The sequence below is a fragment of the Streptomyces siamensis genome (assembly GCF_039543605.1).
Classification (GTDB): Bacteria; Actinomycetota; Actinomycetes; order Streptomycetales; family Streptomycetaceae; genus Streptomyces; species Streptomyces siamensis.
Genome location: NZ_BAABKB010000043.1, coordinates 57,279 through 112,426 on the forward strand (window position 1 = coordinate 57,279; position 55,148 = coordinate 112,426).

Genomic DNA, 55,148 nt, shown 5'->3' on the forward strand with positions numbered 1-55,148 from the left:
GGTCGGACTGCACGACGGCCAGGTCTTCGTCGTCGTCTCGTTCGAGGCGCACGACGGAGTGTTCACACAGATGCGCGGCGTGCTCAACCCGGACAAGCTGGCGTTCGTGGGACGCCAGCTGGCCGGGGTGTAGCGCGCCGTTGTCACATTGCGCGGGTGCTGCCCGGTCTCAGTCGGTGAAGTGCGCTCCGCACGGGAGCTGCCGACGTCGAAAGGGCTGAGCAGCATGACCACGATCCTGGTGACCGGCGGTACCGGAACCCTCGGGCGGCTCGTCACCGCGCGACTGCGGGCGGACGGCCACGACGTGCGGGTGCTGAGCCGGCACACCGAGCCGTACGCCGTCGACCTGCGCGAGGGCGGTGCCGGGCTGGACGCGGCGCTGGCCGGCGTGGACACCGTCGTGCATTGCGCGAGCTCTCCCCGCGGGGGTGACGAGCGGGCGGCGGCGCACCTGATCGCGGCCGCGCGGAAGGCCGCGGTGTCCCACCTGGTCTACATCTCCATCGTCGGCGTGGACGTGGTGCCGCTCGGGTACTACCGGGCCAAGCTGGCCGTGGAGAAGCAGATCGAGGAGTCGGGGCTCGGCTGGACGATCCTGCGCGCCACCCAGTTCCACGACCTCGTGGCCCAGGTCCTCGGGTCCCTGGCCAAGATGCCCGTGCTGCTGCTCCCCGCCGGTGTCTCGGACCAGCCGGTCGAGGTCGCCGAGGTCGCCGACCGGCTCGCCGCACTGTCGCTCGGGGCACCCGCTGGCCGCGTCGACGACATGGGCGGCCCCGAGGTCCGCGGCTTCCGCTCCCTGGCCGACGCCTACCTGCGCGCCACCGGCAGGCGACGCCCGCTCGTCGATGTGCGCCTGGCCGGAAAGACGTACCGGGCCTTCAGGACGGGCGGGCACCTCGCTCCGGACCATGCGGTGGGCAAGGGGACGTTCGAGGAGTACCTCGAGGCACGCATCGGACGGACCGAGTCCTGAGGCGGACGGGGCGCCCTCGGCGTACGGGAGCCTGCGGGGAGGCGAGCCCTCCGGGCGTACGGGACGGAGCGGGAGGCCTGCCCGACCGGCGTCCGGGAGCGTACGCGACCACGCGGGCAGCCTGCCCTCACGGGCTACGGGAGCGTGCGGGAGGCCTGCCCCGGCTCGAGGGAGCGTGCGGGAAGCGAGCACCTCCGGCGTACGGGACGACTCGGGCGGTCTGCCCTCCCGGTATCGGGGATCGCCCGCCCGGTATCGGGGATCGCGCGGGCGGCCTGGCATCCCGCGCGCGGGCAGCTGCCCTGCGGGCGTCCGCGACCGCGACCCGTTTCGGGGCGCGGTCTAAAGGAGGTCGCGCCCTGCGGCGCTCCCCGGCGCCGCGAAGAGCTCGTCCTGCGCGCCGTCGCGCGCGGTGAGCAGCGCGCCGCGCAGCACCGCACCCCCGCCGAGCGTGCTCGCGCGCACCTCGGTGGGCAGCGGCGACATCCGCCGCAGCCGCTCCTCCACCCGTGTCGCGAGGGCGTCGCCGCCCGCCTGCCCGACCTCGCCGCCGAGCACCACGCACCCGGGGTCGAGCACGGCGATCACGGACGCGGCGCCGATGGCGAGCCGGTCGGCGAGGGCGTCGAGGAAGCGGACCGGGCCGGAATCGCCCGGGGCCGCCACGGCCGCGCGCACCAGCGCCGCGGCGTGCGGTTCGTGCGCGGCGGACTCGGCCGCGAGGCCGTGCTCCGCGGCGAGTGCCGCGACGGCCGCGGCGCCCGCCAGCGAGTGGAAGCCGCCCTCGCAGTCCGTCGCCGAGGGGAGCGTGCGGGTGCCGGGCACGGGCAGGAAGCCGATCTCCCCGGTGCCGCCGGAGGCGCCGCGGCGCAGGGCTCCGTCCAGGACGACGGCCGCGCCGGTGCCGTGGCCCAGCCACAGCAGCACGAAGGTGTCGCGGTCGCGCGCGGCGCCGTCGCGCTGTTCCGCGAGGGCGGCGAGGTTGGTCTCGTTCTCGACGAGGACGCGGGCGGGCAGGCGTTCCTGGAGGGCGGCGACGAGGCGGCGGTGCCACGCGGGCAGACCGGAGGAGTCACGCAGTTCGCCGCTGGCGGGGTCGATCAGGCCGGGCGCTCCGATCCCCACCGTGTGCAGACGCTCGGCCCCGGCCTCCTTGGCGGTGCGTTCGACCAGGGTGACGGCCTGTTCGACGGCGGGTCCGGTGCCCGTGTCGTCGGCGATCGGCAGGGACGCCCGCGCGAGCTCCGCGCCGAGCAGATCGCTGACGACGACGGAGACGCTCTCGGTGCGGACGTCGAGGGCGGCCAGCTGGGCACGGTCGGCGACGATCCCGTACAGCCGGGCGTTCGGTCCGCGCCGCTGCTCCCCGGACTCCCCCACCACGGAGACGAGCCCGGCGGCGGTGAGCCGCTCCACGAGGTCGGCGACGGTGGGCCGGGACAGTCCGGTGAGCTGTTTCAACTGCCCTGCCGTCAACGGGCCTTCCTGCTGGAGGAGCCGCAGGGCGAGCCGGTCGTTGATGGCTCGGGCGGTGCTCGGGGATGCGGGCATGCCGGGATCCTCCCAGATCACGGAGTCCTCCCGGGGTGGCAGGGCACACGGCCCGGACGGCCGGGGTACGGGCCCCGGCGTCCGGCGCCCGGTCCTGTCCTCCGGTACCGGCGTCCGCATCGTCGACTATTTATCAGGCAGGGTTCCTGATAGTTTACGGCAGCAGTATGGGGAGGACGTCCGGGAGGGGCAGCGACACGATGGGTGAAGTGGTCTACGACATGAGCGACGTGAAGCGCGCCCGGTATGCCGTGGCCGCCGTGTTCGCTGTGCACGGGGCGGTCACCGGCTCCTTCGCGACCCGTGTCCCCTGGATCCAGGACCATGCCTCGCTCGGCGCGGGACAGCTCGGCCTCGCTCTCGCCTTCCCGGCGATCGGCGCGTCGGTCGCGATGCCGCTGGCGGGCCGGATCAGCCACACCTTCGGCGCCCGCAACGCGCTGCGCGGTCTGATCTCGCTGTGGACGCTGGCGCTGATCCTGCCGTCCCTCGCGCCGAACCTGTACACCCTGTGCCTCGCGCTCTTCACGTACGGCGCCACGGCGGGCATGGCGGACGTCGCGATGAACGCGCTGGGCGTGGAGGTCGAGAACCGGCTCCACAAGTCGATCATGTCGGGCCTGCACGGGTGGTGGAGCGCCGGCGCACTGATCGGCTCGGCGGCCGGCACGCTGGCCGCACATCTGGGCTCGGACGCGCGTCTGCACCACGCGCTGGCCGCCGCGGTGCTGACCGTCCTGGGCCTGGCCGCATGCCAGTGGGTGCTCGACCTCAAGCCGACCGAGGACGAGGAGCCGCCGCCGCGCTTCACGCTGCCGCCCAGGTCGGCGCTGCTCATCGGGGCGGTCGGCTTCTGCGCGGTGTTCGCGGAGGGCGCGAGCCTCGACTGGTCGGCGGTCTACCTGAGGGACCAGCTGGGCACCTCGGCCGGTCTCGCGGCGGCGTGCACGACCGGCTTCATGCTCACGATGGCGGTGGCCCGGCTCCTGGGCGACACGGTGGTGAACCGATTCGGCGCCGTCCGCACGGTACGGGCGGGCGGGGTCCTGGCCGTGCTCGGCGGACTGCTGGTCGTCGTGGCCGACCATCCGGCCGTGGCGATGGGCGGCTTCGGGCTGCTCGGCCTCGGCATCGCGGTCGTGGTGCCGCTCTGCTTCGCGGCGGCCGGGCGCAGCGGTCCGAACCCGAGCCAGGCCATCGCGGGCGTCGCCACCATCACGTACACCTCGGGCCTGGTCGCGCCGAGCGCGATCGGCACTCTGGCGCAGGCGACGAGCCTGGTGGTGTCGTTCGGGCTGGTGACGGTACTGGCGTGCGGCCTGGCCGTGCTGGCGGGTGTGCTGCGCGCGGGCGACCGGGACCGCCCGACGGTCACCCCTGCGGACGCAGCAGTTCCCGACCCAAGGCCCTGAACCGGTCGCTCCACGCGGTCGGACGCAGCGTCCCGGCGTCGAGCCGGACCAGGACACGGGTGCCGTGCGCGTACGTCACCGTGCCGTCGGCCGAGCAGAAGCGGAAGCCGTAGGTGAGCCCGGTGTTGCCGAGCCGTTCCAGCCAGATGTGGACGGCGTAGGCGCCGGGCCTGCTGACCGGGGCCTCGTAGCTGACGCGCAGTTCCCGCACGGCGTTGCAGAAGTCGCCCGCCGCTTCCCAGTCGCCGTCGAAGCCGAAGCCGAGGTCGCTCCACAGCGCGGTCCAGGCGCGCTCCACCATGACCGGGTAGCGGGCGTTGTGGAGCAGTCCGAGGGCGTCCAGGTCGTCGAAGTGGACGGTGACGGGCAGCAGCCGCCCGTACGGCAGGGCGGGGGCGACGGGGGCTTCGGCGGTCACGGGCGGGGCTCCTGAGACGTACGGGACGAACGGGACATGGCCGAAAACGGCACCCTCTCATCCTAAGCAAACGCTCAGAAGCCCCGGCCGGGCGGGCTCAGCCCGCGATGGAGTCGAGCTGCTCGGCGGCGGGCCGCAGCGCCCACAGGTCACCGCCGGGAGGCGCCTCCAGCCTGGGCAGTGCGGCCCGGGCGGCCCGGTCCCCCGCGTCGGCGGCCGCGTGCACGACGTCGCTCGCCGCGAAGCGGTGGAACTCGAGCTCGGGATGCCCCCAGGGCTCGGTACCGGTGGCGGCGGGCAGCAGGTAGTCGACCGCCTTGAACAGGCTCTGGCCGTCCGGCCCCCGGTACGACCACAGGTTCACCCCGACGTGCCGGCCGATGGCCGCGAGCCGGGTGTAGGCGACCAGGTCGAAGGTCGAGTAGTGCCAGCTGCGGGTGCGCGCGAGCTCTTGCGGCTGGCTGCCGTCGCCGGCGATCTGCGGGTCGATGCGCCGGGCGCGGGCGTCGAGGACGATCCGCCGGGCGAGATCCCGGTCGCCGGTCGCGTAGGCCAGGGCGGCGAGCTGCATGTCGTAGAAGGTGCCGTGGTTGTTCTGGGCGGCGCCCTCCTCCTTGCCGAAGGCGCTGTCGGCCAGCCAGTCACGGAACGCGGTGTTCCAGGCGCGCATCGCACCGCGGTCCCCTTCGGACCAGCCGGGGGCGCCCGTGTCCAGGATGGCGATGGCGTCCAGGACGCTGGTGTAGGACTGCGAGAAGTCGATGATGCCGATGGCCCGGCCGTCGTACTTGCAGGGGATGAACTGCCCGTGGTCCAGGTTCGGGTTCATCCGGCTGTCCGGGGCGAGGAACCAGGTGCGCAGGACCTGCCCGGCCTTCTCGGAGTACCGCTTGTCGCCGGTGTAGTACCAGGCGAGCGCCAGGTCGTACGTCGAGTCGAAGACCTTCTCGACGTCCTGGCGGTCGGTGCCGGTGTCGACCTCGGGATTGCGCTGGCCGTCGCGCTGGACGTAGGGGCATCCCCAGGGGTTCTCGGCGGTCCTGGGCTGGGACGGCCACCAGTAGGGCGCCTGGCTGAGGTAGTCGTGGACGTCACCACCGGGCGCGGGCTTCGGCTTGTCGACGACCGTCCAGGGACCCTGGCCCAGCCAGTTGTCTGCGCGGGCCGTCAAGTCCTTCAGGGTGCGGGCGAGTTGTGGATCCCCGTGGTCCAGGCGGACCTTCGTCCGCTGGAGTGCGGCGCCGTCGAGGACCGCCGTCCAGGGAACCTTGGGCCCCGCGTGGGCCGTGGCCGAGGGGACGACGGTGGCCGCCAGGGCGATCACGGCGGCCACGACCACGCCCAGTCGGGATCTTGCACTCATTGACCACTCCGATCAGACATGTGAACGAGGTTCATGAGTAAGACCGTGCGAGCGTAGGGCGGCTGGTTACCCCTGACAATGGTCCGGACAGATTCACGTACAGAGAAAGCGAAGCCACACCATGGACCTCGGCGTGCGCTGGAAACTGCACGGCGACGGGCGCAGGCCCGAACCCGGAGCAGTCGTCCGCCCCGATGAACGCCTCTCCTGGCCCCGCACGATCGGGCTGGGGGCACAGCATGTGGTGGCCATGTTCGGGGCGTCCTTCGTCGCGCCCGTCCTCATGGGCCTCGACCCCAACCTCGCGATCATGATGTCCGGCGTCGCGACCGCCATCTTCCTGCTCGCGACACGCGGCCATGTGCCCAGCTACCTGGGCTGCTCCCTGTCCTTCGTCGGCGTCGCCGCCGTGATCCGCGCCCAGGGCGGCACCAGCGCGACGGTGACCGGCGCCGTGTTCGTCGTCGGTGTCGCACTGTTCCTGGTGGGCCTCGCCGTGCGGCGGTTCGGGGCACGGATCATCCACGCGGCGATGCCGCCGATCGTGACCGGCGCGGTCGTCATGCTGATCGGCTTCAACCTCGCTCCGGTCACCGCCTCCACGTACTGGCCGCAGGACCAGTGGACGGCGCTGCTGGTCATGCTGTTCACCGGCCTGGCCGTGGTGTGCCTGCGCGGCTTCTGGTCACGGATCGCGATCTTCCTGGGGCTGCTCTTCGGATACGGCATCTCCTGGGCCTTCGACCGGATCTTCGGCAAGATCCACTCGGTGGACGCGAGCGGAAAGCTAACGGACCACTGGCGGCTGGACCTCTCCGCCGTCGGCAAGGCCGACTGGGTCGGACTGCCGTCCTTCCACGGCCCGTCCTTCCAGTGGTCCGCGATCCTCGTCGCGCTGCCGGTGGTGATCGCGCTGGTCGCCGAGAACGCGGGCCATGTGAAGGCGGTCGGCGAGATGACCGGGGAGACCCTGGACGACAAGCTGGGCACCGCGATCTCCGCGGACGGCGTCGCCTCGATGCTCTCCACCGCGGTCGGCGGCCCGCCCAACACCACCTACTCCGAGAACATCGGCGTGATGGCCGCGACCCGCGTCTACTCCACGGCCGCGTACTGGGCCGCCGCCGGCTTCGCCCTCCTCTTCGGCCTCTGCCCCAAGTTCGGCGCGGTCGTGGCGGCGATCCCGGGCGGTGTCCTCGGCGGCATCACCGTCATCCTGTACGGCATGATCGGCCTGCTCGGCGCGCAGATCTGGCTCAACGCCCGGGTCGACCTGCGCAACCCGCTGAACCTGGTGCCGGCCGCCGCGGGCATCATCATCGGCGTCGGCGGCGTCACGCTGGAGTTCACGGACAACTTCTCGCTGAACGGCATCGCGCTGGGCACCCTCGTCGTCATCACGGGCTACCACGCGCTGCGCGCGATGGCACCGGCGCACCTCAAGACGCAGGAACCACTGCTGGACGAGGGCACCTCCTCGTACGACGCGGACGACGGGCCGGAGTCGACCACGCCGGGCAGGGATCAGCGCGCCAGCTCATAGGCGTACTCCGCCGAGAAGCTGCCCGGCGAGCCCTTGCAGCCGTCGGACTCGCCCGGCAGCTTCACCCACAGATAGGCGTCGATCCTGGACTCGTGCGTGTTCAGGGTCGGCGCCTGTCCGATCTTCCGGCCCGCCGGATCGCACCACTCGCCGTCGGCCGGCGCGCCGTTGCCGTTCCTGCTGGTGTCGACGACCGCGCCCAGGCTCGCGGGACCGCCGAGGGCGGCGAGCACCTGCCTGGCGTACCCGATCTCGTCGGCCGTCCGGTGGAAGTTGGACACGTTCGTGAAGATGCCGTCGGAGGAACGGGGCGAGGCGGCCCCCGCCTGATCGAGCAGCGAGGCCTGCTCGGCCGCCGGGTTCCAGTCGGAGTGTCCCGCGTCGTAGTAGACCCGGGCCTTGGGATCGGCGGCCTTGAGAACACGCCCCGCGCGGGCCAGCGAGGCGAACCGGTCGGCCTGCTCGCCCTCCGAGAGGCAGTCGGACTGGGCGATCGCGTCCGGCTCGAGGATCACGACGACCTCGCCGGAGCCCAGGCCCGCCGCGAACCTGTCGATCCAGCCGTCGTAGGCCGCCAGGTCGGGCGCCCCGCCGTCCGAGGCGCCGCCGCAGTCGCGCTGCGGGACGGCGTACGGCACGACGACCGGGACCCGGCCCTGCGCGGCGGCGGCCGACGTCACGGCCCTGACCCGCGCGGTGATGGTCGACGGGGTGAAGTCCGCGAACCACACCGCCGCCGGGCGGTCGGCGATCCGGGACTCGATGACCGCCCGCCGGGAGTCGCCGGGGTGGGCCCGGACCCAGTCGAGGACCTGCGAGTCGGGATGCCGGTAGAGCAGGGGCGCGGCCGCGACGGTCTTGGTCCGCTTCCTCGTCGCAGAGGGCGCGGGGCGCGGCTTCGGGGACGCGGACACCGACGGGGAGGGCGAGGCCGAGGCGGTCGTCGGCGGCGGCACGGCGGGCAGGGGCAGCAGGCGAGGTGAACTCGTCACCGTCGGCCCTGCCTCGTCGGAGGGGCGGTGACCGTCGAGCGCGGACAGGACTCCCGTAGCACCGCCCACCGCGACCACGACCGAGGCCGCCACCACCATCGCACCGCGCCGGGCGGTGCGCCTGCGCTCGACCCTCCGCGCGGCCAGCCGCTGGGCACGCAAGCCTGACACGTACTGCTCCCCCCCCACTCCCGCCACGGACGGTTCCCCCGTTCTGGGGAAGCGTCCGGCCCGGCGGCACTGCGGCCAGCCTAGGACTGGGACGCTGCCCCCATGGCGCAGTCGGCACAGTTCAGCGATCCCGTCGGCACGGTGGGCACCGTCGTCTCCCGCATGCGCGCCCTCGACGCGAGGCTGCCCGGGCGGGACGGCGTCGCCGTCTTCAACCGCGTCTACCTCACCGTCACCGAGGAGGTCGGCCGGCGTCTGGAGGCCGGTGACTTCCCGGACCGGCGGGCCACGACAGCGCTAGACGTACGGTTCGCGGAGCGCTATCTGACGGTGGCGGAGGAGGGGCGCGCGCCCGCCTGCTGGCGGCCCCTGCTCCAGTTCCGCCGCCATCCGGGCGTACGTCCGCTGCAGTTCGCGCTCGCGGGCATCAACGCGCACATCGGGCACGATCTGGCGCTCGCGGTCGTGGACACCTGTCGTACGCTCGGCTGCGAACCGGCCGATCTGGAGGACGAGTTCGACCGCGTGGGCGACCTCCTCGTCTCGTTGGAGGAACGCGTCCGCGAAGATCTGATGCCGGGCCCCGACCTGCTCCAGATCGCCGATCCGCTCACCCATCTGCTCGGCTCGTGGAGCCTGGAGCGGGCGCGCGACGCCACCTGGGCGGCGGCGCGGGCCCTCTGGGCACTGCGCGAACTGGCCGATCTGGCCGATGAGTTCGCCGAGCGCCTCGACGCGGCGGTCGGGTTCGCCGGCCGGATGATGCTCACGCCGCTGCCCGACTGATCCGGCCACGCCGCGCCCGGATCGCCGGAACTCCCCGGAGATCGCTGTACGTTGATCGACGGGCACACCCGGATGCGAAGGAGCAAAGGTATGGCGACTCGGCTCGGCCTCGGTCTCCCCCAGATGAAGCAGTACGACCTCGGGCGGGACGTGCCCGAGGTCGCTCGCACGGCCGAGCGGATCGGGTACGACAGCCTGTGGGTCTTCGAGCGGGCCCTGTTCCCGGATCCCCCGACCCAGGGGCTGTACGGCATCGAGGGGCTCCCCTGGCCCGAGTCGTACCGCGGGGTCGCCGAACCCCTCGTCTCACTGACCCTCGCGGCCGCCGCCACCGAGCGCGCCCGGCTCGGCACCAGCGTGCTGATCGCCCCGCTGCACGTGCCGTTCCAGCTCGCCAAGTCCCTCGCCACGCTCGACGCGGCGAGCGGCGGACGCGTCGTCGCGGGCCTGGGCACGGGCTGGTCGCACGACGAGTACGCGGCGGCGTCCGTACGGCCTTTCGCCGAGCGCGGCGAGGCCCTCGACGAGATCATCGCCGTGTGCCGCGCCGTGTGGGGCCCGGACCCGGTGGTCTACGACGGCAAGGTCACCAGGATCGCGTCGGCCGCGGTCGGTCCCAAGCCGGCCCGTCCCATCCCGATCCTGCTGGCCGCGGGCTCGCCCAAGGCCCGGCGCCGCCTCGTCGATGTGGCGGACGGTTGGATGCCCGTGGGTCTCGGTGTCGGGCAACTGACCGAACAGTGGGGTCAGTTGCAGGACCTGGCCGCCGAGCGCGGTCGCACCCGGCCGATCGAGACGGTGCTGCGCACCAACGCCCGGTACTCGGCGAAGGCGTACGAGGGCGAGCACCGCCACCCCTTCCAGGGCAGCGTCGACCAGATCGTGGAGGATCTGGCGGCGCACGCGGAGCTCGGCTTCGACGAGATTTTCCTCGACCTCCAGAGCTCGGTGCGGGACGCCGAGGAGCTCAAGGACGTGGCCGCCGAGGTGTACACCGCGGCGCGCGCGGCCGGAATCTGACGTCGCCGCCGACGGACGGAGTCCGGCTCCGGCGCGGGCGGGCGGAATCTGACTCCGGCGCGGGCGGGCGGGATCGGCCCGGCCTGCCCGCGCCGGACGTTTTCAGTCCTCGGGCAGTTCCACCGGTGCGATCTCGTCGTAGACGTCGCCGGGACCCGGGTTGGTCGCGTCGGTCTCGCCGCCCAGCTGGTGCATGACGCCCCACACCGCGTTCAGCGCGGTCTGCACGGCGCCCTCGGCCCAGCCTGCCGTCCAGGAGATGTCGTCTCCGGCCAGGAAGATGCCCCGCTTGTCCTCGGGCAGCCCGTCCTGCATGAAGTGGGTGAACAGGCGCCGCTGGTAACGGTAGTGACCGGGCAGGTTGGCCTTGAACGCGCCCATGAAGTACGGCTCGTTCTCCCAGGACACGGTCACCGGGTTGCCGATCACGTGCTTGCGGATGTCGACCTTCGGGTAGATCTCGCCGAGCGACTTCAGCATGACCTCCATGCGCTCGTTCGCCGACAGCGGCAGCCACTTCAGGCTGTCGTCGCACCACGTGTACGAGAGGCAGATGACGGCGGGCCTGTCCGGGCCGTCGTCGAGGAGGTAGGTCCCGCGGGTCATGCGGTCGGTGAGCGTCATCGACATGACGTCCCGGCCCGTCTCCTCGTCCTTGTCGAGCCAGAACGGCCGGTCGACCGGCACGAAGAGCTTCGAGGACTCCATGTAGTGGGTCCGCTCGATCGCCGTCCAGTGGTCGATCGGGAAGAGCGAGTCGTCGCAGGCGATCTTGGAGAGCAGCATCCAGGACTGCGCGGTGAACACGGCGGCCTTGAAGGTGCGGATGTCGCCGTCCGCGTCGGTCACGGTGATCCCGTTGCCCGCGGTGCGGTGCAGCCGGGTCACGGCCGGGCGGGGCTCGCCGTTCTCGTGCAGGCTCGCCAGCGAGGTGCCGTACGCCCAGTGGACGATCTTCTCCGGCTCGCGCTCCCACAGGCGCAGCGGCAGCTGCTGGGAGCCGCCGACGATGCCGCGGTGGTGGTCGTCGGCCTCGGTGTAGACGACGCGCAGGATCTCCAGGATGGAGTTCGGGAAGTCGGTGTCCCAGCCGCCGGTGCCGAAGCCGACCTGGCCGAAGATCTCCCGGTGCCGGAAGGACTTGAAGGACTCGGAGTCGCAGAGGAAGCCGTAGAAGGTCTGGTTGTCGAGCTTCTCGACGAGCTTCGCCCAGATCTCGCGGATGCGCGGCACGTCGCGCTCCCGCATGGCCTGGTTCATGTCCGAGAAGTCGGCGCCCTCTTCGAGGCACTTGTTCCAGGCCTCGGCGACGTCGCGGTAGACCTGCGGCAGGTCGTCGATCGTCTCGGCGTAGTGCGACTCGCCCTTGAGGTCGACGACCGTGGAAGGCGTCGACTCGGCCAGCGGGTTGGGGAACGGCCGGGTCTCGAGGCCCACCAGGTCGATGTAGTGCTGGAGCGCGGTGGAGGAGGGCGGGAAGCGCATCGCGCCCATCTCCGCGCTCAGCGACGGGTCGCAGCCGTCGAAGCCCACGGTGCGCAGCCGGCCGCCGATCTGGTCGGCCTCGTACACGACGGGCTTGAGACCCATCTTCATCAGCTCGTAGGCGGCCACGATGCCGGAGAGACCACCGCCGATGATCGCGACCTCGGTGCCGTGCTCGGTCGCGGGTATCTGGCCGAGCCCCGCGGGGTGCGCGAGGAAGTCGTCGTACGCGTAGGGGAAGTCCGGGCCGAACATGGTGATCGGCGGCTGCTGCACGTCGGCGTGCTGGACGGCGTTGGGCACCGTGGACGTCATGGGGTACGGACTCCTAGCGGGAAAAGCGTGCGGGGCTGGCCGGTGGGGCGGGGGCGGGGCGCCGGGGCGGCGGGGTGTCAGATCAAGGACCCGTAGAGGCCGGGGCGGCGGTCCTTCAGGTACGGGTTCGTCTCGCGCGAGTCCGCGAGCAGGACGGGGTCGGCGTCGGCGAGGACCAGTTCCTCGCCGCGGCCGGCCCGGGCGCGGGCGATCCCGTCGGGCCCGGCCAGCGTGGAGAGCCCGACGAACTCGAACTCGCCCTCGGGACCGGTGCGGTTGACGTACGCGACGTACATCTGGTTCTCGAAGGCCCGCACCGGGACGACGGACTCGGCGACGAACTGGAACGGATGCATCTGCGCGGTCGGGACGATCAGCAGGTCGGTGCCGGCCAGCGCGTGCGCGCGCACGTTCTCCGGGAACTCGACGTCGTAGCAGATCATCAGGCCGACACGCAGGCCGCCGAGCTCGGCCTGGACGACGGGCTGCTCGCCGGGCGTGAAGTGGTCGCGCTCGAAGCAGCCGAAGAGATGCGTCTTGCGATAGTTCGCGAGGCGGGTGCCGTCGGCGGAGATCAGCTGCGCGGAGTTGAAGACCCGCTCGCCGTCGCGCTCCGGGTAGCCGTAGGCGACGGCCACGCCGTGCCGGGTGGCGATCTCGGCGATCGCGTCGGCGGAGTCGCCGTCCGCGGGCTCGGCGAGGCGGGCGACGTCGTCGCCGATCGCGTACCCGGTGAGGAACATCTCCGGCGTGGCCAGCAGCCCGGCGCCCGCTGCGGCGGCACGGCCCGCGGCCTCGTCGAGCACCTTGAGGTTCTCGACGACCGAGCCGGGGCGGCCGGAGCTCTGGAGCAGGGCTGTGCGCATGCGTGTTCCTCACCGGTACGGAGGGGTTTGGGGGGCCAGATAGACGGTACGGTCGGCGGGCTCGGCCGGACAAGAAGGACCCGTTGCGCGGCACTGGACGAATCGTTGCGTGCCCGTGGCCTTCGGCGGTGATTCGTTGCGCGCCCTCGGAAGGGGCTCTGCTGCCCCTGAGGCGCAGGTCACAGGCGTGCGACCGGCCGGCGACCGCACGGCCGCGCCCCGGCGGCCCACGCTCCGGGCCCGACGCACGTATCCGGCCCGTCGGCCGCCGCCCGCCGGCTTCAGCGGCGGGGCTCGCACGGGCCCCGGAGACCAGGCCGGGACCGGCGCCGCCGACAGGGCTCGCCGATGCCCCGATGCCCCGTGCCCCGCTGCCCCGGCTGGTCTTCGCGCCGACGCCCGGACTCGCGTCGGTCCCGACACCCGGACCGCGTCAACTCCAGATGACCTGGCCCGTCGGCCGCCACGGCCGCGGCCGGGCACGCACCGGCCGTGGCGCCCGGGCCGACCTTCGCGCCGACGCCTGCTCTCGCCTCGGCCCCGATGCCCGGCCACGTCGGCCCCGGAGACCAGGCCCGCCGGTCACGGCACCGCACGCGTCGGGTCCTCAGAGCTCGCGCAGGCGCTCGACGATCTCGCGCAGCAGCTCCGGGTCGGCCACCGGTCCGCCCGGAGCGTGCCGCGGCGGGTCGTCGACGCGCACCAGACCGGCCTCGGCCAGGTCGTCGAGCAGGACGCGCACGACGGTCAGCGGCAGGTCGGCGTCCGCGGCGAGCTCGACCACGGGCCGGGGGCCGCGGCGCACGTGCTCCAGCAGGGCGGCCCGGGCGTGGTCCACACCCGGGAGCCCCGCGTCCGTGTCCAGGGCGGTGACCCGCGACATCAGGTCGATCGCGTGCCGGTCCGAGGGCCGGGTCCGCCCCCGCGTCATCGTGTACGGCCGCACCATCGACCCGGTCTCGTCCTCGTACCAGTGGTCGTCGGACACGGCGGGCTCAGGGCCCCGCCGGTTCGGCGGCCGACCGTACGGCGGCGGCCATGTGCCGGCCGACGCGGCGGACGAGCAGCGTCATCTCGTGGGCGAGCTGTCCGACATCGGTCTGCACGTCGCTCAGTACGGCGAGCCGGCTGCCCTCCCCGGCAGGGGTGATGAAGAGATACGCGTCGTCGAGCATCACCATGGTCTGGCGCACCTCCCCCGCCGCGAAACGCTCCCCTGCCGAGCGGGCGAGGCTGTGGAAGCCGGCGCAGACGGCGGCGAGGTGCTCGATGTCCGCGCGCCGCATGCCGTCCGAGCGGCTCAGCGGGAGCCCGTCGGCGGTCAGCAGTACGGCCTGGCGGACGTGGTCCGTTCGGGCCACGAGGTCGTCGAGCAGCCAGCCGAGGTCCGCTCCGGGCGGTTCGGCGGCGGTGTCCGCGGGCCCGGGGACCTCGGTGGGGCCGTCGGTGATCTGGTCACGGCGCATCGTCGGCGTCCGTCCCTTCCTCGGTGTCGGTTCGCGGCGCGGATCCGGGGTCCGTGGGCAGGCCCCTGCGGCCCCGGTCGAGTCCGCGCTGGAAGGCGCCGAAGACGGCGCGCATCTCCTCGGGCGTGACCTCGCGTTCCGGTGCCTCCTCGGACGCCGGCTCCTCGGTGCGCAGCCCGGCGGCGAGGGAGGCCTGGCGCACGCGGGTCGGCAGGGCGGGAGCGCCCGCGGCCGCACCGGCTTCCGGCCCGTGTGCGGCCTCCTGCCGTCGGTCCGGCTCACGACCGGCGCCCCGCCGCCCCTCGGACCCCCGACCCGCGCCACGCCACTGCTCCCGCTCAGGTACTCCGTTCCGTCCGGGCTCCCGCTCAGGTACTCCGTCCCGTCCGGGCCCCCACTCACGGGCTCCGTCCCATCCGGGCCCCCACTCACGGGCTCCCTCCCGTTCGGGCTCCCACTCACGGGCTCCGTCCCGTGGGGGTTCCTCACGGGCACCTTCCCGTCCGGGCCACCGCACCCCGGGTCCCTCCTGCCACCGCTCCCCCTCCCGCTCGCGGACCGTGTCCTGCCCGGCCTCCGGCGCGGCGTCCGCCGCCTCGCCCGGCTCCCCTGTCCGTTGCTGGGGCAGGACCGCCGTCCGGTTCCGGGAGGGCAGTGCCCGGCGATCCGGGTCCGGCGTCCCCGCCGATCGGCCGGACCCGGTCGCCGGGCGCTCGGTCGCCCGGCCCTCGGGTGCCGTCGCCGGCCGCGCGCGCTCCCGTCGTGCGAGCTCGGGGCGGCCCGGCTCCGGCCGTTCGGGCTCCACCGGGGCGAGGACCGCCCGGGGCAGCAGTACGACCGCCGTGGTGCCGCCGTAGGGCGAGCGGCACAGCGTGACCTCGATGCCGTGCCGTGCGGCGAGCCGCCCCACCACGTACAGCCCGAGCCGGTCGTGCCGCGTCGGGTCGAAGTCGTCCGGCGTGGTGAGGGTGCGGTGGGCCTCCTCCATCTGTTCGGGGTCGAGGCCGAGGCCCCGGTCGTCGATCTCCAGGACGAAACCGCCGCCGGCCCGGCTCGTGCGCAGGGTGACCTGGGTGTGCGGCGGCGAGAACACCGTGGCGTTCTCGACGAGTTCGGCGACGAGGTGGACGACGTCGGCGACGGCGTCCGCGGCGATGCCCGTGTCCGGCATCGGCGGGACCACCACGCGCGCGTACTCCTCGATCTCGCTCACCGCGGAGGACACCACGTCGGCGACGGGCACGGGCGCCCGCCATCGGCGGCCCGGTGCCGCGCCGGAGAGGATGATCAGGCTCTCCGCGTGGCGGCGCATGCGCGTGGTGAGATGGTCGATCCGGAACAGGTCGTCCAGCACGTCCGGGTCGTCGGTGCGCCGCTCCAGCGTGTCGACGAGTTTGAGTTGCCGGTGGACGAGCGCCTGGTTGCGGCGCGCGATGTTGAGGAGCACGGCGAACAGTCCGCGGCGCAGGGTGGCCTGCCGGACGGCGGCCTCCACGGCGGCGAGGCGCGCCGTGTTGAAGGACCGGCCCACCTGGCCGATCTCGTCGGCTCCCGCCTCCCCGTCGGCCAGGGGCGGTGCCTCGGCGGCGGCGTCCACCTCCTCGCCGGCGCTCAGCCTCCGCATGACGTCCGGGAGTTGGCGGGTGGTCAGGCGGTCGGCGGCGTCACGCAGCGCCTCCAGGCGGCGCGAGATGCGGCGGGCGCCGCGCACGGCGAACCACAGGGAAAGGCCCACCGCGGCGAGGCCGAGCGCGCCGACGATCGCGGCCTTGGCGAGCTCCCGGTAGGCGAACGCCCGCCCGCGCTCGGCGGAGTTGACGGCCGCCCGGGTGCACGACTGCATGTAGCGCTTGACGGCGCGGTCGGTCGTGGTGCGCCAGGAGCCGGCCGCGACGGCCTCCCCGGCACGCTGCGCCCCGGCCCGCAGCAGGAAGTCCTCGCCCCGGGTCAGCTCCCGGTGCACGTCTGCCCGCTGGAACCCCTCGAAGAGTGCGCGCGAGTCGGCGGGGAGGTCGGGCACATAGGTCCGCTCGAAGACGCGGCGGTCCTCGATGGTCGCGGTGAGCGTGTCGTACTGCCGGTCGGTGAGCGATCCGGCGGCCCGCGCCCCGGCGACGAGGGCGTCCTCCCGCGACACGAACTCCCGTACCCGCACCAGCTCGATCACGACCTGGGCCTCACGGGCGAGTTGTCCGGCCTGCAGCGCGGTGAGCGCCGACTGGACGTCGAAGCCCGGTTCCACGAGGGCGCTGTACTCGGTGACGGCGCGGTCCCAGGAGATGTCGCGGGACAGCACGCGCTGCCGCAGTCCGTCGAGGCCGTCCACGGAGTCGAGCATGGTGTCGAGGACTTGGCGCTGCCGGTCGGAGAGCGTGCCCCGGTCGCCGCCCCGGATCGCCTCGCGCATGGCCGTCACGGCACGGTCGGTCCGGCGCTGCTGCTCCATCAGGTCGAGGGCCGCGGCCGTGCGGGGCTCCGCGCCCAGGTACGCGGCGGCGAGCCGGCGTTCGATCTGGATCTGCCCGATCGCCGTGTCGACGGGGGTGCCGAAGGACTCGTACACCCCCTGGACCCGGACGAGCGCGCGGAGTTCGCCGGTCACGGAGACCATGGCGAAGCTCCACAGCGCCATGAGGGCGACGACCGGGGCGAGCGCGAGCGCCACGATGCGGGTACGGACCGTGGAGGGACGGCCGAAGGGCCAGCGCATGGACTCCCCAGGACGGCAGGACGGTCGGGTGGCCGGGCGACGGTTCGTTACCCATCGGTGTTACTCGCTGGTAGCGAGTGCGCGGATCAACCTAGGGGATGGCGTGCTCGAAGCGCAATGGCTGTCCGCGCCGGCTCCCGGCTCACCCACCCGCCGTCGGGCCGGCCGGCTGGGCCGCGCCCGGAGCGGCGGCGCGGGGCAGCGCGAAGGTCGTGACGACCGCCGCGTGGTCCGACGGCCAGTCGTTGCCCGCGACGTCCGGCCAGCAGCGCGGGGTGCCGCTGACGACCGTGCGCGAGTCGAGCACGCGCAGACCGCGGTGCAGGACGAAGTCGATGCGGTCCTGGGGTTCGGGCCGCCCGCTGCCGTCCTCGTGCAGCCCGTGCACCGGCGACCAGGTGTGGCCCGGTTCCCGCGCGGGGTCGGGGTGGGCCTCGCGGTACGAGTCGCGCAGTCCGGCCTCCTCGGCGGCCCTCGTCACGGGCCACTCGACGTCCTGCCGGTCCAGATGCGAGGGCGCGTTGAAGTCGCCGGTCAGCACCACCGGCACGGCGTCGTCCGCCGCGTCCGCGATCCTCCGGAGGATCTCCCGCATCTGTGCCAGGCGTACGCCTTCGTGGGCGATCAGCTCGTCCGCCGCGAGCCCGTCGAAGGCGGCCTCGTACGGGCCGTACGGGGTGTGGTCGAGGTGCGCGGTCCACACGTCCAGCCGCTGTCCGTCGTCCAGCCGGATCCGCACGCCCGTGCCGCCGTAGAAGCCGACGTCCGGGTCGCCAAGGCGGGCCGTGACGGGGTACCGGCTGATGACGCCGAGGTTGTCGCCGGCGCGGTGGTGGTGCCAGCCGAGCGCGTCCGCGAGTTCCCGGGCGGAGTCCCCGTACGTCTCCTGGAGCCCGACGACGTCCGCGCCCGTCTCCGTGATGACCTTGAGCTGCTTCGCCCGGTGGTCGTCGACCTCGGTGCCGCCGCACCAGAGGTTCCAGCTCATCACCCGCAGCTCGCGCGGCGCGACCATCGCCCGCAGTCCGTCCGGGGTCACCTCCTCCAGGCTGGCGAGGACGGTGCGTCCGGCGGCGGGGGCGATCGGCGCGAGGGAGGGCACGGCGAGCACGGCGCAGCCGGCCGCCTCGGCGGAGGTGACCCCGGTCGGGGTGTCCTCCACGGCGACGCAGGCGGCGGGCTCGACACCGAGGGCGCGGCAGGCGGCGAGATAGGGGTCGGGGGCGGGCTTGGTGTGTTCGGTGTCGTCGGCGGTGACCGAGACGGCGAAGCGTTCGGCCCCGAGAGCCCTGAGGACCGTGTCCGCCACGGACCGGGGCGACGCGGTGACCAGGGCGGTCGGCACGCCGTCACGGGCCAGGGCGTCCAGCAGCCGCGTCGCCCCCGGGCGGGGCACGACGCCGGTGCGGACGCGGTGCGCGAACTCCCTGTGCAGCTCCTCGGCGATCTCCGGCACCGGGGCTCCGGTGATCCCGCCGAGCCATGCGGCGGTGTGCTCGACGGGCCGTCCGAGCACCTCGGGCTGGTCGGCGCCGGTCAGCCCGTGCCCGAGCCCGTCGGCCACCTGCTCCACCGCCTCCCACCACAGCCGCTCGGTGTCCACGAGCGTGCCGTCCATGTCGAACAGGACGGCCTGGAGGGTGGGCCGCGGGGTGGTGCGGTGGGTCACGGGGCTCTCTTTCGTCGGGGGGTGTCGGTGGGTGGGACGCGTGCAGGTGTCTGCGTGGTGTGGGGCGGTGGGGCTCGCCGACGCGTGCCCCGCGCCGTTCAGGCGGAGCGCTCGGCGACCAGGACGGGCCTGTCGGGCAGGCTCACCGTGACCGCGCCGCCCGGGCCGAGTGCCGCGGCCTCGTGCGTGGCCAGGTCGGCCTTGACCTCGGTCCCGTCGGCGAGCCGCACGGTGACGCGGGTGGCCGCGCCGAGGAACGCGGTGGCCACGACCTGGGCGGCACCGCCGTCGTCGGCCCGGACCCGGACCGCCTCGGGCCGTACGAGCACGTCGACGTCCCGTCCGGCCGGGGCGTCGCCGTCCACCGGCAGCCGCAGGCCGAGGACCTCGACGGTCCCGCCGTCCAACTGCCCGGGGATCCGGCTCATCGTGCCCACGAACTCGGCGACGAAGGCGGTGGCCGGGCGCCCGTACAGCTCGGCGGGTGCGGCGCACTGTTCGAGCCGCCCGGCACGCATGACCGCGACCCGGTCCGCCATGGAGAGCGCCTCCTCCTGATCATGCGTCACGAACACGGTGGTGATGCCGAGTTCCTGCTGGAGGCGGCGGATCTCGTCGCGGAGGGTGAGCCGCACCTTGGCGTCCAACGCGGACAGCGGCTCGTCCAGCAGCAGGACGCGGGGCCGCAGCGCGAGCGCCCGGGCGAGGGCGACCCGCTGCTGCTGTCCGCCGGACAGCTGGTGAGGGAAGCGTTCTCCCTTGTCGGCCAGTCCCACGAGGTCGAGCAACTCGGCGGCACGGGAGCGCCGTTCCGCCGTACGCACCTTGCGCATACGCAGCCCGAAGGCCACGTTGTCGAGGGCGCTCAGGTGTGGGAAGAGGCTGTAGGACTGGAAGACCATCCCGGCGTCACGGCGGTGCGCCGGGACTCCCGTGACGTCCTCGCCGTCGACCAGCACCTCGCCGGAGTCGGGGTGTTCGAACCCGGCCAGCATGCGCAGTGCCGTGGTCTTGCCGCAGCCGGACGGGCCGAGGAGGGCGAGGAGTTCACCCGGCCGCACCGTCAGGTCGAGGCCGTCGAGCGCGACGGTCGGACCGAACTCCCGCCGTAGGGACCGGAATTCGACGGTGGCGGCCTTATCGAGCGTGGCGACGGTCATTGGTTCATCCCCGGTCTGCCGAAGCGGTTGCGGTACGGGAGCGCCCGCCGAGGACGGCGAGCGTGAGGAGCAGTGCCCAGGTGACGAGGAGGCTGAGCACGGAGACGGCGACGGACAGCTGGGCCTGCGAACCGCCGACGCTGTAGATCCACACGGCGAACGGCTGGAAGCCGAGCAGCTGGGCCACCGTGAACTCGCCGAGGACGAGGGCCAGTGTGAGGAAGGAGGCGTTCAGCAGGGCTCCGCGCAGATTGGGCAGGACGACCCGGACCAACGCCTGCGGCCAGCCGGCGCCGCAGCTGCGGGCGGCCTCGACGAGGGTGCGTACGTCGACGGCACGCAGCCCCGCGTCCAGGGCACGGTGCACGAACGGCAGTGCCATCACGACGTACGCGAGGACGAGCACGAACGGGAAGTCGGGGTTCTGGAGGGCCACGAACGTCTGGAACAGCGGCGTGCGGGAGAGGTGTTCGGGACCCCACTTGAGCACGGTGGAGATCCCGGCGACGAACGCGATCGGCGGGACGACCAGCGGCAGCGAGCAGACCACCTCCACGACCGGCCGCAGCCGGGGCGCGCCGAGCCGCAGGGCGACCATGGCGGGCACCATCAGCAGCAGGACGACGGCGATGGTGGCGGCGGCCAGTTCCAGCGAGAGCAGCAGGCTGGAGGCGAAGCCGTCGGTGGAGACGATCTCGCTGTACGCGTCGAGGGTGACACCACGGCCGGGCACGTCCACCGTGAAGATCACGGACGCCGCCAGGGGCACCAGGAAGTACAGCCCGGCGAGGGCCAGGACGGCCCAGCGCCACAGGTTCAGGCGAGCCATCGCGCGCTCCGTCGTTGCAGGGGCAGGTACACGACCATGACCAGTCCGGCGACGAGGACCATGTCGAGGCTGAGGGCGAGCGCCACGTTCTCCTGGCCGACCAGGACGTTGCCGGAGATGGCGTCGGCGATCTGGAGGGTGACCAGCGGGACCGCGCTGCCCACCATGGCCGCGGCGGTCGCGTACGCGGCGAAGGCACTGCCGAACAGCAGCACCAGGCCGCCGAGGAGCGAGGGCGCGAGGACGGGCAGGGCCACGTGCCGCCAGTACTGGAAGGCGGTCGCGCCGTTGTTCTGCGCGGCCTCGCGCCACTGGGAGCGCAGTCCGTCGAGGGCGGGCGTGATGGTGAGCACCATCAGCGGGACGAGGAAGTACAGGTAGACGACCACCAGGCCCCAGAAGCTGTACAGGTTCCAGCCCTTGCCGGTCAGGCCCAGATGCCGGGTGAGCACACCGGAGTTGCCGAGGGTGGCGACGAAGGCGAAGGCCAGCGGGACACCGCCGAAGTTGGCGAGGACGCCGGACGCGGTGAGCACGGCCTCGCGCAGGGCACGCGAGCGGGAGGTCACCACCGCCTGGGCGAGCGGCAGTCCGAGGACGGTCGCGAGGGCCGCGGAGACGGCCGACAGCTTGACGCTGCCGACCAGCGCCGTCAGATAGGCACCCTGGAGAGAGGCGGTCAGGTTGGCCGCGGTGTACGACGTGGCGCCGGTGGCCTGGTCCTCGACGGTGAACGCGCCGTTCAGCATGGCCAGGGCCGGGATGCCGAACGCGATCGCGACGAAGACGAGCAGCGGGACGACGGCGAGCCGGCCGGAGGCGCGGCGCCGCCGCTGCTGCTTGCCTGCAGCGGCGGGCGCCGTGTCGGTCTCGGTGAGGACGGCGGTCATCCGGAGACGGCCTTGCCCCAGCCCTGGGCGAGGACCGTCTTGGCCTTGCTCTGCTGGGCCTCGCTGGGGAAGCTCGGCGTGCCGGACACGGCGGGGAGCTTGCCGGCGGCGGTCTTGTCGAGCGTGCCGGCCTTGTCCATGGCGGTCATCAGGGCCGGGCGGGCGTACCCCTTGAGCCAGAGGTTCTGGCCCTCGGCGCTGTACAGGTACTCCTGCCACAGGCGCGCGGCCGCGGGATGCGGGGCGCCCTTGTTGACGGCCTGCGAGTAGTACTGGGAGAACTGGCCGTCCGCCGGGACGGCGACCTTCCAGTCGACGCCCTTGGACTTGAACTCGTCTGCGTAACCGGCGTTGAGGTAGTCCCAGTCGATGCTGATCGGCGTCTCGCCCTTCTCGACGGTGGCCGGAGTCGACTCTACGGGCGTGTAGTTGCCGTTCTTCTTCAGCTCGGCGAAGAAGTCCAGGCCGGGCTGGATGTCGTCGAAGGAGCCGCCGTTCGCGAGCGAGGCCGCGTAGACACCGCCGAAGGCCGAACCGGACTTGGTGGGATTGCCGTTGAGCGCGACCTTGCCCTTGTACTGCGGCTTGAGGAGGTCCTTGAAGGTCGTCGGGCACTCCTTGACCTTCTTGGCGTCGCAGCCGATGGAGATGTAGCCGCCGTAGTCGTTGTACCAGCGGCCCTCCGCGTCCTTCTGGCCCTCGGGGATGTCACCGAACCCGGCCACCTTGTAGGGGGCGAGCAGCCCCTGCTGGGCGGCGCTCAACGCGAAGGAGCTGCCGAGGTCGAGGACGTCGGGTGCACGGTCCTGGCCCTTGCGGGACGTGACGGCGTTGATCTCGTCCTGGCTGGAGCCGTCCGGGTTCTCGACCTCGACCCGGATGCCGTACTTCTTCTTGAAGCCGTCGATGAGGGCGCCGTAGTTCGCCCAGTCACGGGGCAGCGCTATCGCGTGCAGCGTGCCCTCCTTCTTGGCGGCCCGGACGAGGGCGTCGAGGCCGCCGAGGTCCGCGGCGGAGGTCGCGGTGGCCGCGCTCTTGCCGTCGGCGGAGGTCGCCTTGTCGTCGGGGGCGGCGCCGCAGGCGCTCAGGGCGAGTGCGGCGGCGACGGCGAGGCCGCCGGTGAGGAGGGCGGTCCTCGGCAGGAACACGGTCACGGTCTCTCCAGGAGTACGCACGAGGGTGTGATGGAGCGGAGAACTTGTCTGAACAAGTTGGCCTCAGTAGGCCCGCCAGTGGTGTCCTGTCCGTAAACTTTGGCGAAACCGTGACCCCCGATTCCCTGCACAATCCCGGGCATGCCCGAACACGTCCTGATCTCGATTACGCTGATCACGCTGTGCACAGCAGTCGGATCCGAGGGGAAGCATGGCGGCGCGACACGAGGAGATCGCCGACGAACTGCGGCGGGCGATCGACCGCGAGCAGTACACGGTGGGCAGTCTGCTGCCCGCGGAGACGGAGCTCGCGGCCCGGTACGGAGTGTCGCGCGGCACGGTCCGCCAGGCCGTGGCGGCGCTGACCGCCGAGGGGCTCATCGGCTCACGGCAGGGCGCCCGGCGCGTGGTCCTGGCCAGCCGGCGCAGCCAGAGTTTCGCCGAGCTGCGCAGCTTCGCGCAGTGGGCGCGCGCGATGGGGCGCGAGGCGACCGGGCATGTGGTGGCGCAGGAGTACCGTCCCGCGACGACGGAGGACGCCGTGCGCCTTCAACTCCGCGAGGGGACAAGGGTGTTGCATGTGCTTCGGGTGCGCGGCCTGGACGGCGAGCCGGTGCTGCTGGAGCGGACGGTGTACGCGGACTGGGTCTCGCCCGCCGTCGAGGTCATCGAGCCGGACTGCCCGTCCGTCACCCAGCGGCTCTTCGAGGACACCGGTGTGGTCTTCGCCTACGGCGAGCACGTCATCGACGCGGTCGCGGCGGGCGCCCAGGACTCCGAACTGCTCGGTGTGCGCCGCACCAGCCCGCTGCTGCGGGTCCGCCGGGTCACCACGACACGCGAAGGGCGCCCGGTGGAGTGGTCCGACGACCGCTACCGCTCGGACGCCGTGAGCTTCAGCGTGCACAACTCGACGGGAAACAACGCCCTGGCCCGCAAGACGGCGGAACAGCCCCGCTAGGGGCGCGAGGAACGGCGCGCCCAGCCCCCGGCAGGCCCCGCACCCGCGCACAGCCCGCGCCCCCACCCCGTGGGCGCAAAAGGTCACTTGCAGGGCCGCCGACTAGGTGGGCGACCCCGAGGAAAACCGACGCAACAGAGGCGACAGCACCAGCACCGACTTCGTCCGCTCCACGAACGGCTCCCCGGCGATCCGTTCGAGGACCCGCTCGAAGTGCCGCATGTCGGAGGCGAAGACCTGCACGACCGCGTCCGCCTCCCCGGTGACGGTGGAGGCGGCCACGACCTCCTGATACCGCTCCAGCCCCCGCTGGATGGTCTCCGGCGAGGTGTTGCGCCGGCAGTAGATCTCGACGAACCCCTCGGTCTCCCAGCCGAGCGCCGCCGGGTCCACCCGTACGGTGAATCCGGTGATGGCGCCGGTCGCGCGCAGCCGGTCCACGCGCCGCTTCACGGCGGGCGCGGAGAGGCCGACGAGTTGCCCGATGTCGGCGTAGGAGCGGCGGGCGTCCTCGGCGAGGGCGTGCACGATGCGTTCGTCGAGATCGTTCAGCACTGCGGGTGGTTCACTTTTCTACGGTGGCGATACGGGAGCGGCGATAGCCGTAACTGAAGTAGAACACGAGCCCGACGGCCATCCAGACTCCGAAGACCACCCAGGTGACGGCCGAGAGGCTGCCCATCATCCACACGCACAGCGCGAAGCCGATCGCGGGCAGCACGGGTGACAGCGGCACCCGGAAAGTGCGCCGCATGTCCGGGCGGGTCCGGCGCAGCACCACCACGGCGACATTGACCAGCGCGAAGGCGAAGAGCGTGCCGATGCTGGTGGCGTCGGCCAGCTGGCCGAGCGGGATGCAGGCGGCGAGGACGCCGCAGAAGAGCGAGACGATCACCGTGTTCGCGCGGGGCGCGCCGGTCTTCGGGTGGACCTTGGAGAAGACCTTCGGCACCAGGCCGTCGCGGGACATGGCGAACAGGATGCGGGTCTGGCCGTACAGGACGGTCAGGACGACACTCGCGATGGCGATGACGGCGCAGGCGGCCAGCAGGGTGCCCCAGAACGTCTGACCGGTGACGTCCTTCATGATCTCGGCGAGCGCGGCCTCCGAGTCGCCGAACCGCCGCCAGGGCTTGGCACCGACGGCGACGGCCGCGACGAGGACGTACAGGGCCGTCACGATGACCAGCGACAGCATGATCGCGCGGGGCAGGTCGCGCTGCGCGTCCTTCGCCTCCTCACCGGCCGTGGAGGCGGCGTCGAAGCCGATGTAGGAGAAGAAGAGGGTCGCGCCCGCGGCGCTGACGCCCGCCATGCCGAGCGGCATGAAGTGCTCGTAGTTGCCGGAGCGGAAGCCCTGGACGCCGATGGCGCAGAACAGCACCAGCGCGGCGATCTTCACGACCACCATGATCGTGTTGGCGCGCGCCGACTCCTTCGCCCCGCCCAGCAGGAAGGCCATCGCGAGCAGGACCACGATGAGGGCCGGCAGGTTGAAGACGCCGCCGTCGCCGGGCGGCGCGGAGAGCGCGTCCGGGATGGTGACGCCGATGGTGCCGTCGAGGAGCTCGTTCAGGTACTCGCCCCAGCCGACCGCGACGGCCGCGACCGAGACGCCGTACTCCAGGACCAGACACCAGCCGCAGATCCAGGCGATCAGTTCGCCCATGGTTGCGTACGCGTAGGAGTACGAGGACCCGGCGACCGGGATCGTGCCCGCCAGCTCGGCGTAGGAGAGGGCGGAGAAGAGCGCGGTGAGTCCGGCGATCACGAAGGACAGGGTGACCGCGGGCCCGGCCTTGGGGACGGCCTCGCCGAGGACGACGAAGATGCCGGTGCCGAGCGTGGCGCCGATGCTGATCATGGTGAGCTGCCACAGCCCGAGGGAGCGCCGCAGCGTTCCTCCCTCGCCCTGGCCGCCCTCGGCGACCAGGCGTTCCACCGGCTTGCGGCGCATGAGGCGCGCTCCGACGCCGGGGGACGGTGGGGAGGATGTGGTGCGGGACTGCGGGGGTGCGCCTTGGTCGAGCACGCGCTGGCTCCTTGATCGCTGCCGGTCGGAACAGCGGGGACCGGCGGCACCCCTGCGAGCAGGAACCCACCGAGCGGGGTCCCCGCCACGCCTATGTACAGCGCATGACCCTACGAGTCCTGCCTTCGCGGGCGTAATGCAGCAACCTTGCGCATCTCCGCAAGATCGTTGCGTTCATCGCATCCCGGCGCGTGTTCGTTGCGCGACCCCTTTCGATGGTTGCGTGAGGCGCCTTTCCGCACGTCGCGCGGGGGTTCGCGACGGCCTCGCGAGGTCGGGCACGAACCGCTCCGCGCCCTCCTGCGGACACCGCTCCACGACCCCCGAACTCCCGCCGCCCGAACGCGATCTCACGACCCGTCACCACCCGGCGCCGGCCCCGGCCTGGCCACAGCGAGCCATCCTGCGTCGGCTGCGCACCCGCCGGGGCCGCCGCGTGCGCGGCCGACCCGGCAACCGTGTGCGCGCCCGCGCCGATCGCGGCCCCCGTCGGTTCCGGAGTGCTGACGACCGGTCACGCCGACGGTCTCAGGTCTCGTCCGGATCCCCGGCCAGCGCCCGCGCCCGTGCCGTGTCCTCCTCGTCGAAGCCCATGAGTCCGGGCTGCCCGTAGGCCGCCGCCTGCGCGTCGATCCAGCGCGTATGGGCCTCCCAGGCCGCCTGCTTGCTGGCGCCCAGGGCCGCGCCGATCTGCGACCAGGAGGCACCGCTCTCGCGGGCGGCGCGGACGGTGAGCTGACGGCCGTGGGCCGCCTTGCGGGCGACCACCTCGCTCAGCGCGAGAAGTTCGAGGAGCTCGGCCCGGTCGAGGGACTCGGCGTCGCTCCCCGCCCCGGCAAGCGAATCCCGCGCCCGCAGGTCGTCGAGGCGGGCCACGGCGGTCAGCAGGGTGTGCTGCGGTTCGATGCTCTGTGGCGTCGTCATGTCTCCAGAGTCACGTCAAGCGAACTTGACGGCAAGAGAACCTGACGACCGCCGGTCCGCCCTTCCCTCGACCGACCGCCGCCCTGTCCCCCGGCACCCGTCGGTCCGTCCGGGGCACGACATGCGTACGGCCCCTCTCCCCCCGCAGCGGGGAAAGGGGCCGTACGGCGGGTGCGCGCGTCAGCTCCAGCTGGCGTGCAGCGGCTTGCCCTCGGCGTAGCCGGCCGCGCTCTGGATACCGACGACGGCCTTCTCGGCGAACTCGGCGAGGGAGTTGGCACCGGCGTAGGTGCAGGAGGAGCGGACACCCGCGATGACCGAGTCGATCAGGTCCTCGACGCCCGGACGGGCCGGGTCGAGGAACATGCGCGAGGTCGAGATGCCCTCCTCGAACAGCGCCTTGCGGGCCCGGTCGTACGCCGACTCGTCGCTGGTGCGGTTCCGGACGGCACGGGCGGACGCCATGCCGAAGGACTCCTTGTAGAGACGGCCGTCCGCGTCCTGCTGGAGGTCGCCCGGGGACTCGAACGTCCCGGCGAACCAGGAGCCGATCATCACGTTCGACGCGCCGGCGGCCAGCGCCATGGCGACGTCGCGCGGGTGCCGGACACCACCGTCGGCCCACACGTGCTTGCCGTACTTCTTCGCCTCCGCGGCGCACTCCAGGACGGCCGAGAACTGCGGCCGGCCGACACCGGTCATCATGCGAGTGGTGCACATGGCGCCCGGCCCGACACCGACCTTGATGATGTCCGCGCCCGCCTCGACGAGGTCCTTGACACCCTCGGCGGCGACGATGTTGCCCGCGACGATCGGCACCTGCGGGTCGAGCCCGCGCACCGTCCGGATCGCGCTGATCATCGACTCCTGGTGCCCGTGCGCGGTGTCGATGACGAGCGTGTCGACGCCCGCGTCGAGGAGCTGCTTGGCCTTGCCCGCGACGTCGCCGTTGATGCCGACGGCGGCGGCTATACGCAGCCTGCCGCCCGCGTCGGTGGCGGGCGTGTACAGCGTGGCGCGCAGGGCGCCCTTGCGGGTGAGGATGCCGGCGAGCCTGCCGTCGCCGTCCACCGCGGGGGCGTAGCGACGGTTGGCGGCGTCCAGCCGGTTGAAGGCCTCGCGCGGCTCGATCTCCGCGTCGAGCAGCAGCAGGTCCCGGGACATGACCTCGGACAGCTGTGTGAAGCGGTCCACGCCGGTGAGGTCGGCGTCGGTGACCACGCCGACCGGGCGGCCGTCCTCGTCCACGACGACGCCCGCGTTGTGCGCACGCTTGGGCAGCAGCGCCAGCGCGTCGGCGACGGTCTGGTGGGGCGCGAGGACGATGGGGGTGTCGAGCACCAGGTGGCGTCCCTTGACCCAGCTGATGACCTCGGTGACGACCTCGATCGGGATGTCCTGCGGAATGACGACGAGGCCGCCGCGGCGGGCGACGGTCTCGGCCATCCGGCGGCCCGCGATCGCCGTCATGTTGGCGACGACGAGCGGGATCGTGGTGCCCGTGCCGTCCGGGGAGGTGAGGTCCACGCCCTGACGCGAGCCGACCGCGGAACGGCTCGGCACCATGAAGACGTCGTCGTACGTCAGGTCGTAAGGGGGCTGGATGTCGTTGAGGAAACGCACGTGCTGCACATCCCAGTCGATCAGAGGTGGCCCCCGGACAGGTCAGCCAGGGGGAAGAGCACGTACTTCATTGTCCCATGCCGTCCTGTATGCGGTGCCCGCACAGATCATCCAGGCTGGTCAGGGGGTAGTTCGTCGGATCCTCCGAGAGAGAGGACGACGGAGAGTGCCGCGTCGAACTGTTCGTAGTGCCCGGCGGCCGACTCCAGCACCTGCTGCGCGACCTCCCACTCCTCGGGCCGCGCCTTCGCGTACCGCCGCCAGCCGGTCACCACGAGCAGTCTGCCCGGACTCGCGGGCCCCCAGTCCGGGTCGCCGAGGACGTCCGCGAGCGCGTCCCAGTTCCGTCCGAACCAGTCCGGCAGGTCGAGTGCGCGCACGCAGCGGGCCATGAAGCCCGCCTTGTCGGTGATCCCCGTCAGGTCGAGCACGGTGACCTGCCAGCCGGCCGCGTGGCACACCTCCGCGAGGGGGCCTCGGGTCATCTCAGCACCGCCCTGAACGACTCGTAGTGGTCATCGGTGTAGTACACCTCGCCGTGCAGCCCGGTGACCAGCCGACGGGCTCCCCGGTCGCTCTCGCCCGGGGTCCGAACCGTGTACTCGTGGTAGTACCCGCGCTCGTGGCGCGGTAGCAGTCGTTCGAAGTTGCCGAAGACGGTTCCGTCCTTGGCGTACGGGAAGGGGCCGCCCCGGTCGATGAGTGTCAGGGTCCGGCGGGCCTCGGCCGGGAGCCGGGACTCGGCGACGGTGGGCATGCCGCCGACCCAGGAGGGGGTCGCCGTCGGCCTGCCCGCGCCCGTCGGTGCCGGCGTGTCCAAGGGCGCCCGCGTGCCGGTCGAGTCTCGCGTGCCTGTCGGCGTGTCCGTCGACGTCGTGCCCGTCGAGGGGTTCGTGTCCGCCGACGCGCAGCCCGTCAGGAGAACCGCGAGGCACAGCAGGAGGCCTGAGAGCGCACGGGGGACGGACCGCAGCAGCATGTCGCCGATGCTGCCACGGCCACCCCGGGCGGGCGCGCTGTCAGGGACCGTCCGGGTCCGCCCGGTTGAGCGCGGGGCGCGGCGTCGGCCCGGCCGTCATCAGATAGTCCGCCGCGGAGGTGTCCGTCACCAGGCTGGTGACCAGCCCGGAGCGCAGCACCGCGTCGATCGCGGCGGCCTTGCGCTGCCCGCCCGCGATGGCGACGACCTCGGGGATGCGCCGCAGCCGGTCGGCCTCGACCGTGATGCAGCGCTCGCCCAGGTCGCGCCCGACCCGGCGCCCCTCCGCGTCGAAGAGGTGCGCGGACATCTCGGCGGCGACGCCGAGGGACGCGTAGTGCGCGCGCTCCTCGTCACTGAGCATGTCGTGCACCGTGGAGATGCCGGGCTCCCAGGAACCGATGGAGACGCACGCCACCGTGACCTTGTCGAAGTACTCGAAGGCGCGGGCGATGCCCGTCTGGTGGCGCAGCGCGGCCGCGGTGGCCGCGTCGGGCAGCAGCATCGGCGCGTAGATGGGGTGCGCGTCGCCGCCCGAGACCTGGGCCGCGCGGCGCACGGCCTCCACCGAACCGCGCTCGGCGGTCCCGGCGTCGTACACGCCCGTCAGCTGCACCACGGTGCACGGCGGCAGCCGGTCGAGCGCGGCCGCCATGTGGATGGTGGAGCGGCCCCAGGCCAGACCCAGCACATCGCCCTCGTTGACCAGCTCGCCGAGCAGGTCGGCGGCGACCTCGCCGAGGTTCTCGGGGTCGGGCGACTCCTCGGCCTCGGCCGGGGACTCGACGACGACGGCGTGCCGCAGCCCGTAGCGGGCGCGCAGCGCGTCGGAGCGCTCCGCGTCCAGCTCTGCGGGCACACGGATCTCGATCCTCACGAGATCCCGTTCGAGAGCGGTCTCCAGGACCCGGGCCACCTTGAAGCGGCTGACGCCGAACTCCTCCGCGATCTGGATCTTGGATTTGCCCTCGAGGTAGAAGCGGCGAGCCATGGCCGCCGCCTGCACCAGCTCAGCGGGTCCCATCCGCATGGCTGACCGGCCCGCCGACATACCCGACACGGCGATCTCCTCACTGCTGTTCACATTCTGGATTCGCCGTTCATCCTTGCAGATCCGGCGTACTTGATCAGCCCGGATGGGCGCCGTTCACGTTCCCTTGGCTCAGTGGTCGCACGCCCATGCCGCCTGGGCCGTGGCGTCCCGGGCCTGGGTGCGCAATGCACGTACCGCCTGCGCCGGGTCCGCCGCCCCGTACACCGCCGAGCCCGCGACGAACACGTCGGCCCCCGCCTCGGCGCACCGCTCGATCGTGGAGGCCGACACGCCGCCGTCCACCTGGAGCCACAGTTCGAGGCCGTGCTTGCTGATCAGCTCACGGGTGCGACGGATCTTCGGGAGCATGATGTCGAGGAAGGCCTGGCCGCCGAAGCCCGGCTCGACCGTCATGATCAGCAGCATGTCCAGCTCGGGCAGCAGATCCTCGTACGGCTCGATGGGGGTCGCCGGCTTCAGCGCCATCGAGGCGCGGGCGCCCTTGGCGCGGATCTCCCGGGCCAGCCGCACCGGGGCCGCGGCGGCCTCGGCGTGGAAGGTGACGGAACCCGCCCCCGCTTCGACGTACTGCGGTGCCCACCGATCTGCGTCCTCGATCATCAGATGACAGTCCAGGGGCGTGTCCGTCGCACGGGCCAGGGACTCTACGACCGGCACACCGAGCGTGAGATTCGGTACGAAATGGTTGTCCATGACGTCGACATGGAGCCAGTCCGCCCCTTCCACCGCTTTTGCCTCCTCGGCAAGACGGGCGAAGTCGGCGGACAGGATGCTGGGGTTGATCTGCACGGCCATGCCCCAAGCCTGCCATGCCCCGGGCCGGTTGCTCTCCCCGGTCCGTACCTGGACCCTCAGGCGGATGTTGCGGGGCCCTCCGTCATGCCATGCTGGCCGCCGACCGGATCCAGAAAGGGCTACGGGGGTGGCCATGACGGACGGACAGGGGCGCCATGTGCGCCAGGGACTCATCGGCTTCGTGTGCGGTCGCCGCAGCAAGTGGCTGATCGTCGGACTGTGGCTCGTGGTGCTCGTGGTCGCGGCACCGCTCGCCTCGAAGCTCACCGACGCGCAGGACAACGACGCGGCCTCCTGGCTGCCCGGCTCCGCCGAGTCCACCCAAGTCCTCGACGCCTCCAACCGGTTCAGGCCCGAACAGATCCCCGCGGTCGTCGTCTACGCCCGCGACGGCGGGCTCACCGACCGGGACCGGCAGCGGATCACCGAGGACGCCCGGGAGATCAAGGCGCTCACCGCCCACGGCGTACGCGGCGCCGAGACCCGCGGTCCCGTCTACGACACGCCGACCGCACCCGAGGCCGCCCAGATCTTCGTCCCGATCACGATGGACGAGAAGGGCTGGGAGGAGATCGCTCCCGCGGTCGACTCGCTGCGCGACCGGGTCGGCCGGAGCGGCGCCGGGCTCAGCGTGCACATCACGGGCCCGGGAGGCACCTCCGCCGACTTCTCCAAGGCCTTCGAGGGCATCGACTCGACGCTGCTGTTCTCCGCGATGGCCGTCGTGATCGTGATGCTGCTGCTCACCTACCGCAGCCCGACCCTGATCTTCGTACCGCTGATCGGTGTGGTCGCGGCGCTCTTCGCGGCCCAGGCGCTGATCTACCTCCTCGCGAAACACGCGGGACTGACCGTCAACGGCCAGAGCGCGGGCATCCTCACCGTCCTCGTCTTCGGCGCGGGCACCGACTACGCACTGCTGCTGGTCGCCCGCTACCGCGAGGAACTCCGCCGCCACGAGGACCGGCACGAGGCGATGGCGCTCGCCCTGCACCGCGCGGGCCCCGCCGTGCTCGCCTCCGGCGCCACGGTCGTCCTCAGCATGCTCGTGCTCCTGGCCGCCGAGATGAACTCGACGCGCGGCCTCGGTCCGGTGGCCGCGATCGGCGTGGCGATCGCCCTGCTCGCCATGCTGACCCTCTTCCCGGCCCTGCTGCTCGTCTTCGGCCGCTGGATCTTCTGGCCGGCGATCCCGCACCTCGGCTCGGCCGACCCGACCGCGAGCGGCGTGTGGGCCCGCATGGGCGGGCGCATCGCCCGCGCTCCGCGCGTGGTGTGGGTCGCCACCGCGCTCGCCCTCGCCGTCCTCTCGCTCGGTCTGCTCCAGCTCCGCGCCGGTGGGATCGGCAACGCGGACGCGTTCACCGGCAAACCGGACTCGATCACCGGCCAGGAGGTCTCCGCGCGGTACTTCCCGGCCGGCAGCGGCGACCCCCTGGTCGTCATCGCCGACCAGGCACGGGCGGACCAGGTGCGCGCCGCGGTGGCCGGCACCAAGGGCGTGGTGCCGGACAGCATCGCCGTGCCGGAGGGCACGAAACCCTCGTACGACGGCAAGGTGTTGTTCGAGGCGACGATGACCGACCCGGCCGACGGCGACGCCGCGAAACGGACCGTCGAGCGGGTGCGCGACGCGGTGCACGCGGTGCCCGGTGCCCACGCCGAGGTCGGCGGCGGCACCGCGTCCCTCCTCGACATGGACGAGGCGACCACCCACGACAACATGCTGGTCATCCCGGCGGTCCTGGTGGTCGTGTTGCTGATCCTCGGGGTCCTGCTGCGCGCTCTGGTGGCTCCGCTGCTGCTGATCGGCACCGTCGTGCTGTCCTTCGCGGCGGCACTCGGCGCGAGCGCGCTGTTCTTCCGGCACGTCTTCGACTACGCGGGCGAGCAGACCGACTTCCCGCTCTTCGTCTTCGTGTTCCTGGTGGCCCTGGGCATCGACTACAACATCTTCCTGACCACCCGGATCCGCGAAGAGGCCGCCCGCGAGGGCACCCGCACGGGTGTGGTGACGGGCCTGGCCGCGACCGGCGCCGTCATCACGTCCGCCGGCCTCGTCCTGGCCGGCACGTTCGCCGCCCTCGGCACCCTGCCGATGGTCGCCTTCGCGGAGATCGGCTTCGCGGTGGCGCTGGGTGTTCTGCTGGACACCTTCGTCGTGCGCTCGGTCCTGGTGACGTCCCTGTTCCTGGACGCGGGAGAGAAGGTGTGGTGGCCGCACCGCCCCGCCCACGAGGAGGGTTCCGCGCGTAGGGAACCGGACTCCCCCGCGGCCCCGGAGCCGGCGGCACGGCAGGAGTAGGCCGCGCGGCGGCGTCCCGAGGGGCCGGCGTCCGGCCCGCCCGGGCGCCGTGGCGACCATGGCCGGGTCCCCGCCGGGCAGGGATCCGACGTCACCGTCAGGCGCACCGTCAGACGGTGAACCGCCCGCACCGTCCCGCGCTGGAGCGGAGCCACCGTCCCGCACTGGAGCGGAGCCACCGGCCATCGCTGGATCGGAGCCACCGTCCGTCGCAGGACCGGATCCACCGTCCGGCGGTGAACCGGAGCCACCGTCCGGCGGTGAACCGGCGTCAGCGTCCGCCGGCGTTCACCCGGTCCGGCGGATCAGAGCGAGGTACATCGCGTCCGTGCCGTGCAGATGCGGCCACAGCTGAACGTCGGGGCCGTCGCCCAGGGCCGGTACGCCCGGCAGGAACGGGCGGGCGTCGAGCAGTTCGGCGGAGCCGGCGTCGTAGTGCTTGAGCACGTCGTCGACGACCGCGCGGGTCTCGGCGAGGTGCGGCGAGCACGTCGCGTACCCGACGACACCGCCGACCCGCACCGAGTCGAGCGCCGTCCGCAGCAGCCCACGCTGGAGGGGGGCGAAACCGTCGAGGTCGTCGGGGCGACGCCGCCAGCGGGCCTCGGGACGGCGGCGCAGCGCGCCCAGACCGGTGCACGGGACGTCCATGAGTACACGGTCGAAGGTACCGGGCCGCCACGGCGGCCGGGTGCCGTCGGCGGCGATGACCTGGTAGGGCCCGGGGTTTCCCGCGAGGGCCTTCGCCACCAGACCCGCGCGGTGCGGCTGCTTCTCGGAGGCCAGCAGCACCGCGCCGCGTTCGGCGGCGAGCCCGGCCAGCAGGGCGGCCTTGCCACCGGGGCCGGCGCAGCCGTCCAGCCAGGTCCGGTCGGGTCCGTCCAGCGGCGCGTTCGCGAGGGCGAGCGCGACCAGCTGGCTGCCCTCGTCCTGGACGCCCGCGCGCCCCTCCCGCACGGCGTCGATGGCGCCCGGCTCGCCGCCCTCGGTGAGCCGCACCGCGTACGGCGACCAGCGGCCGGGGAGCGCGGACTCCTCGCCGAGCGCGTCGAGCAGTTCGTCGGCGCCGAGACGGCCGGGGCGGGCGACGAGCGTCACCTCGGGCCGTTCGTTGTCCGCTTCGAGCAGGTCCTCGATTCCGGCACGGCCGCCGCCGAGCGAGTCCCACAGCGCGGAGACGACCCAGCGCGGGTGGGAGTGCACGACGGCGAGATGGTCCTCGGGGTCCTCGTCGTAGGGCGGTGCGACCTGCTCCAACCAGCCGTCCAGATCCCGCTGCGCGACCTTGCGCAGCACGGCGTTCACGAACTTGGCACGCCCGTCGCCGAGCACGACCCGGGCCAGTTCGACGGCGGAGGAGACGGCGGCGTGCGTCGGGATCCGCGTCCCGAGCAGCTGGTGCACGCCCAGGCTGAGCACGTCGAGCACGGGAGGGTCGACCTCACGCAACGGCCGGTCGACGCAGGCCGCGATGACGGCGTCGTAGGTGCCCTGCCTGCGCAGCGTTCCGTAGACCAGCTCGGTGGCCAGTGCAGCGTCCCGCCCGTCGAAGTCGCCCTTCTCGCGGGCCTTGCGCAGCAGCGGCGGCAGGACGAGGTTCGCGTACGCGTCACGCTCGTCCACGGCCCGCAGCGCTTCGAAGGCGAGCATGCGGACCGGGTCCTTCTGGGGACGGCGGTAGGGCTTGCCGGGCTTGCGCGGCCGACGGGACTGCTCACTCACGAAAAAGGTGCTCCGGATCCTGGATGGTTCGACCCGTCCAGCCTACGTCCGTACGGGCACGGCCGACCCCGCGGGCCGGGTGCGCCCGCCTGCGCGCACCCGGTCCGCGGGGACGTCGTCGTCAGACGCCGAGCCGCTCCCCGGAGGGGATGCGCACGCCGCGCGCCCAGTCCGCTGCGCGCATCGGCTTCTTGCCCTGGGCCTGGACCCAGAGCAGCTCCACGGCGTACGAACCCGTCCCCGCGTACACGTTGTTCTTGCCGACGGCCAGCTCGCCCGGGGCGAGGTCGCTGTGGTCCGGGAGCGGGGCGACCTGGATGAGCTTGAGCCGCTCGCCGCGGAAGACGGTCCACGCGCCCGGCGCGGGGGTGCAGCCCCGCACCAGCCGGTCGACGCGGAGCGCCGGGGCGGACCAGTCGACGTGGGCGAGCTCGACGGTGATCTTCGGCGCCGTGGTGACGCCGTCGGCGGGCTGCGGCACGGCCTTGAGGGTGCCGTCCTCGATGCCGTCCATCGTCGCGGAGAGCAGCCCCGCCCCGGCGAAGGCGAGCCGCGTGAGCAGGTCCCCGCTGGTGTCCGTGTGCCGGATCTCCTCGGTGACGGTGCCGTACACCGGGCCCGAGTCGAGGCCCTCCTCGATCAGGAAGGTGGAGGCGCCGGTGATCTCGTCACCCGCCATGATCGCGTGCTGCACGGGAGCCGCGCCGCGCCAGGCGGGCAGCAGTGAGAAGTGCAGGTTGACCCAGCCGTGCGCGGGGACGTCCAGCGCGACCCGGGGCAGCAGCGCGCCGTAGGCGACGACGGGGCAGCAGTCCGGAGCGATCTCCCGCAGCCGGGCCAGGAAGTCCTCGTCACGCGGCTTGGCCGGCTTCAGTACCTCGATCCCGGCCTCCTCCGCGCGCTGGGCGACCGGGCTGGCGACGAGCCGGCGGCCCCGTCCGGCCGGGGCGTCGGGCCGTGTGACGACGGCGGCCACCTCGTGGCGCCCGGAGGCGATCAGGGCGTCCAGGGCGGGAACGGCGACCTCGGGGGTACCTGCGAAGACGAGCTTCATGGGTGGCGGCTGGCCTCTCGGGCGGGAGTTCGTATCGGCTCGCGCGACGGCCGGCGAACCGGGTCGTGCGGGGCAACGCACCAGTCTATGCGGCACGGGGGCCCGCGGCTCGGGAGTATCCGCGCGGGGCGCGTACGCCCCCAGGAGGAGAGCCGGACGGCGTGCCGCCCCATCCGCCTCCTGGGGGCGTACGCGTCAAGACGCGCCCCGTGCATATGCCCTTACGCGCCCGCAGCGTGACCACTCACCCGGAAACGCGTTGGTCAAGAAAGAGTTGACCACAAGGGCCGCATTCGCGGCCCGATCCTTTTCAACGCCGGTTTCGAGAGGCTTGTTCATGGCCGACCACGCAACCCACGACGCCCAGGCTCGGGCCAGCCTGCACTTGCTGGTGCGGGACATCGAGCGGGTCCGCCGGCAGGTGGACGCACTGCGCACGCTCACCGCCCAGTTGGGCAACGTCTACCGCCCGCGCCGCTCCGGCCCCTCCACGGGCTTCGTCGTCTACGGGCGCGCCCCCGCCCCGACCGTCCGTCTCGCGCAGGAGCTGCGGGACAGCGTCGAGACCCTGGTCACGGCCGCCGTGGACTTCGACCGCTCACTCGGTTTCTCGTGGGACGCGGTCGGCTCGGCCCTCGGGGTCACCAAGCAGGCCGTGCACCGCCGTTACGGCGCCCGCCGCGCCGCCGCCCAGGCCGCCGCGGAGGCGGAGCGCGCCACGGAGACGGCGGGCACCCGGGCGGTGGCCGTCAACACCGGCATCCCCACGGTGCCGACGGTCCCCGCGGCCCGCTCCATGCCGACCCAGCCGACGGGGAGTCCCACCCTCCGCGAAGAGGTCAGGCCCACGGCGTTCCCGGGCCCGCGCAACGGCTGATCCGCCCGTCTCTGCCTCCCGGTGTCCACAGCCGACCCGGGAGGCAGACGCATGCCCGCGCCCGCGCCGAGGCCTGCCGGGCCCCCGCCCGTAGTCGGCTCGCCGTACGCGAGCGGGGCTGCGGACCCTTCGGCCACACACCTGAAATCGGCCTGCGGCGGCAACCGATGCCCGCCTCGTGCCGAGCGGAACGCTCGTTGCGAGCGCCCGTGCCATGCCGAGCGGAACGCTCGTTGCCGGCACCCCCCACCGACCCGGACGACCGACACGAGCACCCCCCACCGACCCGGACGACCGACACGAGCACCCCCCCACTGGCCCGGACGACCGACACGAGCCCCCACCGGCCCGGACGGCCGCGGCGACCACCGACGCATCGCGCCGAGCGGCACTCACCCGATGTCGAGCGGATCGATGCGGATCCGTATCGGCTCGCTCCCGCCGCGCGCCAACCGCGCCGCCTGCGCGGTCTTCAGCGCGGCCGCGAGCGCGGCTCCGCTCCCCGGTGGTACCCGCACGAGGGCCCGCTCCCAGTGCTCCCCGGGTGGCGGCCCGCCGGCCCGCCGAGGCCGCCCCGCCTCCGTACCGGGCACCGGGACGGGACCCAACACCTGGGAATCATGGGGCAGTCGGGCGGCCGCGAGGAACTCCGCCAGCGCCTGTGGCGCACCGGACACCGCGGCCATCCGCGACACCGGCGGGAAACCCAGCTCGGCCCGCTCGGCGAGCTCCCGCACGGCGTGCCCGACAGGATCCCAGCGGACCAGTGCCTGCACCGGACGCAACGTCGGTTCGGCGACGACCACCACGGTCCCGCCGGCGCCCTGTGGACGGACGAGCGCCGCCGCTGCCAGCCAGCGCCGCAACGCGTCCTCCCCGGCCCGCAGATCGGGCCGCCCGAGCATGGCCCAGCCGTCCAGGAGCAGCGCGGCCGCGTACCCGCCCTCGGCGACCGGTTCGGCGCCCGGAGTGCTCACGACCAGGGCGGGCGCCTCGGAGACGGTGTCCAGCACCTGCTCCCGCCCGGACGTACGGACCGGGACGGCCGGGAAGGCCCGCCCCAGCTCCTCGGCGGTGCGCCGCGCCCCCACGACCTGTGCCCGCAGCCGGAAGCCGCCGCATTCGGGACAGTGCCAGGCGGGCTCGCCGCGCCCGCACCACTCGCACCGCAGTTCACCCGCGTCCTGCGCCTGGAGCGGTCCCGCGCAGTGGCGGCAGCGCGCGGGGGCCCGGCACTGCGCGCACGCCATCCGGGGTACGTAGCCGCGGCGCGGCACCTGCACCAGCACGGGGCCGTGCCGCAGGCCCTCCCTGACGGTCTGCCAGGCGAGTGTGGGCAGCCGGGCCGCGCGGGCCGCCTCGTCCCGCGCGAGGTCCCCGTCGCCGACGGTCCGCACGAGGGGGGCCGCCGCACGGACCTGATCGCGGTCCGCGACCAGCGGCAGTGCCCATCCGCTCTCGACGAGCTGCGCGGCCTCCACCGTGCAGCTCCAGCCGCCCAGCAGGAAGCCGCACCGGTCGCGCGAGGCCCGCAGCTCCAGCACCTCCCGGACATGCGGGAAGGGGGCGTTGTCGTCGCTGTGTCCGGCGTCGCCGTCGTCCCAGACGACGACGAGCCCCAGGTTCCGCACGGGCGCGAACATGGCGGCGCGGGTGCCGACGACGGCCCGCACGGCCCCGCGCCGTACGGCGAGCCATTCGCGGTAGCGCCGCTCCTGCCCGGCGTCGGCCGTCAGCACGGCGTGCTGCCCCTCCCCCAGCAGTGCCGTCAGGGCGGCGTCGACGCGGGCTGCGGGCCGGCCCGCCGGTACGACGACCAGTGCCCCGCGCCCGGAGGCCAGCGTCGCCTGCACGGCCCGGGCGATCTCCTCGGCCCACTGGGGCCCGGGCAGCGCGGTCCACACGGCCCGTGGTGCACCGCCGGAGGCGAGCGAGGCGAGGAAGTCCGCCCCCCGGCCGTACCGCTGCCAGGTGCCCGGGGCGGGGGCCGGGGGCGGAGGCGGCGCGGGGGTGGACTCCCGGGCCTCGGCCCGCGCGTGCCGGGGCGGGACGGCGAGTTGCAGCACATCGGCGAGGGAGCCGGCGTAGCGGTCGGCGACGGCCCGGGCGAGGCCCAGCAGTTCGGGGTCCAGGACGGGTTCGGGCGACACGACCTGCGCGAGCGCGGCCAGCGGCCCGCTGTAGTCGGACTCGGCGATCCGCTCGACGACGAACCCGTCGATGAGTCCGCCGCCCTCACGGCGCCCGTCGCGCACATTGCGACCGCCGGCGCCGAACCTGACCCGGACCCGCACGCCCGGCTGCGCGGCCTCGTCGAGCTCCTCGGGCACCGCGTAGTCGAAGTACCGGTCGAGATGCAGCACGCCCTTGTCGACCAGCACCCGCGCCACCGGCAGCTCCTTGGCCAGCGCAGCCCCCCGCCAGGTACGGGGCTTGGCCTTCGGCGCCTTGGCCTTGCGCACGGCCTCCCGGATCAGCGCGAGCTGCTCGGGCGGCGCACTCTCCGCGCCGCCTTCCCCCTGACCGTTCTCGCTGCTCACAGCAGCATTCCTACCAGACCCCACTGACACGGGACGGTCGTCCCGGCCCCCACCGGTGCGGGCCGGGCGTCCCGCACTTGACCGGCACGGGGGCCGGGCGTCCGAGCCCCGCGGCCCGGGCCGTCCGGTGACCGTCCCCCTCACACACACCGAGGCCCGGCTCCCCCGAAGGGCAGCCGGGCCTCGTGACAGTACCGGTCGGGCCTTACAGACCCGCGGCCCGGCGCAGCGCGTCCACGCGGTCCGTGCGCTCCCAGGTGAAGTCGGGGAGCTCGCGCCCGAAGTGGCCGTACGCGGCCGTCTGCGAGTAGATCGGGCGCAGCAGGTCGAGGTCGCGGATGATGGCCGCCGGGCGGAGGTCGAAGACCTCGCTGATGGCGGTCTCGATCTTCTCGGCCTCGACCTTGGCGGTGCCGAAGGTCTCGACGAAGAGGCCGACGGGCTCGGCCTTGCCGATGGCGTAGGCGACCTGGACCTCGCAGCGGGAGGCGAGGCCCGCGGCGACGACGTTCTTCGCGACCCAGCGCATGGCGTAGGCGGCGGAGCGGTCGACCTTGGACGGGTCCTTGCCGGAGAAGGCGCCGCCGCCGTGGCGGGCCATGCCGCCGTACGTGTCGATGATGATCTTGCGGCCGGTGAGGCCGGCGTCACCCATCGGGCCGCCGATCTCGAAGCGGCCGGTCGGGTTGACCAGCAGGCGGTAGCCCTCGGTCTCCAGCTTGATGCCGTCGTCCAGCAGCGCCTTCAGCTCCGGCTCGACCACGAACTCGCGGATGTCGGGAGCCAGGAGCGAGTCCAGGTCGATGTCGCTCGCGTGCTGCGAGGAGACGACGACCGTGTCCAGGCGGACCGCCTTGTCGCCGTCGTACTCGATGGTGACCTGGGTCTTGCCGTCGGGGCGGAGGTAGGGGATGGTGCCGTTCTTGCGGACCTCGGACAGGCGCCGCGAGAGCCGGTGCGCCAGGTGGATCGGCAGCGGCATCAGGTTCGGCGTCTCGTCGGTCGCGTAACCGAACATCAGGCCCTGGTCGCCGGCGCCCTGCTTGTCCAGCTCGTCCTCGTCGCCCTCGACCCGGGACTCGTACGCCGTGTCGACACCCTGCGCGATGTCCGGGGACTGCGAGCCGATCGACACCGAGACGCCGCAGGAGGCTCCGTCGAAGCCCTTCTTGGACGAGTCGTAGCCGATCTCGAGGATCTTGTCGCGCACCAGCTGCGCGATCGGCGCGTACGCCTTGGTCGTGACCTCGCCGGCCACGTGCACCAGGCCGGTCGTGATCAGCGTCTCCACGGCGACGCGGGACGTGGGGTCCTCGCGCAGGAGCGCATCGAGAATGGTGTCGCTGATCTGGTCAGCGATCTTGTCGGGGTGACCTTCGGTCACGGACTCCGAGGTGAACAGGCGACGGGACACAACGCTCCCTGTGGTTGCAGCGGCTGCTGGCTGATCATTGGTGGACGGGACGGGGGCTGCGCCCGGCGTCGTCCGAGAACAGTTTATCTGTCGTGCCCACCGGCAGGTCCCCCTGTCTCGCTTGTCGGAAGCGCTGTGACCTGCGGCACGGGCATTCTGCGCCATGGCGATTCGCCTCCGCCAGGGCCACCGCACCTGTTTTTGCGCGCCGGGAGGCATCTGCCGGGACGGGTGAGAAAGCTACTCCAATCGGCGCGTCACGAGGTCCCACACGGTATCGGCCAGCGCTTCCTTGGGCCCGTGGGCCACCGGGATCTCGCTGCCGTCGGCTCCGAGCACGACGGCCTCGTTCTCCTCGGAGCCGAAGGTCTTGCGCTCGCCCACCTCGTTCACCACGAGGAAGTCGCAGCCCTTGCGCTCCAGCTTCTTCCGGCCGTTCGCGAGGACGTCGTCCGTCTCGGCGGCGAAGCCGACCACGACCTGGCCGGGGCGCGCCCGCGTGGCCGAGATCTCCGCGAGGATGTCGGGGTTGCGGACCAGGGCGACGGGCTCGGGCTCCTGGCCGTCCTCCTTCTTGATCTTCCCCGCCGCGTACGCGGCGGGGCGGAAGTCGGCGACCGCCGCCGCCATCACGACGACATCGGCGTCCGGGGCCGCCTTCAGCACCGCCTCGCGCAGCTGTACGGCGGTGCCGACCTGGACGACGTCCACGCCCGCGGGGTCCGGCATGCCGGTGTTCGCGGCGATCAGGGTGACCCGGGCTCCGCGCGCGGCGGCGGTGCGGGCGAGGGCGTACCCCTGCTTGCCGGAGGAGCGGTTGCCGAGGAAGCGGACCGGGTCGAGGGGTTCGCGGGTGCCGCCCGCGCTGACGACGACATGCCGTCCGGCGAGGTCGGGCTCGGTCACGCCGCGGGCCAGCACCCGGCGGCAGACCTCGAAGATCTCCGCGGGCTCGGGCAGTCGCCCCTTGCCGGTGTCGACGCCGGTCAGCCGCCCGACCGCGGGTTCGATGACGACGGCGCCGCGGCGGCGGAGCGTCGCCACGTTCTCCTGGGTGGCGGGGTGTTCCCACATCTCCGTGTGCATGGCGGGCGCGAAGACGACCGGGCAGCGTGCGGTGAGCAGGGTGTTGGTCAGGAGGTCGTCGGCCAGGCCGTGGGCGGCCTTGGCGAGCGTGTCGGCCGTCGCGGGGGCCACCACGACGAGGTCGGCCTGCTGTCCGATGCGGACGTGCGGGACCTCGTGGACGTCCGACCAGACCTCGGTGGACACGGGGTGGCCGGAGAGGGCGGACCAGGTGGCGGCGCCGACGAAGTGCAGCGCGGACGCGGTGGGCACGACGCGTACGTCATGACCGGACTCCGTCAGCCGTCGCAGCAGCTCACACGCCTTGTAGGCGGCGATGCCGCCGCTGACCCCCAGAACGACCTTCGGCTTGTCCACCGGGCCTCCCCACACTCGACTGCGTACAACCCCATGACACACCACAGGCCCGACAGTCGCGCTGCCGGGCCTGTGGAAAAGACTTCTGCGGTCTGCAGATGCCACTTACGGTGTGAGATTGCCGACTACGCCGGGCCCTCGATGGCCTCGGAGGTCAGCAGACCCGCGTTGATCTCGCGCAGGGAGATCGAGAGCGGCTTCTCGTGGACGTGGGTGTCGACGAGCGGACCGACGTACTCGAGGAGACCCTCGCCGAGCTGCGAGTAGTACGCGTTGATCTGGCGGGCACGCTTGGCCGCGTAGATCACGAGGCTGTACTTCGAGTCGGTGGCCTCAAGGAGCTCGTCGATCGGAGGGTTGATGATGCCCTCGGGCGCGGTGATGGAAGAGGACACGCTCTGCCTTCCGAAAGGTGGGATTGATCAGTGAAGATCACACAACGTCCATCAAGGCTAGCAGCTCGCGCGCCACGTCCTCGACGGAGGTGTTGACCAGGGTGACATCGAACTCCGGCTCGGCCGCCAGCTCGATCTTGGCCGCTTCCAGGCGGCGCTCGATCACCTCGGGCGGTTCCGTGCCCCGCCCGGTGAGCCTGCGCACCAGCTCCTCCCAGGAGGGCGGAGCCAGGAACACGAGCAGAGCCTCCGGCATGGACTCGCGAACCTGACGTGCGCCCTGGAGGTCGATCTCCAGGAGGACCGGCACACCGGCCTCCAGGTGCTCCAGGACGGCCGCGCGGGGCGTCCCGTAGCGATTGCCGGCGAATTCGGCCCACTCCAGCAGCTCACCGTTGGCGATGAGCTTGTCCATCTCCTCGTCGGAGACGAAGAAGTAGTGGACTCCGTGCTTCTCACCGGGGCGCGGCTTGCGTGTCGTCGCCGACACGGAGAGCCAGACCTCGGGGTGTTCCTTGCGCATATGGGCGACGACCGTGCTCTTGCCGACCCCGGAGGGGCCGGAGAGCACGGTCAGCCGCGGACGTTCACTCATGCAGCGATTATTCCAGCAATCCCGGAGTGCCCAGGACTCAGGCGCCGGAGCCGCCGAACTCGCGCTCCAGGGAGGCGATCTGGTTCGAGCCGAGGCCACGCACGCGGCGGCTCTCGGAGATCCCGAGTCGCTCCATGATCTGCTTGGCGCGGACCTTGCCCACGCCCGGCAGGGACTCAAGAAGGGCGGAGACCTTCATCTTGCCGATGACGTCGTTCTCCTGGCCCTGCTTGATGACCTCGTGAAGGGAGGCGCCGGAGTGCTTGAGTCGATTCTTGACCTCGGCCCGCTCCCGGCGAGCCGCGGCGGCCTTTTCGAGCGCGGCTGCGCGCTGTTCAGGGGTAAGGGGCGGAAGAGCCACGCCTACGTCACCTCGGATGTCGAACTGTCGGATACGGACCGGTGAGGAACCTAGTCGCCCCACACCTGGGGAGCTACGAGCAACACGCTCCCCCACTGCCTTGAAGCGTGGGAGGTGCCCCCACTCGACGGAGACTAGCGGGCAAGCGCGCCAGAGTCAGCGAGAACAGCGGAAAAGTCCTGGTCAGCCTCCCTGGAGCCAGACATTTCCGACATACTGCCCCGGATTTGAGAATGTATTCAGACTCAAGGCGCTCCGCGGACACTCATCGGAGGACTGCGGATCGACGGTCGAAGTGCTCGCCGGACCGTCCCGGCGGTCCGGCGAGCGGCGGGCGAAGGCCCTCAGGCGGCCTCGACGGCGGCCCTGATCTCCTCCGCGAAACGCTCCGCGGCCTCCCGCAGCGCGACGACGTCGGGACCGTGACGCAGAACACCCCGGCTCACGTTCGGGACGACGTTGCGCACGGCCGCTCCGAAGACACCCGCCAGATCGCCCGCCGTCGCCCCCTGGGCGCCGATCCCGGGCGCGAGGAGGGGGCCGTTGATGTCGAGGTCGTAGGAGGACAGATCACCGAGCGTGGCACCGACCACGGCGCCGAAGGAGCCGAGCGGCGACTCCCCCGCGTTCTCGGCGGCCAGGTGCCCGAGCACGGTCGCCCCGACGTTCCGGCCGTCGGCACGGACGGCGTGCTGGACCTCACCGCCCTCCGGGTTGGACGTCAGCGCGAGCACGAAGAGTCCGGCGCCGCTCTCGCGGGCCAGTTCCACGGCGGGCTTCAGCGAGCCGTAGCCGAGGTACGGCGAGACGGTCAGCGCGTCCGAGAAGAGCGGCGCGTCCTTGCGCAGGAAGGTCTCCGCGTACGCGGCCATGGTCGAGCCGATGTCGCCGCGCTTGGCGTCCATGACCACCAGGGCACCGGCCGCGCGGGCCTCCTCGACCGACTTCTCCAGCACCGCGATCCCGCGTGAGCCGAAGCGCTCGAAGAACGCGCTCTGCGGCTTGAGGACCGCCACCCGGTCGGCCAGCGCCTCCACGACGGTGCGGCTGAAGCGCTCCAGGCCCGCGATGTCGTCGCCGAGGCCCCAGTCGGTGAGCAGGGACGCGTGCGGGTCGATGCCCACGCACAGGGGCCCGCGCTCGTCCATCGCGCGGCGCAGTCGTGCGCCGAAGGGTTCCAGGCTCATGCGGACTTCCTCACGTCGGCGCCGACCGCGTCGGCGAGGGTGGCGTACGGGCTCGTACGGAGGCGCGCGGCGAGCCCCTTGTGGATGGCGCGGCCCCAGAAGGGACCCTCGTAGATGAAGGCGCTGTAGCCCTGGACCAGCGTGGCGCCGGCCAGGATGCGCTGCCAGGCGTCCTCGGCGTTCTCGATGCCGCCGACGCCCACCAGGGTGATCCGGTCGCCCACGCGCGCGTAGAGGCGGCGCAGGACCTCCAGGGAGCGCGCCTTCAGGGGCGCGCCGGAGAGGCCGCCGGTCTCCTTGACCAGGGAGGCTTCGGACCTCAGGCCGAGGCCCTCGCGCGCGATGGTGGTGTTGGTCGCGATGATGCCGTCGAGTCCGAGCTCCACGGCGAGGTCGGCGACCGCGTCGACGTCCTCGTCGGCGAGGTCGGGAGCGATCTTGACCAGGAGCGGCACGCGGCGGCCGGTGACCGAGCGGTCGGCGGCCTCGCGCACGGCGCTCAGCAGCGGGCGCAGCGCCTCGGTCGCCTGGAGGTTGCGCAGACCGGGTGTGTTCGGGGAGCTGACGTTGACGACGAGGTAGTCGGCGTGCCGGGCAAGTCGCTCGGTCGACTTCACGTAGTCGCCGACGGCCTCCTCCTCGGGGACGACCTTGGTCTTGCCGATGTTGACGCCGACGACCGTCCTGAAGACGGGCGTGCGGGCGGCCAGGCGCTCGGAGACGGCCGCGGAGCCCTCGTTGTTGAACCCCATGCGGTTGATCAGTGCCCGGTCCTCGACGAGGCGGAACAGCCGCTTCTTGGGGTTGCCGGGCTGCGGCTCCCCCGTCACGGTGCCGATCTCGATGTGGTCGAAGCCCAGCATCGACATGCCGTCGATGGCGACGGCGTTCTTGTCAAAGCCGGCCGCCAGCCCGAAGGGGCCGTGCATGCGCAGGCCGAACGCCTCCGTGCGCAGTTCCTCGTGGCGGGGCGCCAGCGCCGCAGCGACGAACGTCCGCAGCACGGGGACGCGGGCGGCCAGACGGATCCAGCGGAAGGCGAGGTGGTGGGCCTGCTCGGGGTCCATCCGTTTGAAAACCAGGCGGAAGAAAAGCTTGTACATCTCTGTGTCCTCGTCAGACGTGTCCTCGTGAGACCCGTGGACCGGTACCTCCTGAGGAGCCTCATGAAGAGGGGGACACCGTTTCCGGTGTCCCCCTCGGGGCTGCTAGTCGCGGGCCGCGATCAGATGCTCGGCGTGTTCCTGGAGCGAGCGCACGCCCACGTCGCCGTGGTTGAGCGCGTCGATCCCCTGGACGGCGGCGGCGAGCGCCTGGACCGTGGTGAGGCAGGGCACGGAGCGGGCCACCGCGGCCGTACGGATGTCGTAGCCGTCGAGGCGGCCGCCGGTGCCGTACGGCGTGTTGACGATGAGGTCGACCTGGCCGTCGTGGATCAGCTGGACGATGGTCTTCTCGCCGTTCGGGCCCTCGCCCTCGCTCTGCTTGCGCACGATCGTGGCGTTGATGCCGTTGCGCTTGAGGACCTCGGCGGTGCCGGACGTCGCGAGCAGCTCGAAGCCGTGGGCGACGAGCTCACGCGCCGGGAAGATCATCGAGCGCTTGTCGCGGTTGGCGACCGAGATGAAGGCGCGGCCCTTGGTCGGCAGCGGACCGTACGCGCCCGCCTGCGACTTGGCGTAGGCCGTGCCGAACACCGAGTCGATGCCCATGACCTCACCGGTGGAGCGCATCTCCGGGCCGAGCACCGTGTCGACGCCGCGCCCGTGGATGTCGCGGAAGCGCGACCACGGCATGACGGCCTCCTTGACGGAGATCGGCGCGTCGAGCGGCAGGGTGCCGCCGTCGCCGTTCGCGGGCAGCAGGCCCTCGGCCCGCAACTCGGCGACGGTCGCGCCGAGCGAGATGCGGGCGGCGGCCTTCGCCAGCGGCACCGCGGTCGCCTTCGACGTGAAGGGGACGGTACGCGAGGCGCGCGGGTTGGCCTCGAGGACGTAGAGGATGTCGCCGGCCATCGCGAACTGGATGTTGATCAGACCGCGGACGCCGACGCCCTTCGCGATGGCCTCCGTGGAGGCCCGCAAGCGCTTGATGTCGAAGCCGCCGAGCGTGATCGGGGGCAGGGCGCACGCCGAGTCGCCGGAGTGGATGCCGGCCTCCTCGATGTGCTCCATGACGCCGCCGAGGTAGAGCTCCTCGCCGTCGTAGAGCGCGTCGACGTCGATCTCGATCGCGTCGTCGAGGAAGCGGTCGACCAGGACCGGCCGGGAGGGGCTGATCTCGGTGGACTCGGCGATGTAGGACGACAGCCGGGTCTCGTCGTAGACGATCTCCATGCCGCGCCCGCCGAGGACGTACGAGGGGCGCACCAGGACCGGGTAGCCGATCTCGTCGGCGATGGCCTTGGCCTCGGCGAAGGTGGTGGCCGTGCCGTGCTTGGGGGCCGGCAGGCCCGCCTCGGCGAGGACGCGGCCGAAGGCGCCGCGGTCCTCGGCGGCGTGGATCGCCTCGGGGGACGTGCCGACGACCGGCACGCCGTTGTCCTTGAGCGCCTGCGACAGGCCCAGCGGGGTCTGGCCGCCGAGCTGCACGACCACACCCGCGATCGGGCCGGCCAGCGACTCCGCGTGGACGATCTCCAGGACGTCCTCGAGGGTCAGCGGCTCGAAGTACAGACGGTCGGAGGTGTCGTAGTCGGTCGACACGGTCTCCGGGTTGCAGTTGACCATCACGGTCTCGTAGCCGGCGTCGCTGAGCGCGAAGGAGGCGTGGACGCAGGAGTAGTCGAACTCGATGCCCTGGCCGATGCGGTTCGGGCCGGAGCCCAGGATGATCACCGCGGGCTTCTCGCGCGGGGCGACCTCCGTCTCCTCGTCGTAGGAGGAGTAGAAGTACGGCGTCTTCGCGGCGAACTCGGCGGCGCAGGTGTCCACCGTCTTGTACACCGGGCGCACGCCGAGCGCGTGCCGCACCTCACGGACGACGTCCTCGCGCAGCCCGCGGATCTCGGCGATCTGGGCGTCGGAGAAGCCGTGCCGCTTGGCCTCGGCGAGCAGCTCCGGGTCCAGCTTCTCGGCGGCGGCCAGCTCGTCCGCGAGCTCCTTGATCAGGAAGAGCTGGTCGACGAACCAGGGGTCGATCTTCGTCGCCTCGAAGACCTCCTCGGGCGTGGCGCCCGCGCGGACGGCCTGCATGACGGAGTTGATGCGCCCGTCGGTGGGCCGGACGGCCTCGCGCAGCAGCTCGGCCTTGTCGCCGGGCTCACCGACGAAGGTGAACTGGCTGCCCTTCTTCTCCAGGGAGCGCAGCGCCTTCTGGAGCGCCTCGGTGAAGTTGCGGCCGATCGCCATGGCCTCGCCGACCGACTTCATGGTCGTGGTCAGCGTGGAGTCGGCGGAGGGGAACTTCTCGAAGGCGAAACGCGGGGCCTTCACGACGACGTAGTCGAGGGTCGGCTCGAAGGACGCCGGGGTCTTCTCGGTGATGTCGTTCGGGATCTCGTCGAGCGTGTAGCCGACGGCGAGCTTGGCCGCGATCTTGGCGATCGGGAAGCCGGTCGCCTTGGAGGCCAGCGCCGAGGAGCGCGAGACGCGCGGGTTCATCTCGATGACGATGATGCGGCCGTCGTCGGGGTTGACCGCGAACTGGATGTTGCAGCCGCCGGTGTCGACGCCGACCTCGCGGATGATCGCGATGCCGATGTCGCGCAGCCGCTGGTACTCGCGGTCGGTCAGCGTCATCGCCGGCGCGACGGTGATGGAGTCGCCGGTGTGCACGCCCATCGGGTCGAAGTTCTCGATGGAGCAGACGACCACGACGTTGTCGTTCTTGTCGCGCATCAGCTCCAGCTCGTACTCCTTCCAGCCGAGGATGGACTCCTCCAGGAGCACCTCGGTGGTCGGGGAGAGCGTGAGGCCCTGGCCGGCGATGCGGCGCAGTTCCTCCTCGTCGTGGGCGAAGCCGGAGCCGGCGCCGCCCATGGTGAAGGAGGGGCGGACGACGACGGGGTACCCGCCGAGCGTCTCGACGCCCGCCAGGACGTCGTCCATGGAGTGGCAGATGACGGACCGGGCGGACTCGCCGTGGCCGATCTTCTCGCGCACGGCCTCCACGACGCCCTTGAAGAGGTCGCGGTCCTCGCCCTTGTTGATCGCCTCGACGTTGGCGCCGATGAGCTCGACGCCGTACTTCGCGAGCACACCCTGCTCGTGCATCGAGATCGCGGTGTTGAGCGCCGTCTGACCACCGAGGGTGGGCAGCAGCGCGTCGGGGCGCTCCTTGGCGATGATCTTCTCGACGAACTCCGGGGTGATCGGCTCGACGTAGGTGGCGTCGGCGATCTCCGGGTCGGTCATGATCGTCGCCGGGTTGGAGTTCACGAGGATGACCCGCAGGCCCTCGGACTTCAGGACCCGGCAGGCCTGGGTGCCGGAGTAGTCGAACTCGGCGGCCTGGCCGATGACGATCGGGCCGGAGCCGATGACCAGGACGGACTGGATATCGGTGCGCTTAGGCACGCTGGCCCTCCATCAGGGATACGAAGCGGTCGAACAGGTAGGCGGCGTCGTGCGGGCCGGCTGCCGCTTCGGGGTGGTACTGGACGCTGAAGGCCGGCTGGTCGAGCAGCTGGAGGCCCTCCACCACGTTGTCGTTGAGGCAGACGTGGGAGACCTCGGCGCGGCCGTAGGGGGTGTCGGACACCTTGTCGAGCGGGGCGTCGACGGCGAAGCCGTGGTTGTGCGCGGTGACCTCGACCTTGCCGGTCGTGCGGTCCTGCACCGGCTGGTTGATGCCGCGGTGGCCGTACTTCAGCTTGTAGGTGCCGAAGCCGAGCGCACGGCCCAGGATCTGGTTGCCGAAGCAGATGCCGAAGAGCGGGGTCCTGCGCTCCAGCACCGCCTGCATGACCGCGACCGGGCCGTCGGCGGTGGCCGGGTCGCCCGGACCGTTGGAGAAGAACACGCCGTCGGGGTTCACGGCGAAGACGTCCTCGGCCGTGGCGGTCGCGGGCAGGACGTGCACCTCGATGCCGCGCTCGGCCATCCGCTGCGGGGTCATGCCCTTGATGCCCAGGTCGACCGCGGCGACGGTGAACTTCTTCTCGCCGATCGCGGGGACGACGTACGTCTCCTTGGTGGCGACCTCGGCGGAGAGGTTCGCGCCCTTCATCTCGGGCGCCTGGCGCACCTCGGCGAGCATGGTGCCCTCGTCGGGCAGGGCGTTGCCGGAGAAGATGCCGACGCGCATGGCGCCGCGCTCGCGCAGGTGGCGGGTGAGGGCGCGGGTGTCGATCCCGCTGATGCCGACGACGCCCTGGTGGCGCAGCTCCTCGTCCAGCGAGCGCTTGGCCCGCCAGTTGGAGGGCACGCGCGCGGGGTCGCGTACGACATAGCCGGAGACCCAGATGCGCTGCGACTCGGGGTCCTCGTCGTTGACGCCGGTGTTGCCGACGTGCGGGGCGGTCATCACCACGACCTGGCGGTGGTACGACGGGTCGGTGAGGGTCTCCTGGTAGCCGGTCATGCCGGTGGAGAACACCGCTTCGCCGAAGGTCTCCCCCACGGCCCCGTAGGCACGGCCGCGGAAGATCCGGCCGTCCTCCAGGACGAGTACCGCGGGAACCTTCGAGGCTCCCCTTGTGGAGGTCGTCATCGTGCGCCTTCCGTTTCCGTCTTGTTGATCATGGAGTTGATTGCGTCGACCCAGTCGCCGTGCTCGGCCGAGCGGTCCGAACGGATGCCGGAGTCGATCAGCCTCTCGCCGTGCGCCCAGGTGACGACCAGCAGCCCGCCCTCGGTGAGGACCTTGCCCGCGATGCCCTTGTCGAGCCGGGCCTCGCGCAGCGCGGCGGCCGGGACGAAGAAGTCGGTGGCGCCGGGGCGCACGACGTCCAGTCCCTCGTCCGTCAGGGTGAGCTCGACCCGGCTGCGGGTGCCCAGGCCGTGCGCCACGATCCGGTCGAGCCACTGCCCGGCGGTGGTGGATCCGTGGTAGCGGCCGCTCATGCTCAGTCTGGCCGGGCCGGGGTGTTCCGGCACTCCAGGCGCCTGCGGCTGACCGGCCGCGTCGAGGGTGCCGGCCGACGGACGGGTGGGCAGCTCGGGCAGGTCTCCCTGGAGGGTGCCGCGCCACTTCCAGCCCTCGCGCATCAGCCAGTAGACGAGTGCGACGAACAGGGCGAGGCCCACGAGCCAGCCGATCCGGGCGGCCCAGTCGGTCACTTCCGCCGACTTCTGTTCGGCGGCCATCGAGATGAGAGGTGTCACGCGAGCTTCCCGTCGACGAGGGTGGCCTTGCCCCGCAGCCAGGTGTGCGTGACCCGGCCCGGCAGCTCGCGGCCCTCGTAGGGGGTGTTGCGGCTGCGCGAGGCGAAGCCCGCGGGGTCCACGGCCCCACGGTATGCCGTGTCCACCAGCGTGAGGTTCGCGGGCTCACCAGCCGAGACGGGACGTCCGTGACCGGCGGCCCGGCCGATCAGCGCGGGCTTGACGGACATGCGGTCGGCGACACCGGCCCAGTCGAGCAGCCCGGTCTCCACCATCGTCTGCTGGACGACGGACAGGGCGGTCTCCAGGCCGACCATGCCCATCGCCGCCGCGGCCCACTCGCAGTCCTTGTCCTCGTGCGGGTGCGGCGCGTGGTCGGTGGCGACGATGTCGATCGTGCCGTCGGCGAGGGCCTCGCGCAGGGCCATGACGTCGCGCTCGGTGCGCAGCGGCGGGTTGACCTTGTAGACCGGGTTGTAGGTGCGCACCAGCTCGTCGGTGAGCAGGAGGTGGTGCGGGGTCACCTCGGCGGTGACGTCGATGCCGCGGGACTTGGCCCAGCGGACGATCTCGACGGACCCGGCGGTCGAGAGGTGGCAGATGTGGACGCGCGAGCCGACGTGCTCGGCGAGCAGGACGTCCCGGGCGATGATCGACTCCTCGGCCACCGCCGGCCACCCGCCGAGGCCCAGCTCGGCCGAGACGACGCCCTCGTTCATCTGGGCGCCCTCGGTGAGGCGGGGCTCCTGGGCGTGCTGGGCGACGACGCCGCCGAATGCCTTCACGTACTCCAGCGCGCGGCGCATGATCACCGCGTCGTCCACGCACTTGCCGTCGTCGGAGAACACGGTCACGCCGGCCGCGGACTCGTGCATGGCGCCCAGCTCGGCGAGCTTCTTGCCCTCCAGGCCGACGGTGACGGCGCCGATGGGCTGCACGTCGCAGTAGCCGTGCTCCTGCCCGAGCCGGTAGACCTGCTCGACGACGCCGGCGGTGTCGGCGACGGGGAAGGTGTTGGCCATGGCGAAGACGGCGGTGTAGCCACCACAGGCCGCGGCGCGGGTTCCGGTGAGCACGGTCTCGGAGTCCTCGCGGCCCGGCTCGCGCAGGTGGGTGTGCAGGTCGACGAGTCCCGGAAGGAGCACCTTGCCGTCGGCCTCGACGACCTCGGCGCCGTCGGCGGACAGCCCGGTGCCCACGGCCTCGACGACCTCGCCGTCGATCAGCACGTCCTGCGGCTCGCCGCCGAGCACCTTCGCACCACGGATCAGGATCTTGCTCATCTGTCTTACTTCTCCTCGAGGGTGCGGGCGTGGGTGACGGCGGGCTCGTTGCCGCCGAGCAGCAGGTACAGGACGGCCATCCGGATGGAGACGCCGTTGGCGACCTGCTCGACGACGGTGCAGCGGTCGGAGTCGGCGACCTCGGCGGTGATCTCCATACCGCGGACCATCGGGCCGGGGTGCATCACGATGGCGTGCTCGGGCATCCGCGCCATGCGGTCGCCGTCGAGGCCGTAGCGCCGCGAGTACTCGCGCTCGGTCGGGAAGAACGCCGCGTTCATCCGCTCGCGCTGGACGCGCAGCATCATCACGGCGTCGGACTTGGACAGGGTGCTGTCGAGGTCGTACGAGATCTCGCACGGCCAGGACCCGACGCCGACGGGCACCAGGGTCGGCGGGGCGACGAGGGTGACCTCGGCGCCGAGGGTGTGCAGCAGGTCGACGTTGGAGCGGGCGACGCGGCTGTGCAGGACGTCGCCGACGATCGTGATGCGCTTGCCGGACAGGTCCTGGCCGATGCCGGCGTCACGGCCGACGAGGCGGCGCCGCATGGTGAAGGCGTCGAGCAGGGCCTGCGTGGGGTGCTGGTGGGTGCCGTCGCCGGCGTTGATGACGGCGGCGTCGATCCAGCCGGAGGTGGCCAGCCGGTAGGGGGCTCCGGAGGCGCCGTGCCGGATGACGACGGCGTCGACGCCCATGGCTTCGAGGGTCTGGGCGGTGTCCTTGAGGGACTCGCCCTTGGAGACGCTCGACCCCTTGGCGGTGAAGTTGATGACGTCCGCCGAGAGGCGCTTCTCGGCGGCCTCGAAGGAGATCCGGGTCCGGGTCGAGTCCTCGAAGAAGAGGTTCACGACGGTGCGGCCGCGCAGGGTCGGCAGCTTCTTGATCGGCCGGTCGGCGACCCGGGCCATCTCCTCGGCGGTGTCGAGGATCAGGACGGCGTCGTCGCGGGTGAGGTCGGCGGCCGAGATGAGATGACGCTGCATCTGTCAGGCTCCGTAAGGCAGTTCAGGAGGATTCGGGCATGCGGGGGCGCGCAGGGCACTCGTGGGGCGTACGGCGGTGCCGTACGGCGGAGTGCTACTGCCGCTCGCCCGGGGCGGTCCGCTTGGCGCCGAGCAGCACGGTGTCGCGACCGTCCTCCTCGGCGAGCTGGACCTTGACCGCCTCCCGCAACGACGTGGGGAGGTTCTTGCCGACGTAGTCGGCGCGGATGGGCAGTTCGCGGTGGCCGCGGTCGACGAGGACGGCGAGCTGCACGGCGCGCGGACGGCCGATGTCGTTCAACGCGTCGAGCGCGGCGCGGATGGTGCGGCCGGAGAAGAGCACGTCGTCGACGAGGACGACCAGGCGGCCGTCGATGCCGTCACCGGGGATCTCGGTGCGGGCCAGCGCGCGCGGCGGGTGCATGCGCAGGTCGTCGCGGTACATGGTGATGTCGAGGGAGCCGACCGGGATCTTTCGGCCGGTGATCTCTTCGAGCTTGGCCGCGAGCCTGCGGGCCAGGAAGACGCCTCGGGTCGGAATGCCGAGGAGCACCACGTCGTCGGCGCCCTTGGCGCGCTCGACGATCTCGTGGGCGATGCGGGTCAGCACCCGCGCGATGTCGGGGCCCTCGAGAACGGGCCGGGCATCGGACTCGTGCTGCTGCTTGTCCTGCTCTGTGTCCATACGAAACGGACCTCCTTCTCCGCCTCACGGGACGGATCATTAAAGGACGTCGGAATTGCGCCATCGACCTTACCAGCCCGGCAACGCCCCTGATCACATCCCTTTGAGCCACCGCGCGTGACTCCCACGGAAGGGTCGGTGCGAACCGTTCGGCTTGACGGGGAAGAGTAACGCTGCGTAACCTCACAGTGAGTCACCAGAGTCACCAGCCGCGCGGCGGAGCCGCACGTTGATACAGCGTCCGGGGAGCTATATGTCCAGCGAATACGCCAAACAGCTCGGGGCCAAGCTCCGCGCCATCCGCACCCAGCAGGGCCTTTCCCTCCACGGCGTCGAGGAGAAGTCCCAGGGTCGTTGGAAGGCGGTCGTGGTCGGATCGTACGAGCGCGGAGACCGCGCGGTCACCGTGCAGCGCCTCGCGGAGCTGGCGGACTTCTACGGAGTGCCGGTGCAGGAGCTGCTGCCGGGCACCACGCCGGGCGGAGCCGCCGAGCCGCCGCCGAAGCTCGTCCTCGACCTGGAGCGTCTTGCCCACGTCCCGGCGGAGAAGGCAGGTCCTCTCCAGCGGTACGCGGCCACGATCCAGTCGCAGCGCGGTGACTACAACGGCAAGGTGCTGTCGATCCGCCAGGACGACCTGCGCACCCTCGCGGTCATCTACGACCAGTCGCCCTCGGTCCTCACCGAGCAGCTGATCAGCTGGGGTGTCCTCGACGCGGACGCGCGTCGCGCCGTCACCCACGAAGAGGCCTGAGCCCTTCGCACCACTCAGCAGAAACGTGCCGCCGGGGTGGCCGGAACCATGGTGTTCCGGCCACCCCGGCGGCTTTCTGAGCGCCTCAGGAGCCTCCCGGGCACGGATACGCCGAAGGGCCCGCAGCATGATCT

Annotated in this window: 48 protein-coding genes (1 of these 48 only partly in view); 10 read left to right on the forward strand and 38 right to left on the reverse strand. The window is 72.3% G+C overall.

Features of this window, described 5'->3' with window-relative positions:
* On the forward strand, window positions 1-133 hold the 3' end of the coding sequence (locus ABEB03_RS39395) for an RNA polymerase sigma-70 factor (protein WP_345657784.1). The gene continues 755 nt to the left of window position 1, outside the view; 133 of the gene's 888 nt are visible here — the last part of the coding sequence; the start codon falls outside the window, past its left edge; it ends in the stop codon at window positions 131-133.
* A gap of 93 nt (window positions 134-226) precedes the next feature.
* A complete protein-coding gene (locus ABEB03_RS39400; protein ID WP_345657785.1) occupies window positions 227-979 on the forward strand; it encodes an SDR family oxidoreductase in 753 nt (250 codons plus the stop codon).
* A gap of 342 nt (window positions 980-1,321) precedes the next feature.
* On the opposite strand, the gene ABEB03_RS39405 is transcribed toward ABEB03_RS39400, so the two are convergent.
* Window positions 1,322-2,530, reverse strand: coding sequence for an ROK family transcriptional regulator (locus tag ABEB03_RS39405; protein ID WP_345657786.1), 1,209 nt, complete (start codon window positions 2,528-2,530; stop codon window positions 1,322-1,324).
* Between the two features lie 200 nt (window positions 2,531-2,730).
* On the opposite strand from ABEB03_RS39405, the gene ABEB03_RS39410 reads away from it, so the two are divergent.
* The gene (locus ABEB03_RS39410) at window positions 2,731-3,942 is read left to right on the forward strand and encodes an MFS transporter (RefSeq protein WP_345657787.1); all 1,212 of its coding nucleotides are present in this window, start codon (window positions 2,731-2,733) and stop codon (window positions 3,940-3,942) included.
* Here ABEB03_RS39410 and ABEB03_RS39415 read toward each other — a convergent pair.
* Window positions 3,902-4,360, reverse strand: a complete 459-nt coding sequence (locus ABEB03_RS39415; RefSeq protein ID WP_345657788.1) for an acyl-CoA thioesterase — start codon at window positions 4,358-4,360, stop codon at window positions 3,902-3,904. The genes ABEB03_RS39410 and ABEB03_RS39415 overlap by 41 nt on opposite strands.
* Window positions 4,361-4,457: 97 nt before the next feature.
* Window positions 4,458-5,723: an alginate lyase family protein gene (locus ABEB03_RS39420; protein ID WP_345657789.1), complete on the reverse strand. Its 1,266-nt coding sequence runs from the start codon at window positions 5,721-5,723 to the stop codon at window positions 4,458-4,460.
* 121 nt (window positions 5,724-5,844) lie between these two features.
* On the opposite strand from ABEB03_RS39420, the gene ABEB03_RS39425 reads away from it, so the two are divergent.
* Window positions 5,845-7,266, forward strand: a complete 1,422-nt coding sequence (locus ABEB03_RS39425) for a uracil-xanthine permease family protein (RefSeq protein WP_345657790.1) — start codon at window positions 5,845-5,847, stop codon at window positions 7,264-7,266.
* On the opposite strand, the gene ABEB03_RS39430 is transcribed toward ABEB03_RS39425, so the two are convergent.
* Window positions 7,248-8,357, reverse strand: coding sequence for a glycoside hydrolase family 6 protein (locus tag ABEB03_RS39430; RefSeq protein WP_345657826.1), 1,110 nt, complete (start codon window positions 8,355-8,357; stop codon window positions 7,248-7,250). The two genes, ABEB03_RS39425 and ABEB03_RS39430, sit on opposite strands and share 19 nt — an antisense overlap.
* A gap of 174 nt (window positions 8,358-8,531) precedes the next feature.
* Here ABEB03_RS39430 and ABEB03_RS39435 point away from each other — a divergent pair, with 174 nt between their 5' ends.
* Together ABEB03_RS39435 and ABEB03_RS39440 are read left to right on the forward strand one after the other, a co-directional pair.
* Window positions 8,532-9,215, forward strand: coding sequence for a DUF5995 family protein (locus ABEB03_RS39435; protein WP_345657791.1), 684 nt, complete (start codon window positions 8,532-8,534; stop codon window positions 9,213-9,215).
* Window positions 9,216-9,305: 90 nt separating this feature from the next.
* Window positions 9,306-10,235 carry an LLM class F420-dependent oxidoreductase gene (locus ABEB03_RS39440; RefSeq protein WP_345657792.1) on the forward strand — a complete coding sequence of 310 codons (930 nt, stop codon included), beginning with the start codon at window positions 9,306-9,308 and terminating at the stop codon, window positions 10,233-10,235.
* A 102-nt stretch (window positions 10,236-10,337) separates the two neighbouring features.
* Here ABEB03_RS39440 and ABEB03_RS39445 read toward each other — a convergent pair whose 3' ends face one another.
* The 10 genes from ABEB03_RS39445 to ABEB03_RS39490 form a co-directional block, all read right to left on the reverse strand.
* The gene (locus tag ABEB03_RS39445; RefSeq protein ID WP_345657793.1) at window positions 10,338-12,035 is read right to left on the reverse strand and encodes a flavin monoamine oxidase family protein; all 1,698 of its coding nucleotides are present in this window, start codon (window positions 12,033-12,035) and stop codon (window positions 10,338-10,340) included.
* A gap of 77 nt (window positions 12,036-12,112) precedes the next feature.
* Window positions 12,113-12,901, reverse strand: coding sequence for a carbon-nitrogen hydrolase family protein (locus ABEB03_RS39450; RefSeq protein WP_345657794.1), 789 nt, complete (start codon window positions 12,899-12,901; stop codon window positions 12,113-12,115).
* A gap of 607 nt (window positions 12,902-13,508) precedes the next feature.
* A complete protein-coding gene (locus tag ABEB03_RS39455; protein WP_345657795.1) occupies window positions 13,509-13,889 on the reverse strand; it encodes a DUF742 domain-containing protein in 381 nt (126 codons plus the stop codon).
* A 7-nt stretch (window positions 13,890-13,896) separates the two neighbouring features.
* The gene (locus ABEB03_RS39460) at window positions 13,897-14,367 is read right to left on the reverse strand and encodes a roadblock/LC7 domain-containing protein (RefSeq protein WP_345657796.1); all 471 of its coding nucleotides are present in this window, start codon (window positions 14,365-14,367) and stop codon (window positions 13,897-13,899) included.
* Window positions 14,357-17,077, reverse strand: coding sequence for a sensor histidine kinase (locus tag ABEB03_RS39465; RefSeq protein ID WP_345657797.1), 2,721 nt, complete (start codon window positions 17,075-17,077; stop codon window positions 14,357-14,359). Before ABEB03_RS39465 ends, ABEB03_RS39460 begins: the two co-directional genes overlap by 11 nt.
* 142 nt (window positions 17,078-17,219) lie before the next feature.
* Complete coding sequence (locus ABEB03_RS39470) at window positions 17,220-18,746, reverse strand: HAD-IA family hydrolase (protein ID WP_345657798.1); 1,527 nt, start codon at window positions 18,744-18,746, stop codon at window positions 17,220-17,222.
* Between the two features lie 98 nt (window positions 18,747-18,844).
* Window positions 18,845-19,906 carry an ABC transporter ATP-binding protein gene (locus ABEB03_RS39475; protein WP_345657799.1) on the reverse strand — a complete coding sequence of 354 codons (1,062 nt, stop codon included), beginning with the start codon at window positions 19,904-19,906 and terminating at the stop codon, window positions 18,845-18,847.
* Between the two features lie 4 nt (window positions 19,907-19,910).
* On the reverse strand, window positions 19,911-20,735 hold the full coding sequence (locus ABEB03_RS39480) for an ABC transporter permease (protein ID WP_095933007.1): 825 nt from the start codon (window positions 20,733-20,735) through the stop codon (window positions 19,911-19,913).
* A complete protein-coding gene (locus tag ABEB03_RS39485) occupies window positions 20,723-21,625 on the reverse strand; it encodes an ABC transporter permease (RefSeq protein ID WP_345657800.1) in 903 nt (300 codons plus the stop codon). The genes ABEB03_RS39480 and ABEB03_RS39485 overlap by 13 nt, the downstream gene beginning before the upstream one ends.
* Entirely contained in the window at window positions 21,622-22,779 is a 1,158-nt protein-coding gene (locus ABEB03_RS39490; protein WP_345657801.1) for an ABC transporter substrate-binding protein, read from the reverse strand. Before ABEB03_RS39490 ends, ABEB03_RS39485 begins: the two co-directional genes overlap by 4 nt.
* 211 nt (window positions 22,780-22,990) lie before the next feature.
* On the opposite strand from ABEB03_RS39490, the gene ABEB03_RS39495 reads away from it, so the two are divergent.
* Window positions 22,991-23,740: a GntR family transcriptional regulator gene (locus ABEB03_RS39495; protein ID WP_345657802.1), complete on the forward strand. Its 750-nt coding sequence runs from the start codon at window positions 22,991-22,993 to the stop codon at window positions 23,738-23,740.
* Between the two features lie 102 nt (window positions 23,741-23,842).
* Here ABEB03_RS39495 and ABEB03_RS39500 read toward each other — a convergent pair whose 3' ends face one another.
* From ABEB03_RS39500 to rpe, 8 genes are all read right to left on the reverse strand, one after another.
* Window positions 23,843-24,295, reverse strand: coding sequence for an Lrp/AsnC family transcriptional regulator (locus ABEB03_RS39500; RefSeq protein WP_015661832.1), 453 nt, complete (start codon window positions 24,293-24,295; stop codon window positions 23,843-23,845).
* Window positions 24,296-24,305: 10 nt separating this feature from the next.
* Window positions 24,306-25,772, reverse strand: coding sequence for an amino acid permease (locus ABEB03_RS39505; protein ID WP_345657803.1), 1,467 nt, complete (start codon window positions 25,770-25,772; stop codon window positions 24,306-24,308).
* Window positions 25,773-26,300: 528 nt separating this feature from the next.
* Complete coding sequence (locus ABEB03_RS39510) at window positions 26,301-26,696, reverse strand: hypothetical protein (RefSeq protein ID WP_345657804.1); 396 nt, start codon at window positions 26,694-26,696, stop codon at window positions 26,301-26,303.
* A 180-nt stretch (window positions 26,697-26,876) separates the two neighbouring features.
* Window positions 26,877-28,319, reverse strand: coding sequence for a GuaB1 family IMP dehydrogenase-related protein (locus ABEB03_RS39515; protein ID WP_345657827.1), 1,443 nt, complete (start codon window positions 28,317-28,319; stop codon window positions 26,877-26,879).
* 107 nt (window positions 28,320-28,426) lie between these two features.
* Window positions 28,427-28,804: a barstar family protein gene (locus ABEB03_RS39520; RefSeq protein ID WP_345657805.1), complete on the reverse strand. Its 378-nt coding sequence runs from the start codon at window positions 28,802-28,804 to the stop codon at window positions 28,427-28,429.
* Window positions 28,801-29,298, reverse strand: a complete 498-nt coding sequence (locus ABEB03_RS39525; protein ID WP_345657806.1) for a guanyl-specific ribonuclease — start codon at window positions 29,296-29,298, stop codon at window positions 28,801-28,803. Before ABEB03_RS39525 ends, ABEB03_RS39520 begins: the two co-directional genes overlap by 4 nt.
* Before the next feature lie 40 nt (window positions 29,299-29,338).
* Window positions 29,339-30,382 carry a sugar-binding transcriptional regulator gene (locus ABEB03_RS39530; protein WP_345657808.1) on the reverse strand — a complete coding sequence of 348 codons (1,044 nt, stop codon included), beginning with the start codon at window positions 30,380-30,382 and terminating at the stop codon, window positions 29,339-29,341.
* 78 nt (window positions 30,383-30,460) lie between these two features.
* On the reverse strand, window positions 30,461-31,147 hold the full coding sequence (gene rpe / locus ABEB03_RS39535) for a ribulose-phosphate 3-epimerase (protein ID WP_095933016.1): 687 nt from the start codon (window positions 31,145-31,147) through the stop codon (window positions 30,461-30,463).
* Window positions 31,148-31,280: 133 nt separating this feature from the next.
* Here rpe and ABEB03_RS39540 point away from each other — a divergent pair, with 133 nt between their 5' ends.
* Window positions 31,281-33,452 (forward strand): MMPL family transporter, encoded by a 2,172-nt coding sequence (locus ABEB03_RS39540; protein WP_345657809.1) that lies wholly within the window; start codon window positions 31,281-31,283, stop codon window positions 33,450-33,452.
* 288 nt (window positions 33,453-33,740) lie between these two features.
* Here the strand turns inward: ABEB03_RS39540 and ABEB03_RS39545 are convergent, their stop codons facing one another.
* Both ABEB03_RS39545 and fmt read right to left on the reverse strand, forming a co-directional pair.
* Window positions 33,741-35,174 (reverse strand): RsmB/NOP family class I SAM-dependent RNA methyltransferase, encoded by a 1,434-nt coding sequence (locus ABEB03_RS39545; protein WP_345657810.1) that lies wholly within the window; start codon window positions 35,172-35,174, stop codon window positions 33,741-33,743.
* Window positions 35,175-35,295: 121 nt separating this feature from the next.
* Window positions 35,296-36,228, reverse strand: a complete 933-nt coding sequence (fmt, locus tag ABEB03_RS39550) for a methionyl-tRNA formyltransferase (protein WP_345657811.1) — start codon at window positions 36,226-36,228, stop codon at window positions 35,296-35,298.
* Window positions 36,229-36,565: 337 nt separating this feature from the next.
* Between fmt and ABEB03_RS39555 the strand changes: the two genes are divergently transcribed.
* Complete coding sequence (locus ABEB03_RS39555) at window positions 36,566-37,105, forward strand: hypothetical protein (RefSeq protein ID WP_345657813.1); 540 nt, start codon at window positions 36,566-36,568, stop codon at window positions 37,103-37,105.
* Between the two features lie 392 nt (window positions 37,106-37,497).
* Here the strand turns inward: ABEB03_RS39555 and ABEB03_RS39560 are convergent, their stop codons facing one another.
* The 14 genes from ABEB03_RS39560 to pyrR all read right to left on the reverse strand — a co-directional run bounded on the left by ABEB03_RS39560 (window position 37,498) and on the right by pyrR (window position 54,260).
* Window positions 37,498-39,645, reverse strand: coding sequence for a primosomal protein N' (locus ABEB03_RS39560; RefSeq protein WP_345657815.1), 2,148 nt, complete (start codon window positions 39,643-39,645; stop codon window positions 37,498-37,500).
* Between the two features lie 205 nt (window positions 39,646-39,850).
* Window positions 39,851-41,059: a methionine adenosyltransferase gene (gene metK, locus ABEB03_RS39565; RefSeq protein ID WP_095933021.1), complete on the reverse strand. Its 1,209-nt coding sequence runs from the start codon at window positions 41,057-41,059 to the stop codon at window positions 39,851-39,853.
* A 240-nt stretch (window positions 41,060-41,299) separates the two neighbouring features.
* A complete protein-coding gene (gene coaBC / locus ABEB03_RS39570; RefSeq protein WP_345657816.1) occupies window positions 41,300-42,502 on the reverse strand; it encodes a bifunctional phosphopantothenoylcysteine decarboxylase/phosphopantothenate--cysteine ligase CoaBC in 1,203 nt (400 codons plus the stop codon).
* 125 nt (window positions 42,503-42,627) lie between these two features.
* On the reverse strand, window positions 42,628-42,897 hold the full coding sequence (gene rpoZ, locus ABEB03_RS39575; RefSeq protein WP_028803682.1) for a DNA-directed RNA polymerase subunit omega: 270 nt from the start codon (window positions 42,895-42,897) through the stop codon (window positions 42,628-42,630).
* Between the two features lie 37 nt (window positions 42,898-42,934).
* Complete coding sequence (gene gmk, locus ABEB03_RS39580) at window positions 42,935-43,492, reverse strand: guanylate kinase (RefSeq protein WP_028803683.1); 558 nt, start codon at window positions 43,490-43,492, stop codon at window positions 42,935-42,937.
* Window positions 43,493-43,529: 37 nt separating this feature from the next.
* On the reverse strand, window positions 43,530-43,853 hold the full coding sequence (locus ABEB03_RS39585; RefSeq protein ID WP_016638838.1) for an integration host factor: 324 nt from the start codon (window positions 43,851-43,853) through the stop codon (window positions 43,530-43,532).
* Between the two features lie 344 nt (window positions 43,854-44,197).
* A complete protein-coding gene (pyrF, locus tag ABEB03_RS39590) occupies window positions 44,198-45,040 on the reverse strand; it encodes an orotidine-5'-phosphate decarboxylase (RefSeq protein WP_095933023.1) in 843 nt (280 codons plus the stop codon).
* Window positions 45,037-46,143 (reverse strand): quinone-dependent dihydroorotate dehydrogenase, encoded by a 1,107-nt coding sequence (locus tag ABEB03_RS39595; RefSeq protein WP_345657817.1) that lies wholly within the window; start codon window positions 46,141-46,143, stop codon window positions 45,037-45,039. The genes pyrF and ABEB03_RS39595 overlap by 4 nt, the downstream gene beginning before the upstream one ends.
* Window positions 46,144-46,248: 105 nt before the next feature.
* Window positions 46,249-49,557: a carbamoyl-phosphate synthase large subunit gene (gene carB / locus ABEB03_RS39600; protein WP_345657818.1), complete on the reverse strand. Its 3,309-nt coding sequence runs from the start codon at window positions 49,555-49,557 to the stop codon at window positions 46,249-46,251.
* The gene (carA, locus tag ABEB03_RS39605; protein WP_095933026.1) at window positions 49,550-50,692 is read right to left on the reverse strand and encodes a glutamine-hydrolyzing carbamoyl-phosphate synthase small subunit; all 1,143 of its coding nucleotides are present in this window, start codon (window positions 50,690-50,692) and stop codon (window positions 49,550-49,552) included. Before carA ends, carB begins: the two co-directional genes overlap by 8 nt.
* Complete coding sequence (locus ABEB03_RS39610; protein ID WP_345657819.1) at window positions 50,689-51,306, reverse strand: PH-like domain-containing protein; 618 nt, start codon at window positions 51,304-51,306, stop codon at window positions 50,689-50,691. The genes carA and ABEB03_RS39610 overlap by 4 nt, the downstream gene beginning before the upstream one ends.
* Entirely contained in the window at window positions 51,303-52,589 is a 1,287-nt protein-coding gene (locus ABEB03_RS39615; RefSeq protein ID WP_345657820.1) for a dihydroorotase, read from the reverse strand. The genes ABEB03_RS39610 and ABEB03_RS39615 overlap by 4 nt, the downstream gene beginning before the upstream one ends.
* A 5-nt stretch (window positions 52,590-52,594) precedes the next feature.
* Window positions 52,595-53,575 carry an aspartate carbamoyltransferase catalytic subunit gene (locus ABEB03_RS39620; protein WP_345657821.1) on the reverse strand — a complete coding sequence of 327 codons (981 nt, stop codon included), beginning with the start codon at window positions 53,573-53,575 and terminating at the stop codon, window positions 52,595-52,597.
* Between the two features lie 94 nt (window positions 53,576-53,669).
* Complete coding sequence (gene pyrR, locus ABEB03_RS39625; RefSeq protein ID WP_345657822.1) at window positions 53,670-54,260, reverse strand: bifunctional pyr operon transcriptional regulator/uracil phosphoribosyltransferase PyrR; 591 nt, start codon at window positions 54,258-54,260, stop codon at window positions 53,670-53,672.
* A gap of 253 nt (window positions 54,261-54,513) precedes the next feature.
* Between pyrR and bldD the strand changes: the two genes are divergently transcribed.
* Window positions 54,514-55,014, forward strand: coding sequence for a transcriptional regulator BldD (gene bldD / locus ABEB03_RS39630; protein ID WP_028803692.1), 501 nt, complete (start codon window positions 54,514-54,516; stop codon window positions 55,012-55,014).
* Window positions 55,015-55,148 lie beyond the last annotated feature (134 nt).

Excerpts from the sequence above, each read along its gene's own strand:
- ABEB03_RS39400 (WP_345657785.1), top strand. The coding sequence starts at position 227 with ATGACCACGATCCTGGTGACCGGCGGTACCGGAACCCTCGGGCGGCTC.
- ABEB03_RS39405 (WP_345657786.1), bottom strand. The coding sequence starts at position 2,530 with ATGCCCGCATCCCCGAGCACCGCCCGAGCCATCAACGACCGGCTCGCC.
- ABEB03_RS39410 (WP_345657787.1), top strand. The coding sequence starts at position 2,731 with ATGGGTGAAGTGGTCTACGACATGAGCGACGTGAAGCGCGCCCGGTAT.
- ABEB03_RS39420 (WP_345657789.1), bottom strand. The coding sequence starts at position 5,723 with ATGAGTGCAAGATCCCGACTGGGCGTGGTCGTGGCCGCCGTGATCGCC.
- ABEB03_RS39425 (WP_345657790.1), top strand. The coding sequence starts at position 5,845 with ATGGACCTCGGCGTGCGCTGGAAACTGCACGGCGACGGGCGCAGGCCC.
- ABEB03_RS39430 (WP_345657826.1), bottom strand. The coding sequence starts at position 8,357 with ATGGTGGTGGCGGCCTCGGTCGTGGTCGCGGTGGGCGGTGCTACGGGA.
- ABEB03_RS39435 (WP_345657791.1), top strand. The coding sequence starts at position 8,532 with ATGGCGCAGTCGGCACAGTTCAGCGATCCCGTCGGCACGGTGGGCACC.
- ABEB03_RS39440 (WP_345657792.1), top strand. The coding sequence starts at position 9,306 with ATGGCGACTCGGCTCGGCCTCGGTCTCCCCCAGATGAAGCAGTACGAC.
- ABEB03_RS39445 (WP_345657793.1), bottom strand. The coding sequence starts at position 12,035 with ATGACGTCCACGGTGCCCAACGCCGTCCAGCACGCCGACGTGCAGCAG.
- ABEB03_RS39450 (WP_345657794.1), bottom strand. The coding sequence starts at position 12,901 with ATGCGCACAGCCCTGCTCCAGAGCTCCGGCCGCCCCGGCTCGGTCGTC.
- ABEB03_RS39460 (WP_345657796.1), bottom strand. The coding sequence starts at position 14,367 with ATGCGCCGTGACCAGATCACCGACGGCCCCACCGAGGTCCCCGGGCCC.
- ABEB03_RS39465 (WP_345657797.1), bottom strand. The coding sequence starts at position 17,077 with ATGCGCTGGCCCTTCGGCCGTCCCTCCACGGTCCGTACCCGCATCGTG.
- ABEB03_RS39475 (WP_345657799.1), bottom strand. The coding sequence starts at position 19,906 with ATGACCGTCGCCACGCTCGATAAGGCCGCCACCGTCGAATTCCGGTCC.
- ABEB03_RS39480 (WP_095933007.1), bottom strand. The coding sequence starts at position 20,735 with ATGGCTCGCCTGAACCTGTGGCGCTGGGCCGTCCTGGCCCTCGCCGGG.
- ABEB03_RS39485 (WP_345657800.1), bottom strand. The coding sequence starts at position 21,625 with ATGACCGCCGTCCTCACCGAGACCGACACGGCGCCCGCCGCTGCAGGC.
- ABEB03_RS39495 (WP_345657802.1), top strand. The coding sequence starts at position 22,991 with ATGGCGGCGCGACACGAGGAGATCGCCGACGAACTGCGGCGGGCGATC.
- ABEB03_RS39510 (WP_345657804.1), bottom strand. The coding sequence starts at position 26,696 with ATGACGACGCCACAGAGCATCGAACCGCAGCACACCCTGCTGACCGCC.
- ABEB03_RS39520 (WP_345657805.1), bottom strand. The coding sequence starts at position 28,804 with ATGACCCGAGGCCCCCTCGCGGAGGTGTGCCACGCGGCCGGCTGGCAG.
- ABEB03_RS39525 (WP_345657806.1), bottom strand. The coding sequence starts at position 29,298 with ATGCTGCTGCGGTCCGTCCCCCGTGCGCTCTCAGGCCTCCTGCTGTGC.
- rpe (WP_095933016.1), bottom strand. The coding sequence starts at position 31,147 with ATGGCCGTGCAGATCAACCCCAGCATCCTGTCCGCCGACTTCGCCCGT.
- ABEB03_RS39540 (WP_345657809.1), top strand. The coding sequence starts at position 31,281 with ATGACGGACGGACAGGGGCGCCATGTGCGCCAGGGACTCATCGGCTTC.
- fmt (WP_345657811.1), bottom strand. The coding sequence starts at position 36,228 with ATGAAGCTCGTCTTCGCAGGTACCCCCGAGGTCGCCGTTCCCGCCCTG.
- ABEB03_RS39555 (WP_345657813.1), top strand. The coding sequence starts at position 36,566 with ATGGCCGACCACGCAACCCACGACGCCCAGGCTCGGGCCAGCCTGCAC.
- gmk (WP_028803683.1), bottom strand. The coding sequence starts at position 43,492 with ATGAGTGAACGTCCGCGGCTGACCGTGCTCTCCGGCCCCTCCGGGGTC.
- pyrF (WP_095933023.1), bottom strand. The coding sequence starts at position 45,040 with ATGAGCCTGGAACCCTTCGGCGCACGACTGCGCCGCGCGATGGACGAG.
- ABEB03_RS39595 (WP_345657817.1), bottom strand. The coding sequence starts at position 46,143 with ATGTACAAGCTTTTCTTCCGCCTGGTTTTCAAACGGATGGACCCCGAG.
- carA (WP_095933026.1), bottom strand. The coding sequence starts at position 50,692 with ATGACGACCTCCACAAGGGGAGCCTCGAAGGTTCCCGCGGTACTCGTC.
- ABEB03_RS39615 (WP_345657820.1), bottom strand. The coding sequence starts at position 52,589 with ATGAGCAAGATCCTGATCCGTGGTGCGAAGGTGCTCGGCGGCGAGCCG.
- ABEB03_RS39620 (WP_345657821.1), bottom strand. The coding sequence starts at position 53,575 with ATGCAGCGTCATCTCATCTCGGCCGCCGACCTCACCCGCGACGACGCC.
- pyrR (WP_345657822.1), bottom strand. The coding sequence starts at position 54,260 with ATGGACACAGAGCAGGACAAGCAGCAGCACGAGTCCGATGCCCGGCCC.
- bldD (WP_028803692.1), top strand. The coding sequence starts at position 54,514 with ATGTCCAGCGAATACGCCAAACAGCTCGGGGCCAAGCTCCGCGCCATC.